Source organism: Candidatus Chryseobacterium colombiense, from assembly GCA_029203185.1.
GTDB lineage: Bacteria > Bacteroidota > Bacteroidia > Flavobacteriales > Weeksellaceae > Chryseobacterium > Chryseobacterium colombiense.
Window position 1 is genome coordinate 4,050,998 of sequence record CP119310.1, and the last position, 57,671, is coordinate 4,108,668.

Annotated in this window: 58 protein-coding genes and 4 tRNA genes (1 of these 62 cut by a window edge); 40 read left to right on the forward strand and 22 right to left on the reverse strand. The window is 34.5% G+C overall.

The genetic code is table 11. The features are described from left to right. Positions 1-889, reverse strand: partial view of a TolC family protein gene (locus P0Y62_18450; protein ID WEK69776.1) — the 5' portion only. 422 nt of this gene lie to the left of the window's left edge; the window shows 889 of its 1,311 coding nt (coding positions 1-889); its start codon is at positions 887-889; its stop codon lies off the left edge, out of view. Between the two features lie 228 nt (positions 890-1,117). On the opposite strand from P0Y62_18450, the gene P0Y62_18455 reads away from it, so the two are divergent. The 7 genes from P0Y62_18455 (at position 1,118) to P0Y62_18485 (ending at position 8,159) form a co-directional block, all read left to right on the forward strand. Further along, positions 1,118-2,815 (forward strand): DEAD/DEAH box helicase, encoded by a 1,698-nt coding sequence (locus P0Y62_18455; GenBank protein ID WEK69777.1) that lies wholly within the window; start codon positions 1,118-1,120, stop codon positions 2,813-2,815. A 149-nt stretch (positions 2,816-2,964) separates the two neighbouring features. Beyond that, on the forward strand, positions 2,965-3,603 hold the full coding sequence (locus P0Y62_18460) for a DUF47 family protein (protein WEK69778.1): 639 nt from the start codon (positions 2,965-2,967) through the stop codon (positions 3,601-3,603). 20 nt (positions 3,604-3,623) lie between these two features. Further along, positions 3,624-4,766 (forward strand): inorganic phosphate transporter, encoded by a 1,143-nt coding sequence (locus P0Y62_18465; GenBank protein WEK69779.1) that lies wholly within the window; start codon positions 3,624-3,626, stop codon positions 4,764-4,766. 102 nt (positions 4,767-4,868) lie between these two features. Beyond that, a complete protein-coding gene (locus P0Y62_18470; GenBank protein WEK69780.1) occupies positions 4,869-5,840 on the forward strand; it encodes a polyprenyl synthetase family protein in 972 nt (323 codons plus the stop codon). Between the two features lie 72 nt (positions 5,841-5,912). Continuing rightward, complete coding sequence (locus tag P0Y62_18475; protein WEK69781.1) at positions 5,913-6,872, forward strand: GSCFA domain-containing protein; 960 nt, start codon at positions 5,913-5,915, stop codon at positions 6,870-6,872. Beyond that, the gene (locus P0Y62_18480; GenBank protein ID WEK69782.1) at positions 6,865-7,392 is read left to right on the forward strand and encodes a DUF4269 domain-containing protein; all 528 of its coding nucleotides are present in this window, start codon (positions 6,865-6,867) and stop codon (positions 7,390-7,392) included. Before P0Y62_18475 ends, P0Y62_18480 begins: the two co-directional genes overlap by 8 nt. Positions 7,393-7,397: 5 nt before the next feature. Further along, positions 7,398-8,159: a TatD family hydrolase gene (locus tag P0Y62_18485; GenBank protein WEK69783.1), complete on the forward strand. Its 762-nt coding sequence runs from the start codon at positions 7,398-7,400 to the stop codon at positions 8,157-8,159. Between the two features lie 40 nt (positions 8,160-8,199). Here the strand turns inward: P0Y62_18485 and P0Y62_18490 are convergent, their stop codons facing one another. Together P0Y62_18490 and P0Y62_18495 are read right to left on the reverse strand one after the other, a co-directional pair. Then, positions 8,200-9,504, reverse strand: a complete 1,305-nt coding sequence (locus P0Y62_18490) for a DEAD/DEAH box helicase (GenBank protein ID WEK69784.1) — start codon at positions 9,502-9,504, stop codon at positions 8,200-8,202. 83 nt (positions 9,505-9,587) lie between these two features. Next, positions 9,588-10,076 (reverse strand): DUF6438 domain-containing protein, encoded by a 489-nt coding sequence (locus P0Y62_18495; GenBank protein ID WEK69785.1) that lies wholly within the window; start codon positions 10,074-10,076, stop codon positions 9,588-9,590. A gap of 187 nt (positions 10,077-10,263) precedes the next feature. On the opposite strand from P0Y62_18495, the gene P0Y62_18500 reads away from it, so the two are divergent. Together P0Y62_18500 and P0Y62_18505 are read left to right on the forward strand one after the other, a co-directional pair. Next, a complete protein-coding gene (locus P0Y62_18500; protein ID WEK69786.1) occupies positions 10,264-11,457 on the forward strand; it encodes a hypothetical protein in 1,194 nt (397 codons plus the stop codon). Positions 11,458-11,474: 17 nt separating this feature from the next. Further along, positions 11,475-13,214 (forward strand): T9SS type A sorting domain-containing protein, encoded by a 1,740-nt coding sequence (locus P0Y62_18505; GenBank protein WEK69787.1) that lies wholly within the window; start codon positions 11,475-11,477, stop codon positions 13,212-13,214. A gap of 78 nt (positions 13,215-13,292) precedes the next feature. On the opposite strand, the gene obgE is transcribed toward P0Y62_18505, so the two are convergent. The 3 genes from obgE to P0Y62_18520 all read right to left on the reverse strand — a co-directional run bounded on the left by obgE (position 13,293) and on the right by P0Y62_18520 (position 15,608). Next, positions 13,293-14,276 carry a GTPase ObgE gene (gene obgE, locus P0Y62_18510; protein WEK69788.1) on the reverse strand — a complete coding sequence of 328 codons (984 nt, stop codon included), beginning with the start codon at positions 14,274-14,276 and terminating at the stop codon, positions 13,293-13,295. 71 nt (positions 14,277-14,347) lie between these two features. Continuing rightward, positions 14,348-14,926, reverse strand: a complete 579-nt coding sequence (locus P0Y62_18515) for an adenylate kinase (GenBank protein WEK69789.1) — start codon at positions 14,924-14,926, stop codon at positions 14,348-14,350. A gap of 127 nt (positions 14,927-15,053) precedes the next feature. Next, positions 15,054-15,608, reverse strand: coding sequence for a phosphoribosyltransferase family protein (locus tag P0Y62_18520; protein ID WEK69790.1), 555 nt, complete (start codon positions 15,606-15,608; stop codon positions 15,054-15,056). 557 nt (positions 15,609-16,165) lie between these two features. On the opposite strand from P0Y62_18520, the gene P0Y62_18525 reads away from it, so the two are divergent. After that, on the forward strand, positions 16,166-17,755 hold the full coding sequence (locus tag P0Y62_18525; protein ID WEK69791.1) for an ABC-F family ATP-binding cassette domain-containing protein: 1,590 nt from the start codon (positions 16,166-16,168) through the stop codon (positions 17,753-17,755). Positions 17,756-17,893: 138 nt separating this feature from the next. On the opposite strand, the gene P0Y62_18530 is transcribed toward P0Y62_18525, so the two are convergent. The 4 genes from P0Y62_18530 to P0Y62_18545 form a co-directional block, all read right to left on the reverse strand. Continuing rightward, on the reverse strand, positions 17,894-18,448 hold the full coding sequence (locus tag P0Y62_18530; GenBank protein WEK69792.1) for an AAA family ATPase: 555 nt from the start codon (positions 18,446-18,448) through the stop codon (positions 17,894-17,896). A 26-nt stretch (positions 18,449-18,474) separates the two neighbouring features. After that, complete coding sequence (locus tag P0Y62_18535) at positions 18,475-19,401, reverse strand: alpha/beta fold hydrolase (GenBank protein WEK69793.1); 927 nt, start codon at positions 19,399-19,401, stop codon at positions 18,475-18,477. A 280-nt stretch (positions 19,402-19,681) separates the two neighbouring features. Further along, positions 19,682-20,302 carry a hypothetical protein gene (locus P0Y62_18540; GenBank protein WEK69794.1) on the reverse strand — a complete coding sequence of 207 codons (621 nt, stop codon included), beginning with the start codon at positions 20,300-20,302 and terminating at the stop codon, positions 19,682-19,684. 7 nt (positions 20,303-20,309) lie between these two features. Beyond that, positions 20,310-20,708 carry a hypothetical protein gene (locus P0Y62_18545; protein ID WEK69795.1) on the reverse strand — a complete coding sequence of 133 codons (399 nt, stop codon included), beginning with the start codon at positions 20,706-20,708 and terminating at the stop codon, positions 20,310-20,312. Positions 20,709-20,863: 155 nt separating this feature from the next. Between P0Y62_18545 and P0Y62_18550 the strand changes: the two genes are divergently transcribed. The 23 genes from P0Y62_18550 (at position 20,864) to P0Y62_18660 (ending at position 39,391) form a co-directional block, all read left to right on the forward strand. Further along, complete coding sequence (locus P0Y62_18550; GenBank protein WEK69796.1) at positions 20,864-22,150, forward strand: adenylosuccinate synthase; 1,287 nt, start codon at positions 20,864-20,866, stop codon at positions 22,148-22,150. A gap of 218 nt (positions 22,151-22,368) precedes the next feature. Then, positions 22,369-23,217 carry an energy transducer TonB gene (locus tag P0Y62_18555; protein WEK69797.1) on the forward strand — a complete coding sequence of 283 codons (849 nt, stop codon included), beginning with the start codon at positions 22,369-22,371 and terminating at the stop codon, positions 23,215-23,217. Between the two features lie 166 nt (positions 23,218-23,383). After that, positions 23,384-24,157 carry an AAA family ATPase gene (locus P0Y62_18560; protein WEK69798.1) on the forward strand — a complete coding sequence of 258 codons (774 nt, stop codon included), beginning with the start codon at positions 23,384-23,386 and terminating at the stop codon, positions 24,155-24,157. Between the two features lie 31 nt (positions 24,158-24,188). Then, on the forward strand, positions 24,189-25,079 hold the full coding sequence (locus P0Y62_18565) for a ParB/RepB/Spo0J family partition protein (protein WEK69799.1): 891 nt from the start codon (positions 24,189-24,191) through the stop codon (positions 25,077-25,079). After that, positions 25,080-25,727 carry a DUF5683 domain-containing protein gene (locus P0Y62_18570; protein WEK69800.1) on the forward strand — a complete coding sequence of 216 codons (648 nt, stop codon included), beginning with the start codon at positions 25,080-25,082 and terminating at the stop codon, positions 25,725-25,727. Positions 25,728-25,777: 50 nt separating this feature from the next. Next, positions 25,778-26,479 carry a 4-hydroxy-tetrahydrodipicolinate reductase gene (gene dapB / locus P0Y62_18575; GenBank protein ID WEK69801.1) on the forward strand — a complete coding sequence of 234 codons (702 nt, stop codon included), beginning with the start codon at positions 25,778-25,780 and terminating at the stop codon, positions 26,477-26,479. A gap of 112 nt (positions 26,480-26,591) precedes the next feature. After that, entirely contained in the window at positions 26,592-28,253 is a 1,662-nt protein-coding gene (gene lepB / locus P0Y62_18580) for a signal peptidase I (GenBank protein ID WEK69802.1), read from the forward strand. A 54-nt stretch (positions 28,254-28,307) separates the two neighbouring features. After that, complete coding sequence (locus tag P0Y62_18585; GenBank protein WEK69803.1) at positions 28,308-28,931, forward strand: WbqC family protein; 624 nt, start codon at positions 28,308-28,310, stop codon at positions 28,929-28,931. Positions 28,932-28,933: 2 nt separating this feature from the next. Continuing rightward, the gene (locus P0Y62_18590) at positions 28,934-30,613 is read left to right on the forward strand and encodes a S8 family serine peptidase (GenBank protein ID WEK69804.1); all 1,680 of its coding nucleotides are present in this window, start codon (positions 28,934-28,936) and stop codon (positions 30,611-30,613) included. A 123-nt stretch (positions 30,614-30,736) separates the two neighbouring features. Continuing rightward, complete coding sequence (locus P0Y62_18595; GenBank protein ID WEK69805.1) at positions 30,737-31,228, forward strand: hypothetical protein; 492 nt, start codon at positions 30,737-30,739, stop codon at positions 31,226-31,228. Between the two features lie 21 nt (positions 31,229-31,249). Continuing rightward, positions 31,250-31,939 carry an OmpA family protein gene (locus P0Y62_18600; protein WEK69806.1) on the forward strand — a complete coding sequence of 230 codons (690 nt, stop codon included), beginning with the start codon at positions 31,250-31,252 and terminating at the stop codon, positions 31,937-31,939. Positions 31,940-32,050: 111 nt separating this feature from the next. Continuing rightward, positions 32,051-32,938, forward strand: a complete 888-nt coding sequence (locus P0Y62_18605) for a decaprenyl-phosphate phosphoribosyltransferase (GenBank protein ID WEK69807.1) — start codon at positions 32,051-32,053, stop codon at positions 32,936-32,938. Then, on the forward strand, positions 32,935-34,260 hold the full coding sequence (locus P0Y62_18610) for an FAD-binding oxidoreductase (GenBank protein ID WEK69808.1): 1,326 nt from the start codon (positions 32,935-32,937) through the stop codon (positions 34,258-34,260). Before P0Y62_18605 ends, P0Y62_18610 begins: the two co-directional genes overlap by 4 nt. Further along, positions 34,257-34,982, forward strand: coding sequence for an SDR family NAD(P)-dependent oxidoreductase (locus P0Y62_18615; GenBank protein WEK69809.1), 726 nt, complete (start codon positions 34,257-34,259; stop codon positions 34,980-34,982). The genes P0Y62_18610 and P0Y62_18615 overlap by 4 nt, the downstream gene beginning before the upstream one ends. Before the next feature lie 6 nt (positions 34,983-34,988). Then, complete coding sequence (locus P0Y62_18620; GenBank protein ID WEK69810.1) at positions 34,989-35,576, forward strand: HAD family hydrolase; 588 nt, start codon at positions 34,989-34,991, stop codon at positions 35,574-35,576. A gap of 23 nt (positions 35,577-35,599) precedes the next feature. Next, positions 35,600-36,067, forward strand: coding sequence for a hypothetical protein (locus tag P0Y62_18625; protein ID WEK69811.1), 468 nt, complete (start codon positions 35,600-35,602; stop codon positions 36,065-36,067). Between the two features lie 2 nt (positions 36,068-36,069). Beyond that, entirely contained in the window at positions 36,070-37,245 is a 1,176-nt protein-coding gene (locus P0Y62_18630) for a cysteine desulfurase family protein (GenBank protein WEK69812.1), read from the forward strand. A gap of 82 nt (positions 37,246-37,327) precedes the next feature. Beyond that, positions 37,328-37,645: a thioredoxin gene (trxA, locus tag P0Y62_18635; GenBank protein ID WEK69813.1), complete on the forward strand. Its 318-nt coding sequence runs from the start codon at positions 37,328-37,330 to the stop codon at positions 37,643-37,645. Between the two features lie 126 nt (positions 37,646-37,771). Continuing rightward, positions 37,772-37,845 (forward strand) — tRNA-Asp (locus tag P0Y62_18640). 32 nt (positions 37,846-37,877) lie between these two features. Next, positions 37,878-37,951 (forward strand) — tRNA-Asp (locus tag P0Y62_18645). Positions 37,952-37,983: 32 nt separating this feature from the next. Then, a tRNA-Asp gene (locus tag P0Y62_18650) sits at positions 37,984-38,057 on the forward strand. 303 nt (positions 38,058-38,360) lie between these two features. After that, positions 38,361-39,116, forward strand: a complete 756-nt coding sequence (locus tag P0Y62_18655) for an SDR family oxidoreductase (GenBank protein ID WEK69814.1) — start codon at positions 38,361-38,363, stop codon at positions 39,114-39,116. A gap of 201 nt (positions 39,117-39,317) precedes the next feature. Then, positions 39,318-39,391: transfer RNA gene (locus P0Y62_18660), tRNA-Asp, on the forward strand. A 59-nt stretch (positions 39,392-39,450) separates the two neighbouring features. Here P0Y62_18660 and P0Y62_18665 read toward each other — a convergent pair. From P0Y62_18665 to P0Y62_18675, 3 genes are all read right to left on the reverse strand, one after another. Beyond that, the gene (locus P0Y62_18665) at positions 39,451-40,296 is read right to left on the reverse strand and encodes a universal stress protein (protein ID WEK69815.1); all 846 of its coding nucleotides are present in this window, start codon (positions 40,294-40,296) and stop codon (positions 39,451-39,453) included. Positions 40,297-40,326: 30 nt separating this feature from the next. Then, positions 40,327-40,782: a MarR family transcriptional regulator gene (locus P0Y62_18670; protein ID WEK69816.1), complete on the reverse strand. Its 456-nt coding sequence runs from the start codon at positions 40,780-40,782 to the stop codon at positions 40,327-40,329. 243 nt (positions 40,783-41,025) lie between these two features. Next, positions 41,026-41,724 (reverse strand): DUF1826 domain-containing protein, encoded by a 699-nt coding sequence (locus P0Y62_18675; GenBank protein WEK69817.1) that lies wholly within the window; start codon positions 41,722-41,724, stop codon positions 41,026-41,028. Positions 41,725-42,119: 395 nt separating this feature from the next. On the opposite strand from P0Y62_18675, the gene P0Y62_18680 reads away from it, so the two are divergent. After that, entirely contained in the window at positions 42,120-43,157 is a 1,038-nt protein-coding gene (locus tag P0Y62_18680; GenBank protein WEK69818.1) for a L,D-transpeptidase, read from the forward strand. Here P0Y62_18680 and P0Y62_18685 read toward each other — a convergent pair whose 3' ends face one another. From P0Y62_18685 to P0Y62_18695, 3 genes are all read right to left on the reverse strand, one after another. Further along, positions 43,158-43,682, reverse strand: coding sequence for a hypothetical protein (locus P0Y62_18685; protein WEK69819.1), 525 nt, complete (start codon positions 43,680-43,682; stop codon positions 43,158-43,160). 1 nt (position 43,683) lies between these two features. Next, positions 43,684-45,009, reverse strand: coding sequence for a PDZ domain-containing protein (locus tag P0Y62_18690; GenBank protein WEK69820.1), 1,326 nt, complete (start codon positions 45,007-45,009; stop codon positions 43,684-43,686). A 109-nt stretch (positions 45,010-45,118) separates the two neighbouring features. Further along, positions 45,119-45,757 (reverse strand): alpha/beta hydrolase-fold protein, encoded by a 639-nt coding sequence (locus P0Y62_18695; protein WEK69821.1) that lies wholly within the window; start codon positions 45,755-45,757, stop codon positions 45,119-45,121. A gap of 84 nt (positions 45,758-45,841) precedes the next feature. Between P0Y62_18695 and P0Y62_18700 the strand changes: the two genes are divergently transcribed. After that, entirely contained in the window at positions 45,842-46,432 is a 591-nt protein-coding gene (locus tag P0Y62_18700) for a hypothetical protein (GenBank protein ID WEK69822.1), read from the forward strand. A 47-nt stretch (positions 46,433-46,479) separates the two neighbouring features. On the opposite strand, the gene P0Y62_18705 is transcribed toward P0Y62_18700, so the two are convergent. Together P0Y62_18705 and P0Y62_18710 are read right to left on the reverse strand one after the other, a co-directional pair. After that, positions 46,480-47,118, reverse strand: a complete 639-nt coding sequence (locus P0Y62_18705) for a response regulator transcription factor (protein ID WEK69823.1) — start codon at positions 47,116-47,118, stop codon at positions 46,480-46,482. Next, a complete protein-coding gene (locus P0Y62_18710; GenBank protein WEK69824.1) occupies positions 47,108-49,102 on the reverse strand; it encodes a histidine kinase in 1,995 nt (664 codons plus the stop codon). Before P0Y62_18710 ends, P0Y62_18705 begins: the two co-directional genes overlap by 11 nt. A gap of 207 nt (positions 49,103-49,309) precedes the next feature. Here P0Y62_18710 and P0Y62_18715 point away from each other — a divergent pair, with 207 nt between their 5' ends. After that, complete coding sequence (locus tag P0Y62_18715) at positions 49,310-49,726, forward strand: hypothetical protein (protein ID WEK69825.1); 417 nt, start codon at positions 49,310-49,312, stop codon at positions 49,724-49,726. An 81-nt stretch (positions 49,727-49,807) separates the two neighbouring features. On the opposite strand, the gene tyrS is transcribed toward P0Y62_18715, so the two are convergent. Continuing rightward, a complete protein-coding gene (tyrS, locus tag P0Y62_18720; GenBank protein WEK69826.1) occupies positions 49,808-51,103 on the reverse strand; it encodes a tyrosine--tRNA ligase in 1,296 nt (431 codons plus the stop codon). A gap of 202 nt (positions 51,104-51,305) precedes the next feature. On the opposite strand from tyrS, the gene P0Y62_18725 reads away from it, so the two are divergent. After that, entirely contained in the window at positions 51,306-51,866 is a 561-nt protein-coding gene (locus P0Y62_18725) for a sigma-70 family RNA polymerase sigma factor (protein ID WEK69827.1), read from the forward strand. Here P0Y62_18725 and P0Y62_18730 read toward each other — a convergent pair whose 3' ends face one another. Next, on the reverse strand, positions 51,867-52,499 hold the full coding sequence (locus P0Y62_18730) for a hypothetical protein (protein WEK69828.1): 633 nt from the start codon (positions 52,497-52,499) through the stop codon (positions 51,867-51,869). A gap of 107 nt (positions 52,500-52,606) precedes the next feature. On the opposite strand from P0Y62_18730, the gene lipA reads away from it, so the two are divergent. After that, positions 52,607-53,473: a lipoyl synthase gene (gene lipA / locus P0Y62_18735; protein ID WEK69829.1), complete on the forward strand. Its 867-nt coding sequence runs from the start codon at positions 52,607-52,609 to the stop codon at positions 53,471-53,473. Between the two features lie 147 nt (positions 53,474-53,620). Here the strand turns inward: lipA and P0Y62_18740 are convergent, their stop codons facing one another. Next, positions 53,621-54,481 (reverse strand): AraC family transcriptional regulator, encoded by an 861-nt coding sequence (locus tag P0Y62_18740; GenBank protein ID WEK69830.1) that lies wholly within the window; start codon positions 54,479-54,481, stop codon positions 53,621-53,623. Between the two features lie 176 nt (positions 54,482-54,657). Here P0Y62_18740 and P0Y62_18745 point away from each other — a divergent pair, with 176 nt between their 5' ends. Further along, positions 54,658-55,857 (forward strand): MFS transporter, encoded by a 1,200-nt coding sequence (locus tag P0Y62_18745; GenBank protein WEK69831.1) that lies wholly within the window; start codon positions 54,658-54,660, stop codon positions 55,855-55,857. 40 nt (positions 55,858-55,897) lie between these two features. Here P0Y62_18745 and P0Y62_18750 read toward each other — a convergent pair whose 3' ends face one another. Then, positions 55,898-56,278: an STAS/SEC14 domain-containing protein gene (locus tag P0Y62_18750; protein ID WEK69832.1), complete on the reverse strand. Its 381-nt coding sequence runs from the start codon at positions 56,276-56,278 to the stop codon at positions 55,898-55,900. Positions 56,279-56,395: 117 nt separating this feature from the next. Between P0Y62_18750 and P0Y62_18755 the strand changes: the two genes are divergently transcribed. Continuing rightward, complete coding sequence (locus tag P0Y62_18755; GenBank protein WEK69833.1) at positions 56,396-57,601, forward strand: FAD-binding oxidoreductase; 1,206 nt, start codon at positions 56,396-56,398, stop codon at positions 57,599-57,601. The last annotated feature ends 70 nt before the right edge of the window (positions 57,602-57,671 follow it).

Genomic DNA, 57,671 nt, shown 5'->3' on the forward strand with positions numbered 1-57,671 from the left:
AATTTCCGTTGTTGTAGTTATAGTTGGTTGAAATATTTCCGGTTAAATTTAAAGTAGGCAATATAGAAGCCTGAGTCATTTTTAAATTCGTATTGGAATTTTCAATATTCAATTCTCCGTATTTAACTTCCGGACGTTGGTTTTGAGCTAAATTCTGAACTTCTGATAGAGATTTTAGATTTTCATCCACTGCTATATTTTCGGGCTTTACAATTTGAAAATCATAATTGGAGGGAAGCTGTAAAATTTGTTTAAGATTTACAATGTTTGTTCTTAAGTTGTTTTGGGCGGCAATCAGATTATATTCATCCTGTGCAACCTGTGCCTGTATCTGCAGATAATTCAATTTTGAAATATTTCCGGCTTTATAAAACTGGTCTCCCTGCTTCAGCTGGGTTTGTGTCGTTTTTAAAATTTCTTCAAGAGCAATAATATTTTCTTCTGTCATTAAAATATTGAGATAAGCCTGAGTGATGCTGAGTGTAATATTATTCTGCGCTTCCAGAACTGACAGATCGGCCATCTGAACCAGCAGGTTTTTTGAAGATTCATTATTTCTAATGTAGCCTGCGTGGTATAAAGTCATGGAAGAATTGGCGCCGATGCTTTGAGATTGTGCACTGTTTATATGAAGTCCGTCGTTTCCGTTCAATGCAAACAGGCCTTGAGAAACTGTTCCGCTTAAGTTGGGGTATTTTGCTTCTTTTGCCTGAAGAAGATCCTGTTCTGCTGAGTTTTTTGACAGTCTTAAGGAATTAATGGAAATGTTATTCTCTTTTGCGTATTCAATGCAGTTTTCCAGTGTCCAGCTAGAAGGATAATTTTTAGTTTGTGCGAATATTTCGAGCGTTTTGATAAGAAGGATCAAAAAGAAAAATTTGCATTTCATAGCTTATTTTTTTGAAAATTCATAAATAACACAGAAAAACTAATTCGAATTTAATAAAAAAAAATAATGCTTGATAGTTTTTTAACACAAGACCTGTTTTTTTATGGTAAATTTTTTAAAAATTAAGAAAATGTTAAAGGATTCTGAATTAAAGTTTAAATATTTAAAACTTTGTTCAAAAACAAATCAAATATTTATTGTATCTTTGCAGAAATTTTATAATATTTAATGAATTTATTTACGGAAACCAATTTAAGTCCTGATATTCTTAAGGCAATTGGCGAACTGGGTTACGAAAGCCCGACAGAAATCCAAAAACAGACTATCCCTTTTATTCTTTCAGATATTCGCGATTTGATCGCACTTGCGCAGACAGGGACAGGCAAAACAGCAGCGTTTTCGCTTCCGATTTTGGATATGATTGACGATACGAGTCGCAAAATCCAACTATTGGTGCTTTGTCCGACACGAGAATTATGTCTTCAGATTACAAAAGACATAAAAAACTATTCCAAATACATGAAAGACATCAAAACTACAGCAGTTTATGGTGGAAGTAGTATTATGGAACAAATGAGATCTTTGAAGGATAAACCACAAATTATTGTAGGAACTCCGGGAAGAGTGATCGACTTGATTAACAGAAAAGCATTAGATTTTTCTGCAATTCATTGGCTGGTTTTAGACGAAGCTGATGAAATGCTTTCAATGGGTTTCAAAGACGAATTGGAAACTATTTTAAGCGAAACTCCTGAAACAAAACAAACTTTCTTATTCTCGGCAACGATGAGTAAAGAGGTGGAGAGAATTTCTAAAAATTATTTGACAAAACCTCACAGAATTTCTGTTGGTTCGATTAACGAAGTTAAAAAGAACATTAAACACGAATACTATGTGGCAGGATACCGTCAGAAAAAAGAAGCATTGAAAAGATTGATTGATTCTAACCCGAATCAGTATTCAATTATTTTCTGCAGAACGAGAATGGAAACTCAGGAAGTTGCTGATTTCCTGATGCAGAATGGATATGCAGCAGATGCTCTTCATGGTGACCTTTCCCAGGCGCAGAGAGATACGGTAATGAAGAAGTTCAGATTGAAGAACATTGATATTTTAGTAGCAACAGACGTTGCGGCAAGAGGATTGGATGTGAATTCACTGACGCACGTTATTCATTATTCTTTACCTGATGATCCGGAAGTGTTCGTTCACAGAAGTGGTAGAACAGGTAGAGCAGGAAAAGACGGTATTTCAATTTCTCTGATTAAGCCTGAAGAAAGCAGAAAGCTAAAACAGATAAAATCAGTTACCAAAATTGATATTAATGAGGCTAAAATCCCTACAGGAGAAGAAGTGATCAAAGCTCAGGTAGGTGGTGTTTTTGAAAGCCTTTTTGAAGTACACGAAGATTTCTTTGAATTTGATGATGCTTTAATCCCTGATTTATCAGCGTTTACAAAAGAAGAGTTGGTTCACAAATTACTTCAGTTCCAGTTGAAAGATATTGCTCTTTACTATAAAGACAGACATGATCTTATGGAGCAGAGACTAAACAGCAGAGATGATGACGGAGGATCACGAAGAGACAGAAGAGATCGTGACAGAGACAGAGGAAGAGATCGTGAGAGAGGTGAGAGAAACGACAGAGATCGTGGAGCAAAACCAAGAAGAAGAAACGAAAATATGGTGAGATTCTTCTTTAATCTGGGTAAAAAAGACCAGCTTAAAAAATTAGATGTTCTGGATATTATCAATAAGGCAACATCTAATGGGAAAAGTAAGAAAAGAGCGGAAATTGGTGATATTGAAATTTTAGAAAAATTCTCTTTCTTCGAGGTTGAAAAAACATTCAAAGACAATGTTCTGAGTAATATTGGTTCTATGAAGTTCAAAGGAAAAGAAATGAGAGCTGAAGTGGCAAACTAAACGCTTTTAAGATAATGAAAACCGGCTGTAGGCCGGTTTTTTTATTTAATAATTATATGTTAACCCAATGTTAACAAAACTTAACGTTGTACTCTTTCAGGTAAGGTGGTTTTTTAAGAAATTTGCACACGAATTATAAAAACTTAAAAATGGGAATTGGTAATATTTTCCACGCTTTTCAACCAAAAGATAAAATCTTCTTTGTGCTTTTCGAAAAAGTAACAGAAAACCTTGTAGCAATGTCTGAGGAATTCAACCACGGAATCAAAGACTTCGATCTTAACGACGATTCTATGTTGAAAAAGATGAGCGATTATGAACACAAAAATGATGAGCTTACTCACGAAATCTTCGTAGAACTAGGGAAAAATTTCATTACTCCATTCGACAGAGAAGATATTCACACTTTAGCAACGGGATTAGACGATATCGCAGATTATATCTACGCTTCTACAAAATATATCTTCTTGTACAAATCGCCGGAAATGAAGGCGTATTCAGACTTCTCTTTATTGATTCACAAAGCATGTCTTGAAATTCAGAATGCGATGAAAAACCTTAAGGGTTTCAAAAATATGGAGCAGGTAAAAGAAGCTTGTATCAAAGTAAACTCTATTGAAAACATTGCAGACGATTTGTTATCAAATTCTATGGTAGAATTGTTCGAAACAAACGATGCCATCAATATTATCAAAGTTTCATCTGTACTTAATTATCTTGAAGTAGTAACTGACAAAGCAGAAGATGTTGCCAACACAATTGAGAACATCATGATTAAATACGCTTAATTAATAATTATAATTAAACAATGGAATTTCCGATTTTACTTATAGTTATTATTGCTCTGGCTTTAATATTTGATTACATCAACGGTTTTCATGATGCAGCCAATTCAATTGCGACTATTGTTTCTACAAAAGTTTTAACTCCTTTCCAGGCTGTACTTTGGGCAGCACTTTGGAACTTTGCGGCTTTCTTTATTGCTGCTTATATCATTGGAGAATTTAAAATTGGTAATACAATTGCCAAAACGGTTAACGAAAATTTTATCACCCTTGAAGTTATCTTTTCAGGTCTTGTTGCGGCAATTGCCTGGAATCTTTTAACATGGTGGTTTGGTATTCCTTCATCATCTTCACATACCTTAATCGGTGGTTTTCTTGGGGCTGCTTTAATGCATGCTTTCATGATGGATTATCACTCTGTTACTGCGGCACAGCCGGATTTAGGATTCTGGGGAACGATTAAAGAAGCCTTTAATCAGGTGACTCATCAAAGTGTAGTTAAATTTGATAAGGTAATTCCTATTTTCCTGTTCATTTTCATGGCTCCGATTATAGGAATGGTGATTTCAATTATCATCACTTTAATTATCGTTCACCTTTACAAAAGATCAAATCCTCATAAAGCGGATAAATCTTTCAAAAGATTACAGTTGGGTTCTTCAGCTTTATTCAGCTTAGGACACGGTTTGAATGACGCTCAGAAAGTAATGGGTATTATTGGTGCAGCAGTGATTTATTATCATGTTAATATGCTTCATGATACAGAATACCTAAATGTAGCTTCGGCTGATCGTTTTGATTATTTTGCACAGCATTACATATGGGTACCTTTAGTATCATTCTTAGCTATTGGTTTAGGAACAATGAGCGGAGGCTGGAAAATTATCAAAACTATGGGAACGAAGATTACGAAAGTAACTTCACTAGAAGGAGTGAGTGCTGAAACTGCAGGTGCAATTACCTTGTTCATTACAGACCATTTCGGTATTCCTGTTTCTACAACCCATACCATTACAGGTTCTATCATCGGGGTTGGATTAACGAAAAGAATTTCTGCTGTAAGATGGGGAATTACGGTAAGTCTTCTTTGGGCTTGGGTTTTAACCATTCCAATTTCGGCAATTGTAGCAGGAATTACTTATCTGGTGGTGACATTTTTATCTTAAAATCAAAAATTTAAAATATAATTAAACTTTGCTCATCCGGGCAAAGTTTTTTGTTTTATAAAGCCTTAGAAAATCGTATTTTTGCTCAAATTATTAGAATTTATGGAATTTTTAGACAGATACCAACAGATTGTTGCTGATGCTATTCAAAAGTATACTTTCAAAGATAAGCCTGCAGAATTATATGACCCGATGAATTACATCATTTCACATGGTGGAAAACGTCTTCGTCCGATTATGGTTTTAATGGCGTGCGATTTATTTGGAGGTGATTTGAAAGAAGCAATAAAACCTGCTTTGGCTATTGAGTTTTTCCATAATTTTACACTGATCCATGATGATATTATGGATGAAGCTCCTTTGAGAAGAAATAAACCTACAATTCATACGTTACACGGGATCAATACAGGTATTCTTTCAGGAGACGGACTGATGCTGAAAGCCTATAAGTTCTTCGAAGATCTTGAACCTGAAATTTTCAAAGCATGTCTCAGAATTTTCACTCATACTGGTTTGCTTTTATGCGAAGGTCAGCAATATGACATCAATTTTGAAACCCAGGAAAATGTAACTTTTGATGACTATATCAGAATGATTACTTATAAAACTGGAGTGTTGAGTGCTTCTTCATTTGAAATCGGAGCGTTGATTGCAAAAGCTAATTTTAAAGATGCTAAAGCGATTTTCAACTTCGGAAAGCATATCGGGATTGCCTTCCAGATTATGGATGATTATTTGGATGTTTTTGGAGATCAGGCACAATTCGGTAAAAAGCATGCAGGAGATATCTATGAAAATAAAAAGACCGTTCTTTATTTGATGGCGAGAGAGCACGCAACAGAAGAAGAGAGAAAAGAACTGGATTACTGGTACTCTAAAAAGACAGATAATGTTGATAAAGTATATGGAGTGGAGAAGATTTTCAGAAGAACAAAAGTAGATGAAAAAGCACTTCGCCTGATCGAAAAACATAACGAAATCGGACAGAGCTATCTTCAGAAGATCAATATTCCGGAAGAAAAGAAAAAACCGTTTGCAGAATTGGCGAATTACTTATTAAGAAGAGAAAGCTAAATCAGGTAATAGATTTTAGGTTGGAGGTAGCATTTTCCTACAACCTAAAATTTGCGACCTGCCATCTATACAATGAAATTCAGGACAGAAGTTGACATTAAAGAATCAGAGAAGAAGATTGAAGTTGAAGATAAAATATTTTCAATAGGTTCTTGTTTTGCTTCCGAAATGTCAGATTTGTTTCAGCAAGGTCAGTTGCAGACGGTCAACAATCCTTTTGGAACTATTTTTAATCCCTTTTCAATCCATAACGCCATTAAAAGGCTACATGATGCAGGATTTTATGAAGAAGAGGAATTAATAACCTTTAATGACGAATTTATTTCTCTGGATCATCATACAAGCTTCGATACAAGATATATTCATCAGACGCTGGATAAAATCAATAGTAAAATTGAAGATGGAAATTCTTTTCTTCAGAATTCCAACTGGATTATTATCACGTACGGAACTTCGTTTATTTATGAATTTATTCCGAAGCAAAAACTGGTAGCTAATTGCCATAAAATTCCGCAAAAATTCTTTGAAAAAAGGCTGCTTACTCATCAGGAACTCACAGATTCTATCTACAATACGATCTTAGATTTGAAAGATATCTGTAAAGAGGATGTTCAGATTTTATTTACGGTTTCACCCGTTCGTCATACAAAAGACGGAATGATTGAAAATCAATTAAGTAAATCAAAACTAATTACAGCGATTCATGAAGTTATTCCACAGTTTGAAAACTGTCATTATCTTCCTGTTTATGAAATTTTGATGGATGATCTCAGGGATTACCGTTTTTATAAAGAAGATATGATCCATCCTAACAGTCAGGCGGTTAATTATATTTTTGAGAAATTTGGAGGGGCTTATTTTTCTGAAATGACAAAAGATTTTATTAAAGAGAATTTTAAAATTAATAAAGCTTTAGAGCACAGAACAGATGATGAAAAAGATCCTAAATATATTGAGTTTAAGGAAAAACTGAATCAAAGAATTGAAGTTCAGAGACAAAAAGTAAAACATTCAATCTTCTCCAATGATTGATTTCACTACCATTGATTATTTAAAAGAAGGAAACGAGAGACAAAAAAAAGCTTACGAAGTTCTTTTAAAGTATAAAATATTCGAAAAGTTAAGTAATTATTCACCGCTTTTAGCCGGAACTGTTCCTATTGGAATTGATATTGAGGGAAGTGATCTGGATATTATTTGTGAGGTTGATCCTAGATTTGAGGAAGATTTTTTGGACATTATAATGTTTAGTAAGCTTATTCCCGGAGGGGGCGACGTTAAAGTAGAATATCCAATTTTAAACGGTGAAAAATGTATCACCCTAAATTTTATATTGGAAGATTTTCCCATCGAAATTTTCGGACAAAATAAGCCATCAATTGACCAAAACGCTTATCGTCACATGATTACTGAACACAAAATATTACAGGAAAAAGGCAAAGATTTTAAACAAAAAATAATAGAATTAAAGAAAAAAGGAATTAAAACAGAACCAGCTTTCGGAATGTTGTTGGGTTTGGAAAATCCTTATGAAGATCTATTAAAATATTAGAGACAATGATTGATACACATACCCATTTATACGCAGAAGAATTTGATGAAGACAGAAAAGAGACTATTCAAAGAGCCATAGACAAAGGAATTACAGAATTTTATCTTCCTGCGATTGATTCAGAATCTCATGAAAAAATGTTGCAATTGGAAGCTGAATATCCAAGCCATATTTTTTCAATGATGGGATTACATCCTTGTTATGTAAAACCGGAATCTTGGGAAAAAGAACTGGAAATCGTAAAAAACTACCTGGACCAGAGGGGTTTTCCTGCTATCGGAGAGATCGGAATCGATTTATATTGGGACAAAACAACTTTGGATATTCAGGTAAAAGCATTTGAACAGCAAATTGATTGGGCAATTGAAATGGATCTGCCGATCGTGATTCACACCAGAGAAAGTTTTGAGGAAACCTTTGAAGTGCTGGAAAAAAAGAAACGCCCGAAACTGAGGGGGATTTTCCATTGCTTTTCAGGTAATCTGGAACAGGCAAAGCATGCCATTGATCTAAACTTTATTTTAGGAATTGGTGGAGTAGTAACATTTAAAAATGGTAAAATCGATCAATTTTTACATGAGATTCCATTAGATAAAATCGTTCTGGAAACAGATTCTCCTTATTTAGCGCCGGTTCCGCACCGGGGAAAAAGAAATGAAAGTTCGTACCTTGATCTTGTAGCTGGAAAATTGGTTGACATTTATGGTGTGGATTTTTCTGAGATTGACATGATTACGACGGAAAATGCAAAGAAAATGTTCATTTAATTTTATAAATATAAACGCCTTCCAATTTGGAAGGCATTTTTTATTTCTTTCTTGTAAAATTCTTATTCTTAGGCTTCTTAAATCCTACTGAAGCAGTAGGGGAAGTTGGTTTCTTGTTGTTTTTATTCGGTCTAGAGGAATTATTCGATGTTTGTGGTCTTCCACTTCCTGCGGTAGCAGGTTTGTTATTAGAATCTCTCTTCTGGGCAACCAGACTGTCTGTATGGAACGGATGATCTTTTACAATCGGGATTTTCATTCCGATCAATTTTTCAGTGTTTTTCAGATTTAATAAGTCCAGACCGTCTACAAAAGAAATTGATGTTCCTTCTGCACCTGCTCTTCCCGTTCTTCCGATTCTATGAACATAGGTTTCAGAAACATCTGAAAGCTCGAAATTCACGACATATTTCAATTCATCAATATCAATTCCTCTCGCCGCAATATCGGTGGCCACCAATACTCTTGTCTTTCCTGATTTGAAATTGTTTAAAGCATTCTGACGGGCATTTTGGGATTTATTTCCGTGAATGGCTTCTGTCGTAATATTATCTTTCTGAAGCTTTCTCGCAATTTTATCGGCTCCGTGTTTAGTTCTGGCAAATACCAGTACCGAATCTGAAATATCGTTCTTTAAAATATGCGTTAAAAGATTCAGCTTATCTTCTTTTTCAACAAAATATACCGATTGTTTGATGGTTTCTGCAGTGGAAGAAACCGGAGTTACTTCTACTTTTACGGGATTGTTCAGAATGGAATCAGCCAGCTTCTGAATTTCAGCCGGCATGGTTGCAGAGAAAAATAAGGTCTGTCTTTTTGGAGGAAGAAGTTTAATGATTCTCTTTACATCATGTACAAATCCCATATCCAGCATCCTGTCTGCTTCATCCAATACAAAAATTTCAAGGTTCTTTAAACTGATGATTCCCTGAGCAATAAAATCCAACAATCTTCCCGGAGTAGCTACTAGAATATCGACACCTTTTTTCAAAGCTGCCTCCTGATTACCCTGTTTTACACCTCCAAAAATAACCAAATGTGTAAGAGGAAGGTATTTTCCGTAAGCTTTAATATTCTCTTCAATCTGTATTGCTAATTCACGGGTCGGAGTTAAGATTAAAGCTTTAATATTTTTGTTAGACGTTTTATTTTTTGAAAGATTCTGAAGAATCGGAATAGCAAATGCTGCTGTTTTTCCTGTTCCTGTTTGTGCACACCCCAAAAAATCGCTCCCTTTTAAAATTTCCGGAATCGATCTTTCCTGAATGGGAGTGGGGTTGGTATATCCTTGTTCCTGAATTGCTTTTGCAATAGGATCTATTAAGTTTAAGTCTGTAAAATTCAAATGAATTGTTTTTAATTAAATAAAAATTCCTTCATTTGAAGGAATTATGTTTTGCAAAGGTAGTTTAAATATTTTTAAGATAATTACTTCACTTTTGTCCATTGTTGATTATTTCTCAGGTCCTCAAAAAACTTATATACTTCAACAAGCTTGTCGGTTCCTTTTTTTCCATAATCCTCTACTGTTTTTGTAGTGTTATCCGGGAAACTAATTCTTAGATATGATGTTGCCATATCAGTAACATTTCTATTTCCATATTTGTCATTTAGGTTTTTTACCTCTAAGTTGTTAAGTAAATCTATAAGTTTATTATAGTCTTCCTGTTTTATAGTGGTTTTAAACGTTCCTTCTCTTGGTTTTGAAAATTCAGCTTTTGAAAATTCTTTAGAAAAATTAAAATGCTCAGCTTCCAAAACAGCTGTCCTGTCCGGATTAATAGTTATTTTAAAAATAGGGCAAGATCCAAAGCAAGCACCTGCTTCATATTCGATAGATGAATACTTTGCACTGTTTTTTTGAGTAGAGCATGAGAACAAAAGCACTACAGTCAGTAAACTGAATAAATATTTCATAGTTTTTTAATTTAACGGAGGTCTGTCAAGAATTGTTCCAAAATATTTTTAAGATAGAATTTATGAGTAGTAGTGAATAATGTCCCGGGCTTATGAATATTGAAAAAATGTAATAAATAGAAAAAATTGCATAACAATATATTATTTGAGGGTAATTATATTCGTAGGGAAAAATAAATTTCTAATCATGAAAAAAATAATCATTTTACTTGCTGCTGTAACTGGATTTACAGCGAATGCTCAATGGAGCCTTACTGGAAATGCAGGAACTACTCCAGGAACCAACTTTTTAGGAACTACGGATAATCAACCATTGGTTTTTAAAATAAACAATGACGAAAAAATGAAGCTATCACCAAATGGGAGACTAGTTTTTTTTAATGCTAATTCACAAACATGGGCTTACAACCTTTATATCGGAGGGGGAAACGAAGTTCCTTCCAATAATCCGGGAGGAGTGAATTATGCTAATGTAGCAGTAGGATTAGGATCTATGAGCTCAAATACAACTGGATATGCAAATACCGCTCTTGGATATAACACTCTCACAAACAGTACTACAGGGACTTTAAATACCGCTCTTGGAATTAACTCAATGCAATTTGCAGTTACAGCAAATAACAATGTTGCCGTAGGGGGAAATAGCTTAGGAGGGATAGTAAGTGGTGAATTTAATACGGCTATCGGTTATCAGGCTCTTAGAGCTTGGGGAAGTGTGTCTTCGGTTCCTCTGATAGGAAATACGGCACTTGGAACAGCGGCTTTATTAAGGCTTACAAATGGAAATAATAATACAGTTTTAGGGTATAATGGATTTTTAAATACCTTAACAGCAAATAATAATATTTCAGTCGGCTATAATAATGCTCCCAATGCTAATAATGCCAGTGGAAACATTTACATTGGTAATAATATTCTACCTTATGCTTCCCAGCCAACAAATGAGCTAAATATAGGAAATTGGATTGTAGGAAATAACGGGACAATAGGAATAGGAGAGTTTACCAATCAATTGCCAGCCGATGGATATGCTGCCGATGGAGGAAAGTATAAACTTTTTGTAAAAGACGGTATCAAGACCGAAAAAGTGAAAGTAGATATTGCAGCAAACAACGGATGGGCAGATTATGTATTTGAAAAAGACTACAAACTTATGTCGTTAAATAATGTAGAGAAATTTATCAATGAAAATGGTCATCTCCCGGAAGTTCCTACTACAGAAGAAGCTATTAAAAACGGTATTGAGCTTAAAGAAATGAATATTCTCCTTTTAAAAAAGGTAGAAGAATTGACATTGCATTTAATACAGCAGAACAAAGAATTATCTGTACAAAAAGAAGAAATAGAGATATTGAAAAAACAAATGAATTTGTCTAAATAATCTTAAAAGAAAAAATTATGAAGACAAAGAACATCTTTTTTATTTTTCTTTTGATTTTTGCAGCAGATTGGGTTTTTGCACAAGGAGAAAATAATAATTGGTATTTCGGAAACAAAGCGGCTATTAATTTCCAGAATCCAACCCCCATAGGAATTACTACAAGTGATATGGATGCCTTAGAAGCATGTGGCTCTGTAAGTGATAATAATGGGAATTTACTGTTTTACATGAACGGAGAAAGGATTTGGAATAGGCAAAATCAAGTAATGCCAAACGGAGTGTTAATCCCTCCTTACCAAAATGATACAGCAGAACAGCTTGCAATAGTGAAAAATCCAGCAAACAGTAAGCAATATTATGTTTTTACAACAGGAGAAAACTCTAGTGCCAACCCTAATTTTAGAATTAATTATTCTATCGTTGATATGACCTTAGGAGCAAATGGATCAACAGGATCTCCGTTGGGAGATGTAGTCTTGGCTACTAAAAATACCCCCGTGCTTGATAATTTGGGAAATATTTTTATGTCCGAGGCGGTAACTGTTGTTCCCAATGTAACAGATAATTCTTTTTGGGTTCTAATTCCTAATGGAAATAGCCTTTACAGTTATAGATTAAGTAGTACCGGCTTTAATAACGGAAATCCTGTTATTAGTAATCTTAATTTTCCAATTAATTTAGGTAATCGCAGATTTTATGGAATTAAAGCCTCTCCTAAATTAATTGGTGGTAATTTTTCTCATTATATTTGTGTTTCCTATTGGCACAATTCTGACAATCCATCAGCTCCTGATTCAACTTTTTTTAATCAGGTATATTCATTTGATGCAGCTACAGGACAAATTACTAGTAATTATTCCTTACAGATCAGCGGATTAAGAGGATATGTTCCTGAATTTAACAAAAATGCAACAGCACTATTTCTGGGATATAAACATATATATGCTGTGGATCTGTTTAATTCTACTTCTTCAGGAGTGATTTCAATGCAATTATATAACGACCCTTCTACCAGTGGTTTTTACGGTATGGGAATTCAAAGAAATAAATATGGAGATGTATACATAAGTAAACCAAATAGCCCATATTTAGGTAAGGTTGTAAATCCGGATAATTATGGGGCAGGAATGAGTGTGAATTTAACAGCAGTAGGCTTGGTAAGTGGAGGCACAAAGTATGGCCTTCCGCAACCTTTAGCCATATTGGAACAGGATCCATATTATCCATGCATGAACAATCTTACATTAGATGTTGAAGAACCACATATTGTTTTTACTTATAATGTAAGTAATGATATTGTAACAAAAGATAATTATATGATTCCTAGTGATTATAATATCACGATGGTTGCCGGAAATTCTATTACACTTCTTCCAGATACAAATATTATGGCTAATAGTTATCTTGCAAAGATTGCACCTTGTGATCCTCGTAATACCAAGATAGGGAACTCTACAAAAAGCAGCAGAGATAGCAACCAAAAAGGAATGATCTTAGAGCTTGATCAGGAAGAAAGAAATCAAAGGGCTAAGATGAAAAATATTGAAATATTTCCAAACCCGGTTTCAGATCTAATTACAATTAAAACAGATCAGAAAGTTGAAAATGTAAGTGTTTATGATATTTCAGGAAAAAATAGCAATGTCACAATTCTTCGTGACAATAAAGTAGATGTAAGAAATCTTCCAGCAGGATCTTATATTATGACTATTGAAACAAAAGAAGGAAAAACAACTAAGAAATTTATTAAAAAATAAATTTCAATTTTAAATTTTAGGTAAAAAAGGAGAAACACTACTGTTTCTCCTTTTGAATTTTATTTAAGTTTCGAATTTCTATCCATGCAATTGTTTCCAGATCGCATCTTTTAATTCTACAAGACCTTCACCTGTAACTCCCGAGAAAAACAAGGGTTGTTTGTTTTCAGGGAATTCGGCAGCGATTTCTTTTTTCAGCTCATCATCTAAAAGATCGGACTTTGAAATAGAAATGATGAAATCTTTGTCCAATAATTCAGGATTGTATTCCTTTAATTCGTTTTCCAAAATCTTAAACTCCTGGAAGTGATCTTCAGAATCGGCCGGAATTAAAAATAATAGAATTGAATTTCTTTCGATATGTCTTAAAAATCGGTGTCCTAAACCTTTACCTTCGGCAGCGCCTTCAATAATCCCTGGAATATCAGCCATTACAAAAGATTTATAATTTCTGTAATCTACAATTCCTAAATTGGGAGTTAAGGTTGTGAAAGCATAATCCGCAATTTTCGGTTTTGCTGCAGAAACAGCCGATAAAAGCGTGGACTTACCCGCATTCGGGAATCCGACAAGACCTACATCCGCCAAAATTTTAAGCTCAAAAACTACGTAGCCTTCCTGTCCGTCCATTCCAGGCTGCGCAAATCTTGGAGTCTGATTGGTAGAAGATTTGAAATGCTCGTTTCCTTTTCCGCCCATTCCTCCTTCCATCAGGATAATTTCCTGACCGTCTTCCATGATCTCGCCGATGATCTCGCCATCTTCATTTTTAGCAATAGTCCCGATCGGAACTTCAATATAAACATCAGCTCCGTATGCTCCGGTCAACTGGTTTTTACCTCCGTTTTCACCACGTTCCGCTTTTACGTGACGGGTATAACGAAGGGGAAGTAAAGTCCATTCATTAGCATTTCCTTTCATGATAACGTGACCTCCGCGACCTCCGTCTCCACCATCGGGACCACCTTTAGGAATATACTTTTCACGGCGAAGATGGGCAGAACCTGCACCTCCATGACCGCTTTTACAATGAATCTTTACGTAATCTACAAAATTTGACATATTCTTTTGTTGTCAGTTAATGGTTGTCAGTTGATTGCTGAATACGATCAACCATCAACTATCAACTGTTTTTATTTTACTTTTTCTACTTCAGCAAAAAGTTTTTCAGAGATTTCGTTGATGTCTCCGACACCGTTGATCTCTACATACTTACCTTGTTGCTTGTACAATTCGGCTACTTCTGCTGTTTTTGCGTAGTATTCTTTTATTCTGTTTTCAATGATCTCAACATTGCTGTCGTCAGATCTTCCGCTGATTTCACCTCTTTTTAAAAGTCTTTCAACCAAAATTGAATCTTCCACTACCAAAGAAAGACAAATGTCGATCTCATCATTCAGTTCCTCTTTTACGATCTTTTCCAAAGCTTGTGTCTGAACGGCAGTTCTAGGATATCCATCGAAAATAAATCCTGCAGTATCCGTTGGTTTTCTGATCTCATCAATCAGCATATCTGTTGTTACCTGATCCGGAACCAATTCACCTTTATCGATATAAGACTTTGCCAGTTTCCCAAGTTCTGTGTCATTTTTCATATTGAATCTGAAAAGATCACCTGTTGAGATTTGCTTCAAGTTGAATTTCTCGATTAAGTTTTGTGCTTGAGTTCCTTTTCCACTTCCTGGAGGGCCGAACAGAACAATGTTTATCATAATTTTGATTATGCTTCTGGCAATTGGCAAAGGCTTCTTGCTTTTAGCTTTGTTTAGTTAATATTTTACTTTTTATTTCGATTTAATATTTAAAGCTAAAAGCCAGTAGCTAATAGCTATCGGCAATCTAATGATTGATTTGTCCGTCTTCTAATTGGTAGAGGTTAGGTAAATTTCTTCCCAACTCATCGTAATCCAATCCGTACCCTAAAACAAATTTATTGGGGATTTCTTTTCCGATATAGTCCAGTTTGAAATCTTTCTTATAAACCTCAGGTTTCAAAAGGAATGAAGCCAGTTTTACAGACTTCGGACGCTGGGTTTCCTTAAAATATTTAAAAAGACTTTCAACCGTATTTCCTGTGTCCACAATATCTTCCACAAGGATGATATGACGGTCTTTTACGTCTTTCGTTAGTTCCATTTTCTGGTAAACGATTCCTGTAGACTCAGTTCCTACATAAGAACTCATCTGGATAAAAGCAATCTCACATTCTCCCGGATAATGTTTCAAAAGATCTGAGAAAAACATAATGACTCCGTTCAAAACTCCAATAAAAACAGGAACTTCATCCTTATAATCTTCATAAATTTTTAAAGCCGTAGCTTTTACAATCTCCTGAATCTCGGCATCCTTCAAATAAGGAACAAAAGTTTTGTCGTGAACTTTAATACTTTCCATAAAAATTTTTAGTAGACTGCAAAGTTAAGGATTTTTGATGAAAGTTTTTTGAGGAGTATATCAGATTAATAAAACAATTGATAGAGAATGGTTTATTGAAATAAAAGAGATGCTTCGACTTCGCTCAGCATGACAATTTCTAATACTAATCAGTTTTTAATAAAAAATACATTTTTGCGGTGTCATGTTGAGCTTGTCGAAGCATCTTTAAATCAAAAAAATTGTTTAAAAATTCCCCTCCTTTGGAGGGGTGGCAAAAATTAAAATTTTTGACGGGGTGGTTCATAAATAATTATTTACAAATTTAAACTCGATGCTTATCCTACAACAAAGAATACTAGAATATAGTTCAAAAAACTCAAATGTATAATTTTAAGAAAAGAGATTCTTCCTTCGTCAGAATGAGAATACTGATAATTTTAGAATACTTAAAAATTCTTATCTTTGCAGCTCACAAAACCCAAATTATCAGGATGTAGGATATAATTTCTTTAAGATTTTTTAGACAATAACGAACGAGGTTATTGCAGTTTTAACTTTAATTACAGAAAGAAATTATGTTTTTTTTACACAATATATCCTATGGGTTTCCTGCGGGAGATCTTCTTTTTAATGCTGTCAACTTAACGATACCTTCACATTCAAAATCGGCTCTGGTCGGAAGCAATGGTGTGGGAAAATCTACCTTGCTGAAAATCATGGCGGATGAAATTGAGCCTTTGGAAGGCAATGTCAATAGTCAGGGGGATTTATTTTATGTTCCGCAGATGTTTGGAAATTTTAATGATTTGACGGTTGCAGAATGCTTGAAAATCGATAGAAAGCTCGATGCTCTCCAAAAAATTACGAGTGGGGAAGTGGATGAGATTTATTTTGAAACGTTGAATGACGATTGGGATATTGAAGAACGGTGTCAGAATGCTTTGCGATACTGGAAACTGGAGAATTTAGACTTGAATCAAAAATTGGAAAGACTGAGTGGCGGGCAAAAAACAAAAGTTTTTCTGGCGGGAATTCAAATCAATCATCCTGAAATCATTTTACTGGATGAACCAACAAATCATCTCGATCTGGAAGGACGGAATCTTCTGTATGATTTTATTGAAAAAACAAATTCAACCGTTGTGATGGTCAGTCACGATCGTACATTGCTGAATTTAGTAGAGACAATTTTCGAATTAAGTAACCAGGGAATTTTAATGTATGGCGGAAATTATGATTTTTATGCCGAACAAAAAGAAATTGAAAATGAAGCGTTACAAAACGATATTCACTCTAAAGAACGCGCACTGAAAAAAGCAAAAGAAAAAGAACGCGAAACGTTGGAACGGAAACAAAAACTTGATGCACGCGGAAAAGGAAAGCAGGAAAAATCGGGTGTAGCGAGAATAATGATGAATACATTAAGAAACAATGCTGAGAAAAATTCTTCAAAATTAAAATCTGTTCATGCCGATAAAATTAATGATATTTCCGGTGATTTGCGGAATCTGCGTTCATCGGTGAGAAATGCGGATCAGATGAAAGTGAATTTTAATGATTCGAATCTGCATTCAGGTAAAATTTTGATTTCTGCCGAGGAAATTAACTTTAGATATGACGAAGAAAATCTCTGGAAAGAAAATCTTAATCTTGAAATCCGGAGTGGTGACAGAATTTCTATTAAAGGTTCGAACGGTTCGGGAAAAACGACTTTGATTAAACTATTGTTGGGAGATTTGCAGCCTTCCGTCGGATCGATTTCTATATCGGATTTTCAGACGATTTATATTGATCAGGAATATTCTTTAATTGATAAAGAAGCAACAGTCTATGATTTTGCTCAACAGTTCAACGATAATGCATTGCCAGAATCTGAAGTGAAAACCTTATTGTCAAGATTTTTATTCGGGAAAGAAACCTGGGATAAAAAATGCGATGTTCTGAGTGGCGGAGAAAGGCTTCGACTTCTTCTGTGCGGACTTTCCATCAGCAATAAGGCTCCTGATATGATTATTCTTGATGAACCAACGAATAATTTAGACCTTCAAAATGTTGAAATTCTGACGAATTCTATTAAAGATTATCATGGAACTTTGGTGGTGATTTCTCATGATGAAGTGTTTTTAGAAGAGATTGGAGTAGATCGGGAATTGATGTTAAACTAAATAAAATTAGAATCCATCATCTTTAATCAAAATTTATAGAATAGAAGAGGTTATCTTAAAAATGTCATTCTGACAAAGGAAGAATCTTTCCAATCAGAATAATATTTTTGAGTCAGCCTCTTTTTTATCATTACTCTTCTAATGGTTATTTCTTTGCTTTCTTATCGTATCCAGAACTAGCTGTATTTTTTCCTGGAGCTCATAATCGCCTGAAATTTCAATGAGCGGGATATTTATTTCAGACAGCCATTCGAGATGGGCTTTTAAAGTTCTGTTGGCAATGCCGGTATTATGATCATAATCGTTCGCCCAATCCATAAATTCCTGATGTTTTTGAGCTCTTTCCGGATTGTTGATAATTTCATTGCCATACCTTTCATATTCTCTTTTTTTCAGCCTTTCCATTCGTATTTCAGGAGGGAGATAAAGAAATACAACCAGATCAAATGGGGGAAATCCATTTTTACCCCAATGAATTATAGAACCTCCGAAAATCCAGTTTTCGGTAGTATGCAGTTTGTCTGCAACAGTAGTGTTTCTTATTTCAGGATTTTGCTTTTCTGTAAAGGGAGTGGGTGTTTTAAGCCAGAAAAAATCATCACTGTCAAAATATTCAATACTAAGTTCCTGAGATAATGCTTTTCCTAAAGTAGTTACGCCTGACCCGGAAGCTCCGAAAATATGTATTCTCATGATCTTGAAATGTATACAATAGACTTTTACTGTATTAAAATCCAGCGGTAAATTCCATTCAGGACCTCTTCTCTTATTTCCTCATTTAAAATCTCATGGCGCATTTCCGGATAAAGCTTTACCTCTACATTCTGAAAACCATCATTCTTTAAATTGCTAACGGTATACATTACTCCTTTGCCAAAATCACCAATCGGATCATTTTTCCCACTTACGAATAAAAAAGGAAATGATTTGGAAATGGAAGAAGCCCAGTTTCTTGCTGTCGCTTTTTTATAAATGGTAAATAAAGTATAAAATGCATTATACGTAAAAGGAATTCCGCAAAGCTCATCCTGCTCAAAAGCTTTTCTGTTTTCCGGATTTACACTTAGCCAGCTGGTGTCGCTAAAATCTTTATCCTTTTTAAAATTTTTGTTATTCACACTTGTAAAAACAGAATTCAAAAAAGTACGATGACGAGGTACAATAGCATTGGCTAATGATAAATAACCTCTTAATACATTGATCCCCGATAAAGGTCCTCCGGTTCCTGTAATAATAGCTCCTGAAAATTTATCACTTGCATTTTGAAGAAGACAGCGTGTGATAAAGGATCCCATGGAATGTCCTAAGATAAAATGAGGAACATCCGGAAACTGATCTGCAAGATAATCTGCCATCATTTCTGCATCAGCAACAAGCCTTTCATCAGGTTTTTCAAGCTGAAAGAAGCCAATATCTTTTTTCTCCTTTACCGATTTTCCATGTCCTAAGTGGTCATACGTCAATACAGCAATCCCATGAGCTGAAAAATATTCTGCAATCTCTGTATATCTTCCGCTGTGTTCCTGCATGCCATGGACGATGAGCAGGGTAGCTTTGGTTGTTTCAGGAGAAAATAGGTTGTAAAAAAGCTGTGACTCATTGTTTGTTTTTGATGATAAGTACGCTATGATTTGGGATGCTGACATAAGAACTTATTTAGATGCTTATCAAAGATAGGGAATAATAAAGCACCCGATATGATTATTCTCGATGAACCAACGAATAATGTAGATCTTCAAAATGTGAAAGTTCTAAAATTCTATTAAAGATTATCATGGAACTTTGGTGGTGATTTCACATGATGGAGGTGTTTTTGGAGGAGATTGGGGTGAGGAGTGAGGTTTTGTTGAAATAAGGAAAATAAAAATATCCATACTGTTTGTCATTCCGCAGGAATCTAAGTTGAAGGTTTCTACGGAATAATATTTATTTAGCTTCTGATAATGTCCAATCCAGATACATATCTTTATTGATAATATCGACAAGAAGATCTTCTAAATTCTCGCAAAAATGTCTTTTTAATATTAATGGAGATTTTATTAGAGTTTCTTTTAATTCTTTTTCAGTGTAGTAATAAGCGTTTGGATTATCACTATCATATTGATTAGCTTTCCAGATTTTGTGTTTTAGTAAAACATTGACTAAGTTTTCAATAATTACGTCTTCCAATCCAGCTGCCTCATCTTCCACTTTATTAATTATTAAATTATATTTTCCGTCCCAGACATCATAATCTTTATAATATACTCTTATTAATCTTTCCTTATTCAATTGATTAAGTATATGAATAAGACCAGATTTTTCTCCTGTTGCGCTTCCGTAAGAAATTATTTTTTTACTTCTTTTTAAAATGAATAAAGGACCTTGTCCGACAAATTGGTGTTCAAATTTTAATGTTTCAAAAAACTTTTTAGATTGATAATGGAAGCAAAATGTGTCATCAGTTTCATGTATATCATCTTCGAATATTTGAACAATATCTCCATATTCATTTAAAAGATATTCTCTGGCTATTTTTAGATATTCATCTTTAATGTTTTCTTGCATTTTTGTTTTAAGTGCTTTTAATGGTTATTAACCAAAACTGTTTTTTTAAAGCATATTTTTCTAATATACCTAGGTTGGAAATTGTCCAGCCAAAATCATTTTGTTGTTTATCTGAAAATATAAGCTTATAAGTTTTATTTTTTTTTAAAAAATCTTTTCCATAAGTTTCGGGACATGTAATAATAATCGGAATTTGATTATTTGTGTAGTTCTTAAAATTGGTGTCAATAATTTCAAATTCTATTATAATTCCAAAAGCAATGTAGCCACAACCTGGAGGTAAGGATACATTGTTTATAATTTTTCCGGTCATCTCATATTCATTTCCTTGTATTTTCTTGTTCTGTGCAAAAGCTAATGAATTTATTATGGTGAATAAGAAAACTAATTTATTTACTATTTTCATATTATTTAAAATAATAATTAAAAGTAAAAGAAAATATTGTAATTATTCAAATTCAACCACATGATTTCCACCCACCAAAAAATAAAATCCACCACAAATTTGCGCACCCAATTTTTTAAAAGTAATTTTGCATGAATCTAAAATAAAAGTAAAATATGTCAACTTACGTAGTTGTAGGTCTTCAATATGGAGATGAAGGTAAAGGAAAAATCACGGATGTTTTATCGGCAAAATCAGATTACGTTGTACGTTTCCAAGGAGGAGACAACGCGGGTCACACGGTTTATGTAGGTGAAGAGAAATTCGTTTTGCACCTTCTTCCATCGGGAGTTCTTCAGTGCAAAGGGAAGTGTATCATTGCGAACGGAGTAGTGGTAAATCCTAAATCTTTCATTAAGGAGGTGAATCAGATCGAAAGCAAAGGCTTGAAAACTGACCACATTTTCATCAGCAGAAGAGCGCATGTCATCATGCCTTACCACATTCTTTTGGATACTTACCGTGAAGAAGAGCACGGAGGAACGCAGATCGGAACGACGAAAAAAGGGATCGGACCTTGCTATGAAGACAAAATTGCAAGAGTAGGGATCAGAATGATCGACCTTCTGAATCCTGAAATTTTAAGAGACAAAATCGAGAAAAACTTAAAAATTAAGAATTCTCTTTTTGAAAAATATTACGGAAAACCGACATTAGACGTTGAGGAAATTTACAACGAATATTTAGAAATAGGAAAACAGCTTCAGGACAGAATCGTAGATACAGAACTGGAATTAAACGAGGCGATCAGAGATGGTAAAAATGTTTTATTCGAAGGAGCGCAGGCTTTGATGCTTGATATCGACTTCGGAACCTATCCATACGTAACTTCATCTTCTCCATCAACTGGTGGGGTTTGTACAGGAGCAGGTGTTCCGCCAACTTCCCTTCAAAACTTAATCGGTGTTGCAAAAGCATACTGTACAAGAGTTGGAAACGGACCTTTCCCATCAGAATTAGACAACGAATTAGGAGAAAGCATCAGACAAATTGGAGGAGAATTCGGAGCGACTACGGGTAGACCAAGAAGAACAGGTTGGTTAGATCTTGTTTCTTTGAAGCATGCTTGTATGATCAATGGGATCAATAATCTTGTTATTACAAAATTAGACGTTCTTACAGGAATTGAAAACCTGAAAGTGGTTACTCATTACAAAACTGAAGACGGAAAAATCATCGATTATTTCACTTCTTCAACAGAAAAATTATACAACTACGAACCAATCTACCAAGATCTACCGGGTTGGAAAGAAGACATAACAAAAGCAAGAAGCTATGACGAACTTCCTGATACAGCTCAGAAATATATCGAGTTTATCGAGAAATATTTAGGAATCAATGTGTACTTAGTATCTGTTGGTCCTGAAAGAAGCCAGAACATCATCAGAAAAGAATTATTCTAAAATAATTTCAGATATTTTAAAATCCCGCTTAAAGCGGGATTTTTTTGTTTTTATATTTATCTGTGGCATAGTTAAATTTTAAATATTGTATTGTTTATTTTGTTTTTGTGATATTTTGATAAATTTTTGGCAAATATTTTGATAGATGTTTTGTGTTAAATTATCAGTGGTTGAAAAACTGATAATTTTATTTTTTTTAACAGTTTAAATTTTTAGTGATGAAACACCTACACCAAAATCAAGAATTTCGTTTTAATGAAGTTTTATTTGAGCACCGTAATAAGGAGTACGGCGCCTATGTTTTAAGAAATGAATCAGACAGAACATTAACAAAAGCACTTTTTGTAGGTGTGAGTTTATTGGCTGCAGTTTCTATTACGCCATTTGTGATTAATGCTTTTAATACTGAAAGTTCAGTACATACTCCTATAGATGGCCCACCTGTAGTTATTAAATTGGATAGAGTTGATCGGCCAGATACACCGCCGGTGAAAATTGAGCCTGTAAAACCAACCACTCCTCCTAATGTAAAAACTTACGATTCAAGAGTTGTTGAACCTAAGAGGGATGCAGTTGAAGTTGAGAAAAAGAAAATACCGGATGATGCAGTGGCAGGATTGACCACTAATTTAAAAGCGGATCCTGCTCCAACAAATACATATGTTCCTCCAACGACTATCCCTACTAGTGGTACTGGTCCTGTAGCTCCATATGTAAAACCGGAGGCTCCTAAAGTTGATAAAAGTAAAATTGAAACAGAGCTAAGTGCAGAAGCGAATTTTAGTGGAGGAATAGAAGCTTTCAGAAATAAAGTAATGAATAATTTCGACGGATCGGGATTTGAATCCGGTGACGTTATGAGAACTACAATTACTTTTATTGTAGAAATTGATGGAACCATTTCAGGAATTAAGGCGAATGGTACGAATGCCGATTTTAATAATGAAGCCATTAGAACCATAAAAGCTATTTCAGCAAAAGGAAAATGGACACCCGGAAAAAATAAACAGGGAGAATCTGTAAGAAGTGCTTTCAAATTTCCGATATCCATGAAGTTTGATAATTAATCAACTGAAAATAAATCATAACACTTATCCACAAAGAATTTTTTTTGTGGATAATTTTTTTTTTATTGCTAAAAAGCTTATTAACAATATTTTAACTCTATTTTTGATTTTGTGACTCGCCCAGAGCAAAGAAAAAAGTGTATTTTTGAATCTTAAAGTTCTAAGAATGGCAAAAATCATAGGTATCGCTAATCAAAAAGGAGGTGTTGGAAAGACTACAACCGCAGTGAATTTAGCAGCAGCATTAGGGGTATTGGAAAAGAAAATATTAATCATTGATGCTGATCCTCAGGCAAATGCTACCTCAGGTTTAGGGGTTGATGATGTTCAGTATTCTACTTACAATTTATTGGAGCATAGTGTGGATACAAGAAGTTGTATCAAGCAGACAGCAACTCCGAATCTGGATATTGTGCCCTCTCATATTGACCTGGTAGCGGCTGAAATTGAGTTGGTAGACAAAGACAACCGTGAATATATGCTGAAAAAAGCATTAGAAAGCGTGAGAAATGACTACGATTATATCATTATCGATTGCGCTCCGAGTTTAGGTCTTATCACCGTGAATGCACTTACAGCAGCAGATTCTGTAATTATCCCGATTCAGTGTGAATATTTTGCATTAGAAGGATTAGGTAAATTATTGAATACCATTAAAAATGTTCAGAAAATCCATAATAAAGATTTAGATATCGAAGGGCTTCTTTTGACAATGTACGACAGCAGATTGAGACTGTCCAACCAGGTGGTGGAAGAAGTAAATTCCCACTTCCCTGAAATGGTATTTGAGACCATCATTAGCCGAAATGTAAGATTGAGCGAAGCTCCGAGTTTTGGAGAGAGTATTTTGAACTATGATGCTGAAAGTAAAGGAGCTGTTCAGTACATCCAGCTTGCAGAAGAGGTTTTGCTGAAGAACGAAAAATTAGTAAAGAATTAAAAGCAAATAGCCAAAAAAGCTAAAAGCAAATATGAAGGATAAAAAAAGAGCGATGGGACGCGGTTTAGGTGCTATTCTTAGTGCTGAATCCAAAGCGACAATTAATTCTGCTACCGATGTAGGAGCAGATAAATTTGTAGGGAATATTGTAGAAGTATCCCTGGAAGATATTTATCCGAACCCGACCCAGCCAAGAACTTATTTTGATGAAAAAGCCTTAAATGAACTTGCTCAGTCTATTAAGAACTTAGGCGTTATTCAGCCTGTTACTTTAAGAAAAGACGGAGAAAGATTCGAAATTATATCCGGGGAAAGACGTTTCAGAGCAAGTAAAATTGCCGGTCTTACCAGTATTCCTGCCTATATTCGTCTGGTAAATGATCAGGAGCTTCTGGAAATGGCTCTTGTAGAGAATATCCAGAGAGAAGATCTGGATGCCATCGAAATTGCACTTACTTATCACAGACTTTTAGAAGAAATTGGTTTAACACAGGAAAACCTTAGCCAGAGAGTAGGAAAGGACAGAAGTACCATTACCAACTCTATACGACTTTTAAGATTAAGTCCGGATATCCAGAACGCGATCAGAAGCGGAGAGATTTCAGCAGGACACGGTAGAGCAATCATCAGCTTAGAAAGTGAAGAACATCAGCAGATTTTATTTGATTTAATTATTAAAGAACAGTTGAATGTTCGTCAGGCAGAGCAGGCTGCAACGGCATTGAAAAATCCAAAATCACCAGCTGCCAAAAGAGCAAAAACAGAGCTTTCCAATAATTACAAGAGGGTTCAGAAAACAATATCTGATATATTAGATGTAAAAGTGGAGATCAAAACCTCCGGAAATGGTAAAAAAGGTAAAATTGTTCTTGATTTCAAAAATGAAGATGAGCTTGAATATATTTTATCCCATATAAAATAAATGAAGAAAATATTTTTCACATTTTTTCTGTGTCTGTTCGCAATAGCTTATTCACAAGTAATCCCTAATGATACCATTAAGGTAGACTCTGCTGTGAGTAAGGAAAAGCCAGTGGCACAGCCTAAAAAACTTCTTAAATCGGAATCGAAGATTGTAGAAGATTTAGAAAATGCAAACGGACCTACCAGAAAAACAATGAAGCTGAATCCTACCAGAGCAGGTTTGTATTCTGCGGTATTACCCGGATTAGGCCAGTTTTATAATAAAAAATACTGGAAGATTCCTATCGTATGGGGCGCTGTAGGAACCGGAGTGGGGATCGCAATCTGGAATGACAATCAGTATAAAAAATACCGTGGATATTATCTGGATAAATTGAATGGGAGGCCCAATGATTTTTTAAAAGACAAACCTTTCTTGGATAAAATTGCCTTGGGAAATGCACAGGACAGGGCAAAAAGGCAAAGAGATTACGCTATCGCCATTTCAGGATTGATTTATATTCTGAATATTGTAGATGCAGTCGTAGACTCTCATCTTTATGAAAGCCGTCACGATCCTGATCTTTCTTTTGTACCTACCGTCATTCAGGATCAATATGGAATTACCCCTCCTAAAACGGGGCTGAGTTTAAGTTATAGATTTTAATACATTATACGTGATTTTCCAATTCGGTATAATTAAAACAATAAAAGCATATGAGAATAGCATTAGTTGGATATGGTAAAATGGGTAAGATTATCGATGAAATCGCTCAGAAAAGAGGTCATGAAGTTGTCGCCCGCCTAAAAGAAACTCCAACTGCTGAAAATCTTAACCATCCGGATGTTGTTATTGAATTTTCACTTCCTGAAGTGGCATTTGAAAATGTAAAAGCATGTCTTGAAAATAACGTTCCGGTCATCTGCGGTACAACAGGATGGCTGGAGAAAAAATCTGAAATCGAGAAAATTGCTGTTGAAAACAATACGGCTTTTTTATACGGATCCAATTTTAGTTTAGGAGTAAATTTATTTTTTGCTTTGAATGAGAAATTGGCAGATCTGATGAAAAATGTAGATGAATACTCATGTCAACTGGAAGAAATTCACCACATTCATAAAAAAGATGCACCAAGCGGAACGGCGATTTCAATTGCAGAAGGTATTTTCAAGCACAACAAAAAGTTTGATGCCTGGAAATTGGATGAGACAAAAGATAATCAGTTAGGTATTTTTGCAATTCGCGAAGATGAGGTTCCCGGAACTCACAGTGTTTTTTACAGAAGCGAAGTAGATGAAATCGAGATCAAGCATACTGCTTTCAATAGAAACGGTTTTGCACTGGGAGCTGTAGTGGCTGCAGAATGGATTAAAGATAAAAAAGGAAATTTTGAAATGAAAGACGTTTTAGGTCTTTAGTTTTGTAACAAAATCCTTACATTGTAAACTAATTAGTAGTAAATGATTGATGGATAAAATAACCATTGCTCGTTACAGATTACTTAAATTATAGATTAGGCAAAAGAATTTTATGAATTACTTTTTAACGTACACAGTCTATGTTCTCATCTTATCTGTATTGATGGGAATTTCCACATGGAAGCTGTTTAAGAAAATGGGATATAGCCCTTTATTTGCTTTCATTCCGTTTTATAATTATTTCATCATTTTAAAAGAAACCAAACATCCTAAATGGTGGGCCGTTTTATCCTACTTACCCATTGTAGGGCCTATTATGATGTCTGTTTTCCATATTTATTTAATGAAGAAATTTGGAAAAACACTTTTCCAGCATCAGCTTCTTACAGTGATTCTTCCATTCATTTACATGGCAAGTGTTAACTATTCTAAAGACGCAGAAGTAGAAGATGAAAGTGCAAACGATCTATTCTTAACGGACGAAGAGAAAAATACAAAGAAAAAAGATACTTTTGTAGGATCTATTACTTTTGCGGTAGTTTTCGCTACGATTATCCACGTTTTTGTTACCCAGCCATTTGGAATTCCTACAGGATCTATGGAAAGAACACTTTTAGTAGGTGACTTCCTTTTCGTAAACAAATGGAGCTATGGATACAGACTTCCGATGCGTCCGGTTGCGATTCCTTTCTTACAGGGAACAATTATGGACACGGGAGAAAAAGGAAATCCTAAAGATGATCCAAAATCTTATGTGGATGCAGTAAAACTTCCTTATGAAAGAATTTTCCAATTCAATAAGCCTCAGAGAAATGATGTGGTAGTATTCAACTATCCTCAGGATTCTGTACACACAGCAATCGATAGAAAAGACCCTTATGTAAAAAGATGTGTGGCTGTTGCTGGAGATACTTTTGAAATGAGAGCAGGAAGACTTTTTGTAAACGGAAAGCCTGAAACGGTTTTAGGAGATCAGGAAGTTCAACATGCTTATACCGTAAACGCAGGATCTCAATTAGATATTCCTTCTTTATATAATACATACGGATTTTTGCCGGTAAGAGAAATACAGACTGAAAAAGGATTTATATATGCGTTTCAGGGATTGACAGATAAAACTGCTGCAGAAATAAAAACATTACCTAATGTGGTAAGTATGGAGGAAAGTATTTTCCCTAAAGATTCTGCTACGGTTTCCTATAAATTAAATGCAGATAAATCTGCTTATACTAAGAGCATTGATACGACACAATCTATTTTCCCAATTAATAAACCTTGGAATCAGGATTGGTACGGTCCTTTAAAAATTCCTAAGAAGGGAGATGTAGTGGCAATTAATAAAGAAACACTTCCAACATACAGATGGATTATTTCTGAATATGAACACAATAGTTTAGTGGAAAGAGATAATCAGATTTTCATCAATGGTCAGCCTGCAACTTCATATACCATCAAACAAGATTATTATATGATGATCGGGGACAACAGAGATGCTTCATTAGATGCCAGATTCTTTGGTTTCGTTCCGGAAGAAAATATTGTAGGAAAACCAATGTTTACATGGATGAGTGTTCAGGGTGTCTTTTCTGATGCAAGCTCAACGTATCAGGCTCCTAAAAAAATCCGTTGGGACAGAATGTTTAAGGCAACCAATACAGGAGAAGCGAATAAAACTTCATATTGGTGGATAGCCGCAATGATTCTTATTCTGTTCTTCGGTTGGGAATACTTTGTAAAACTATTCAGAAAGGATAAAAAAGAAGAAAATTTATAACGAAATAAAATAGAAAAAAATGAAGTATTTGAAAAAATACTTCATTTTTGCATTATGAATATGACGAATGTATTATTACCGGTATTTTATTTACCACCTATTTCATGGTTTTCAGTGTTATTAAATCCTGAAAATGAAATCGTATTTGAACAGTTTGAGAATTTCCCGAAACAGACCTATAGAAACAGAGCCAATATTTTCGGGGCAAACGGAAAATTATCTTTAATTATCCCGATCAATCATAACGGAAAAAGAGAACTGAAAGATATTGAAATCTCTTACAGGGAAGATTGGAGAGGCCTTCATTGGAAATCTATTAAAACAGCTTATCAGAGTTCCCCTTATTTCGAATTTTATGAAGATAAGCTAAAGAAAATATTTGACCTGAAGGAAAAAAATCTTTTAGATTTCAATTTAAAGGCTTTGGAAATTTTACAGAATATTCTAAAAACAGAAAAGGCATATTCTTTGAATACAGAGTATATCAAAAATCCTGAAGAGATTAATTTAAGAGAAAAATTTTCAGCGAAACAGCCTTCAGAATTTGAAATGGATGAATATTATCAGACATTTTCAGATAAACTGGGGTTTATACAGGATTTGTCAATTTTAGACCTTATTTGTAACAAAGGGCCTGAATCTTTGACTTATATAAGAAATATTAAACAATCATACTAAAAATGAAAAAGATATTATTAGCTGCTGTTTTTTTAACAGGTTTTAGCTTTACTTACGCTCAGGAAGCTAAAGGTAAGAATGTAGACCCAAAAGAAGATAAAGATTTAATGACTTGGTATCATAAAGATTTTTCTTCTGCCAAAGTATATGGTGTAAATACGGAGAATGCTTACAAATATTTGGAATCTAAAGGATTGAAGCCTAAAACGGTTGTAGTAGGAGTTCTAGACAGTGGAGTACAGGTAGATCATCCTGGTTTGGTAAAAAATATATGGTCTAATCCGAATGAAATTCCTAATAATGGAAAAGATGATGACGGAAACGGCTATATTGATGATGTTCATGGATGGAACTTTATCGGAGGAAAAAACGGCGATATCGACGTCGACAATATGGAGGTGACAAGAGTGGTAGCAAAATATAAACCTATCTTCGAGGGTGATGATTCTGCAAAGAACAAAGCAAATCAAGCTAAAATGCCTGAAGATTTTGCAATGTATATGAAGGCTAAAGACCTTTTCTCTAAAAAAAGTCTTGAAGCGAAACAAGGCTTTCAGACTTACACAATGATTAACGAAGCCATTCCTTCAATGGTAAAATTGTTAGGCGGGAAAAATGTTACTCCTGAAAATGTTGCAGCTATTAAAACAACGGATCAGAAAGAAGCTATGATTCTTCAGGTATTGAAGCAGGTAGCTGCAAGTCCTGAATTCCAAGGAAAAACTCCGGCTGAGTTCGAAAAAATAATGAAAGACCAGATGAAAGAAGCTCTGGATTATTTTGGACCTCAGGCAAAACAATACGACTTATCTTATGATCCTAGAAAAGAAATCGTAGGAGATAATTACGATGATTATTCTGAAAGAAATTACGGGAACAATCATTATGAAGGTCCTGATGCAATGCACGGTACTCACGTAGCGGGTATCATTGCAGGTCTTCCACAAGGAAAAGAAATTCAGTATGGAGTAGCTTCTAAAGTGGCAAAAATCATGTCCGTAAGAACAGTTCCAAACGGAGACGAAAGAGATAAAGACGTAGCCAACGCAATCAGATATGCGGTAGATAACGGAGCTAAAGTTTTAAATATGAGCTTTGGAAAACCGGTTTCTCCAGGTAAAACTGTAGTTTGGGATGCCTTTAAATATGCTGAGGATAAGGGAGTTCTTTTAGTAAAAGCTGCAGGTAACGAAAATGAAGACGTTGCTGAACATTTAGCATATCCTACCAATTTTAAAAATGTTACAGACGAAAAACCATTTGTAAACAATGTAATTGTAGTAGGAGCAAGTACCAATAAGAATGATGCTTTGAGAGCGGGTTTCTCTAACTACAACAAAAAAATGGTAAACGTTTTTGCTCCAGGTGATGAGATCTATTCTACAGTGCCTCATAATGAGTATAAATACCTTCAGGGAACTTCAATGGCTTCTCCTGTGGTAGCGGGTGCAGCAGCGGTTTTATTAGCGTATATGCCAAGTCTTACTCCGGCTCAGATTATTGAGTCTTTAGTTAAATCAAGTAATCCTAATACAACAGACGGGTTTGCAGACTTTTCTCAGGCAGGAGGGGTAATTGATGTGAAAAAAGCAGCTGAATATGCTTATACACATTTTTATAACGGTAAATCTGGTGAAGTGAAAAAAGCTACGAAATCTGTAAAAAAGACTGTTAAAAAATAATTAATCTTCGCTTTTTTATTAGCAATAGATATGAAGTCCGAAATTTTCGGACTTTTTTATTTTTATTTATTATTTTGGCACGGTTTTTTGTAACTTTATTATAACAAAATAATAAACAACAAAATGAAAAAGTTACTACTTGCAGGGATGTTGGGAACATCACTTTTTGCAGTGTCTTGTTCCTCAGTTAACAACGCTAAAACATCACAAAATCAAAGATCAGAGTTTCTTAAAATGAAAGGAGACTGGCAAATCGTAAGCATTGATTATGATAAAAAGTTCAAGATTAAACCTTTTGATGAAGGGGCAGACGCACAATGTTTTGTAGGAAGCCATTGGAGATTAATTCCGAACAATTGGTCAGGAGCCTATACTTTAAACGGCGGTGGATCTTGCCCGGCCATTACACAGCCTATCAAAATTGATGTGAAAAACGGCAATACTTTTGAGTTTAAGAAAATAGCTGACGGAACAAAAGCAAAGCAAAATACAGCAGGATATACTTTAACATTGATTAATCAGGCTACAGATCAATTCTCACTAGAACAAAACATTCCTTTTGACGGAGAAAACGTAAGAGTTGTTTACAATTTCCAGAGAACAGGAATGAAATAGTTTAACTTAAATATTAAAAAAATGAAATTTACAAAAACATATATCGGAGCTCTTTTTTTATCATCAGCTCTATTGCTTACAAGCTGTGAGGCTGTACAGAATTCTAATCATCAGCAAAGAGGTACCGCAGTAGGTGCTGCATCCGGAGCAATTATCGGTGGTATTTTAGGAAACAATGTAGGAAAAGGTAAAAATGCTGCATTAGGAGCTGTTTTAGGAGGAGTTATTGGTGGGGTTACTGGTAACGTAATCGGTAGTAAAATGGATAAACAGGCCAGAGAAATTAAAGAAACTTTACCTGGAGCACAGGTAGAAAGAGTGGGAGATGGTATTAAGGTTACTATGAATGAAAGTATCGTTAACTTTGCTTTTGACTCATCCAACCTTACATCTGTTGCACAAGCTAACTTGGATAAATTGGCTCAGGTATTGACTAATAACCCCGATACTAATATCAATATCTACGGACATACAGACAGCGTAGGTAAAGATGCTTACAACATGTCGCTTTCTCAAAGAAGAGCTGACGCTGTAAAAGCTTATTTAGTAGGAAAAGGAATTGCTTCAAACAGGATGTTTACAAAAGGTGAAGGTAAGACTATGCCTGTAGCATCAAACGATACCGAAGAGGGTAGAGCTAAAAACCGTAGAGTAGAATTTGCAATTACTGCAAATGAGAAAATGATTAACGAAGCTCAGCAAGGGCAGTAGTTGAAAAATTAAAACATAAATGTTGTAACAAAGAAACCGCTTCTGCGGTTTTTTTGTATTTTTATACCAATCAATTCTAAAATTTTTATTTTTGTAACTGAAACAGCATAAATGAAGAAATATTTAAAGCTACTTAGAGTAGAGCAGTGGGTGAAAAACCTGTTTGTATTTGTTCCCCTTTTTTTTTCAGGTAATATCCAGAATATGGATTTACTTACTAAAAGTATTTTCGCATTTATCATTTTTTCCTTGGCGGCCAGTACAGTGTATATCTTAAATGATTATAACGATATTGAGGCCGATAAAAAACATCCGGAAAAAAGAAGACGTCCTTTAGCAAGTGGCGCAATCTCTAAGGCAAAGGCGCTGGGAATTCTGGCGGGATTATTTATTACAGATGTTTTGCTTGTATTTGTTGCACAGATTTATTTTAATCAGGTATTATGGAAGTTTGCATTGATCATTCTGGCTTATCTTGGGATGAACCTGGCCTATACTTTTAAACTGAAACATGTTCCTATTGTAGATATCTGTATTATTGCTATTGGTTTTGTATTAAGAGTTTTGGCAGGAGGTTATATTACAGAAATAGAGATCTCTCAATGGGCGATTTTACTGACTTTTGTTCTGGCCTTAGTATTGGCAATCGGAAAAAGAAGAGGTGAACTTATCAATGCTCAGGTTTCCGGAAAAACGAGAAGAGCTTTAGATGGGTATAACGTGCAGTTTGCAGATGTTGCGTTATCAATTTCTATTGCTTTAGCTATTGTCTGTTATCTTATGTTTACCTTATCTCCTGAGATTCAGATGAAGTTGCATTCAGGTGTGTTTTATACTGTTATATTTGTGGTATTTGCCTTTTTAAGGTATTTACAGCAGACTTTAGTATACAACAGAACAGAATCGCCTACAAAAATTATTTATAGAGACAGATATATACAGGTAACTTTAATATTATGGGTTGCTGCATTTTTAATTTTAATTTACTTTAAAAAATGAAGCCGAATTTCGTACAAAAGGTTACAAACTGGGGGAATTTTCCCGTAGTGAAAAAAGAAATGAAATCTGATGATAGCTTTAAGAAAATCAAGGATTTTGTACTTACTCATAATGAAGTTATAGCAAGAGGAAACGGAAGATGTTATGGAGATGCTTCGTTGGGTGAAAATATTTTTTCAACAAAAAAATTAAATAAGTTCATCAGTTTTGACCGCTTGAATGGAATTATTGAATGCGAAGCGGGGGTTTTACTTTCAGAAGTATTAGAAATCTCTGTTCCGCAAGGATATTTTTTATATGTAACTCCAGGAACCAAGTTTGTTTCGGTCGGAGGAGCAATTGCTTCCGATGTTCACGGAAAGAATCATCATGCAGAAGGCTGCTTTTCAGAATATGTCATAGATTTTAAATTAATGATAGAAAATGGTGAAATCATTAATTGCTCCAGAGAGGAAAATATCGAAAGATTTTGGGCGACAATAGGAGGAATGGGACTTACCGGAATTATTCTTTCCGCTAAATTTAAACTTAAAAATATAGAATCTGCCTACATCCGTCAGGAAAGCATTAAAGCGGAAAACCTTGATGAGATCTTTACATTATTTGAAGAAAGTGAAAGCTGGACTTACAATGTAGCCTGGATTGATTGTTTACAGACAGGAAAGAATATCGGAAAAAGTATTTTAATGAGAGGGGAACATGCTTTTCCGCATGAACTTCCGCAAAACTTCAAAGAAAAACCTTTACGATTAAAGAAAAAATTTGAACCTTCTGTTCCTTTTTATTTTCCAGGGTTTGTTTTAAATAAGTTTACGGTTAAGATTTTTAACCTGTTATACTTCAAAAAACAATCTAAAAAAGAAGTAAAGAATATTATTGACTACGAAACCTTCTTTTATCCTTTAGATGTGGTGAGAGACTGGAATAAAATCTACGGTAAATCAGGATTTATCCAATATCAGATGGTTATTCCTAAGGAAAAAGGAAAAGAAGGAATGAAAAAAATTCTTGAAACGATTGCTAGAAGCGGGAATGGTTCGTTTCTGGCAGTTTTAAAGCTTTTTGGAAAAAATAATCCGGAAGCTTATAACTCTTTTCCGATGGAAGGCTATACTTTGGCACTGGATTTCAGAGTAAATTCAAAGCTTAAAGCCTTGGTTGGACAGCTTGACAACATTGTTCAGGAATTTGGAGGGAGAATTTATCTTACGAAAGACAGTATGAGCAAATCGTCTCTTACCAACTATCTTAAAAATATTCAGAATTCAAAATTTGTGTCTTTGCAGCATAAGAGAATCATAAATAATAATCAAGGCTCATGATCGTTTTAGGAAGTACGTCTGAAGTTGCACAGGCATTTGTAGAAAAAGCATTGCAGGAAGGTGAAAGGTTTGAGAAAGTTTATCTTTTTACCTCCAATAAAGAGACAACGGAGAGATTTGCCAGACACATTGATGTAAAGTTTCTGCAGCAGTCTGAAGTAATCGAATTGGATCTTACGAAAGAAATAGATTATAATATATTTGAAAATATCAATTCAACGTTATTATTTTGTGCGATAGGATATTTGGGCGAAGGAACAGAAGAGGGATTATATGACAATAAAAATACACAGAAGATCATAGAAATCAACTATTCAAAATTAATTCCTTTGATCAATTATTTTGCTCACAAATTTGAAAACAGAAGATCCGGAACAATTATAGGGCTTTCTTCTGTAGCAGGAGATCGGGGAAGACAGAGTAATTTTATCTATGGAAGCGCGAAAGCAGCTTTTACGGCTTATCTAAGTGGGCTTAGAAATTATCTTTTTGACAAAAAAGTGCATGTCATTACGATAAAACCAGGTTTTATGGCCACTAAAATGACAGAAGGATTACCTTTGAATCCGAAACTGACGGCCAGTCCGAGACAAGCTGCCGATTGTATTTATAAAGCATTTAAAAAACAAAAAAATGTTGCATACGTTTTGCCGGTTTGGGGCGTTATTATGATGATCATCAGGAATATTCCTGAATTTATATTTAAAAAATTAAAGCTATAATTGCATATGAAAAAATTGTATTGTTTTGATTTTGACGGAACACTTACCTATAAAGATACTATGTTTATGTATCTGAAGTTTTACAATCCTGCCAAATACCACATACAGTTTTTAAGACATGTGCCGCTTTTTATTCTGTTAAAGCTGAAATTGGCTCAAACCGAAAAGGTAAAGAAAAGCTTCATAGGATCAATTTTAAAAGGACAATCACAGGAAAAAATCGAAAAAAAATCCAAACAATTTTTTGAACGTCATTACCCTAAAATTGTCAGAGAAAATGCTTTGGATTTTATTAATAATATCGATAGGAATAATACACAAAGTTTATTGGTTACTGCTTCACTGGATATTTGGACAAAACCTTTTGCAGATGCATTCCAAATGCAGCTGATTTCTACCCGTGCAGAGTTTAAAAACGGTATTTTTACGGGAAATTTTATTGGTAAAAATTGCAACGGAAAAGAAAAGCTGGAAAGAATAAAAGAAGAAATAGACCATAAAAAATACGATAAAATAATAGCTTTTGGAGACACCTCCGGCGACAAGCCGATGCTAAAATGGGCGAATGAAGGACATTACCAATTTTTTCACTAATTTTGACACGTAAAAGTGTAACAATGAAAAAGCTGCTTATCCTATGTTGGGCTACCTTGATTGGCTGTACAAGTACACCATCTCAAAAGACTTCAGACATGCAGACACAACCGACAATTTTAGCTTCCGAGTCACAAGGTGGTAGCGGAAAAGTAGAATTTAGCATTATTAAAAATGAACAGGAATTTCAGAAAGCTCTGAAAGGAAATTCTGTTGTTGTAATAAGTGATGGCAGCGAATCTGGGGGGCAGACTCCGAAATTCCCGAAAGATAAAAAAGTAGTCCTTTATAATCTGGGAACGTTCAGATCTGGAGATCACAGAATTACTGAAATCAAGAAGATCTCAGTAAAGGAAAATGTTTTACATATAGAAGTACCTTATGTAGAACATGGAGGAATGGAAATACAGGTAATCTCTAATCCTTATGTGATTTTTACAGTTCCTTCCAACTATCAATTTAATGCTATAGAAATAAAATCTTCAAAATAAAAATGAACAAAATATATCTTGATAACGCTGCAACTACACCTCTTTCTGAAGAAGTGATCGATGCTATGGTAGCTACCATGAAAATGAATTTTGGAAACCCTTCCTCTACGCACAGTTTTGGGCAGGAAGCTAAAATTCTTATCGAAAATGTGAGAAGACAGGTTGCGGATTATCTTCATGTGACTCCTGCTGAGATTATTTTTACGTCTTGCGGAACTGAGTCTAACAACATGATTATCAAATCAAGTGTTGAACATCTTGGTGTAGAAAGAATCATCAGCTCCCCTTTAGAGCACAAATGTGTTTCTGAAAGTGTTTTAGATATGAAAAGCAGAAAGGGAGTTGAGGTAAACTACATTCGTCCGAATGAAAAAGGAGATATTGATCTTAATAAACTTGAAGAACTTTTAAAAGCATCAGACAAGAAAACATTGGTTACTTTAATGCATGCTAATAATGAGATCGGAAATTTGATGGATATTAAAAAAGTAGCAGAATTGTGTAAAGCTCACCATGCTCTTTTCCATTCAGATACGGTACAGACAATGGCTCATATGCATTTGGATTTCTCTGATATCCAGGTTGATTTTGCCTCTTGTAGCGCTCACAAATTCCATGGTCCGAAAGGAGTTGGTTTTGCTTTTATCAGAAAATCAAGCGGTTTAAAAGGAATCATTACAGGGGGGCCTCAGGAAAGAAGCTTAAGAGCCGGAACTGAAAATGTAGCCGGAATTGTAGGTTTAGGAAAAGCTTTGGAGCTTTCCTTGCAGAATATGGAAGCTTATACCAATCATATGCAGGATGTAAAAAGCTATGCGATAGAAAGACTTACAGAAGAAATTCCAGGGATTAAATTCAACGGAAGAAGTGCAGAGAAGGAAAACAGTCTTTACACCGTTTTAAGCGCTTTATTACCTTATAAAAACCCATTAATCGGTCTTCAGCTGGATATGAAAGGAATTGCTATTTCTCAAGGAAGTGCATGTTCTTCAGGAGCTTCAAAACCTTCAATGGTAATGATGATGGTTCTTTGTGAAGATGAAATGGATCATTGTACGCCTTTGCGTATCTCTTTTAGCCATTTAACAACTAAAGAAGATATTGATGCTTTGGCAACAGCTCTGAAAGAAATTTCGAAAGATTTCGTTATAGAAAATACAAATGTTGAGCATAGATAGGTCTATTGCTCAAAAAGCGTAATTTTGAATATCCAATTGAAAGGAAAAAGAAAAAATATTAATTAAAATAAAAGAAACAAAAATGGCTTTAGAAATTACAGATAGCTCATTTCAGGAAACGGTTTTAAAATCAGATAAGCCGGTATTAGTAGACTTTTGGGCTGTATGGTGTGGACCATGCAGAACTTTAGGACCAATCATCGAGGAAGTAGCAACTGACTTTGATGGAAAAGCAATCGTAGGAAAAGTAGACGTAGACAACAACCAGGAAATTTCTATGCAATATGGAATCAGAAATATCCCTACTGTTTTAATTTTCAAAAACGGTGAAGTGGTAGATAAATTGGTTGGTGTAGCTCCAAAAGAGGTAATCGCTGAAAAATTAAGTGCACACTTATAAAAAAATAAGTTTGATAATGAATGCCTTCCATTTTTGGAAGGCTTTTTTTTGAAAATAATTTGCTGGTAAGGAAAAAAGTTGTAGTTTTGCAATCACAAAAAAGAAACGAAGTTCTTTAGGAAAAATGATCCGGTAGTTCAGCTGGTTAGAATGCCGCCCTGTCACGGCGGAGGTCGCGGGTTCGAGTCCCGTCCGGATCGCAGAAGTTTTCTCAATTTCTTTAAAAAAAATTGATCCGGTAGTTCAGCTGGTTAGAATGCCGCCCTGTCACGGCGGAGGTCGCGGGTTCGAGTCCCGTCCGGATCGCAGAAGTTTTCTCAATTTCTTTAAAAAAAATTGATCCGGTAGTTCAGCTGGTTAGAATGCCGCCCTGTCACGGCGGAGGTCGCGGGTTCGAGTCCCGTCCGGATCGCAAAAAGCAGTAAAATTTATTTTACTGCTTTTTTTATGGTTAAAATTTTGATCTTAATATTAAGATGATACCGAATAACTAGATTTTTTAAGAGAATAATCCTTTAATTACCGATAATATTCCTTTTTGTTACAATCTTAAATTTTATGTAATGTATAGATTGCATTTGTTTGAATCACAGTCTATTTGTTTTTATTTTCAATATAATAAATTCCGAAATTCTTCTAACCTGGCAGAAATTTATAATCGTTAGACATTTGCAAATTTTCATATTTGTAATGATTAACCAATAAAATAAATATTATGTCTAAACACGATGTGAAAGGAAAAGTTGTTTTAATTGCCGGAGGTGGTAAAAACTTGGGAGGACTTTTAAGCAAAGATTTTGCTGCTAAAGGTGCAAAGCTGGCCATTCATTATAACAGCGAAAGTTCAAGAGAAGAAAGTGAAAAAACCTTGGCAGAAGTTCAAGCTTTAGGAGCTGAAGCTTTTTTGTTTCAGGGAGATCTTACAAAGGTTGAAAATATCACTAAATTTTTCGATGAGGCAAAAACCAAATTCGGAGGAATCGATATTGCAATCAATACTGTAGGTATGGTACTTAAAAAGCCCTTTACAGAAACTACAGAAAAGGAATATGATACGATGTCGGATATCAACTCTAAAGTAGCCTATTTCTTTTTACAGGAAGCGGGAAAAAAAGTAAACGATAGTGGAAGGATTTGTACGATTGTAACCTCACTTCTTGCGGCTTATACGGGATTGTATTCTACATACGCAGGGATGAAGGCTCCGGTAGAACATTTTACACGGGCTGCTTCCAAAGAATTTGGTGCAAAAGGAATTTCTGTTACAGCAGTGGCTCCTGGACCAATGGATACTCCGTTTTTCTATGGTCAGGAAGCTGAGGATGCAGTTGCTTATCATAAGTCTGCATCAGCATTAGGAGGTCTTACGGATATTAAAGATATTGCTCCTTTGGTAGAGTTTTTGGTAACTGATGGATGGTGGATTACCGGGCAGACTATTTTTGCAAACGGAGGTTATACTACCAGATAATATGCATTGATACAAACGTTTTATTTGATTGAGAATTGATTTTTCAATTCTCAATTTTTATTCGTTTTAAAATAATGGATTTGAGAATCTGTAATTTATGTTTATTATGCATGAAATCGGAGGTTAAAGTTTGTTAATAATGAAAAAAGCTATATATTTGCAACCACAATAACGGAAGTGAATCCTTTCAGAGTTGTAAAAGATCCGGTAGTTCAGCTGGTTAGAATGCCGCCCTGTCACGGCGGAGGTCGCGGGTTCGAGTCCCGTCCGGATCGCACAAAATTAAAAGCTACAAACATTGTTTGTAGCTTTTTTGCTTTTTATATAAAATAGGTTATTTCAAAATCAAAACTGGTTGACTTGCGTTTTGGTAAATTCCTTCAGAAATACTTCTGTTAGCTAAATAATAAAGGAAACTGTGCTTACCTGGCAATGCAATAACGAGGTCGGTTTTATTTAATGATGCAAAGGATAAAATGCCGTTGATAATATTTTCGTCAAAAGAGTAGTGGATACTGTTCGGAATATCATTTAAATTTTCATGGATATATTTTTCAAGCTCTTCTTTTCTGGAGTTTGTTACAGAGCTATTTTTTTTATTGATATTTAAAAGAGATAAATGAATGTCTTTTTGATGAATAATCGATTTGTAATGGAACAATCTGTCTAATTTTGTAATGCTTTCAACATCGCAAGGAATTAATATATTCTTGATTGGGGTATATGTATAGCTGTTCGGAACAATTAAGGTTTTTATAGGGCTGGTTCTTGCTATGTCTATTATATTTTGCGAAATGAAACTTTCGGTTACAGATGCTTTGTCATCACTGCCTAAAATAATTAGTTCAACGTTTTCCTGATTTTTTATAATATCATTAATACTTCTTATTAATGACATATCGGTAGTTGCTTTCGAAACCTTTATTTCAGGTGATTTTTCAAGAATAATTTGGCTAAGTTTTTCTAATAATTCTTCTGTGTCTTTCAGTATAATATTGATGCTTTCTTCATTGACGAAAGAATGTCCTTCCGCGATGTGCAGGTATTCGAATACAGATTCATTATTGGTCTTTAAAAGGATGATATGATCATATCCGTATTGCTTTGCCCAGTCTGCAGAAATTTTCACTGCGTTTTCGGTGGTTGATGTTGTGTCAACAGGTACAAGTATTGTTCTCATTTCGTAAAGATTTTAGCCTTTAAGAGCCTTTTATTTGTTAAGATTGGTCGTCATTTGTTTAATGAGGAGCAGAGCATTGGTGAGATCTTCTTTGTGAATATCTCCTGCGGCTTTTTCATACAGTTCAAGAGCCCATGGATATAATTCTTCCATAAGTTTTTTTCCACTTTCTGTAAGAAAGATCTGTTTATTTCTTCGGTCATTTTTATTTTCCATTCGCTCTACAAATCCTCTTTTTGTAAGATTATTAACCAGATAGGTTATGCTTGATTTATCCTTGCTTATTTGGTTGCTTATTTCTTGTTGGTTTATTCCGTTATTTCTCCAGAGAATTCCAAGAATTTCAATAAGTTCAAAAGAAAGAGACGGATCATATTCATTGATTCTCATCTGAATTTTCTGTCTCAATGTACTTTTCATCTCACTCATTGCTAACCCAAGTTCCAATGCTAATTGAGAAATGTTTTGATTTTGCGAGGGAATCATTTTAATTATTAATTTTTAAATCACTCATTCATACAAATATACCTAAAATTAGTTTAAATTAAAACTAATTTATAGTTGAAAATTCCTGTTATTTAAAAAGAAAATTCAGATAAATTTTTTTGTGACGGAAAAGAATTGGAGAAATGAGAGAATCTAAAAAAGATAGATTGAGACCGATCGAAAGACAAGTGAAACGAAGATGATTGTTTACTTTATAGTAAATGAATGTTAAGAAACCGGGTATCAGCAAATTAAAAGCAGGCGATATTCTCCATCGTTTTCTACAGGTGCACGATGAATACACGGTAAAACCTTTTGTTCAGGATGATCTACAGCTAATCTCCAAAGATGGCCTGTTCCTAAATTTATAGGTTGAGCATTCGGTTTAGGTTCATAATGAAGATCAAAAAAGTATTCCTTTAAAAAGTCTTCAAATTCTTCTTCCGGACCATCATGCAGCTCTTTAAGCTTTTTTCTGATTTCTGGAATCAGTATTTTCTGAGTTGCCTGATCATTAGGTAAAATATCACTGGAAGTACCATGATATGTACACAAAAAAGTATCTGTTCCCACAGGAGAGCGATCAACATGGTAAGAATAAACATCTGTTGAAATGAAGCTGAATTCCACATCCCGTTCATAATTTTTAAGTAAATTAAGGGTAGGAGATGCTCCAAAATCAGTTAATAATTGTAGGTCATTCAAAATAATTTTTCTTGCATTATGTCCGTTTTCTGAAAGCTGCAGCTTTAAAAGATTTTCAGTGGAAACTTCAGTAATATTGCCTTTTAATTGAAGTTTAGAGGTGATTTCTTTAAAATCTCCCACTAAATTCCTTTCCCAGCAAATAGCATTCACGGTTCCTTCAAAATTGGTATTTACAAGATCAGAAAATGAAGAAACTACTCCAATTTGATCTTTGCCAGAAAATGTATTGATCATATATTAAAAAATGTACTTATGTAATTTTATGCAAAAATAGTGAACAAAGACAAGTCTTATCTGGATTTTATTAATACAATCAAATAATTGTTTTGACTTTATTCTTATCTGATGTAATGTATTTGACTATCAATGAAATGTAAAATACCTGCATGAATTATTATTTTATATTAAATGAATCAAAGCGTACAATTGATAAGGAAAAAATATTTTAAATTGATGAATTCTGAGTAAATATTTCGTATTTTTAACAGATAAGTGAACAATATTCAAATAGCAATATTTGATATTATGAGAAAGACTTCTTTAAATATTTTTGAGTTGAATAGTCTGTTTATTAGGTTTTAGGTCTGATATTTGTAGTGGACAGATCAACTAAATGGCGAATTTTATTTATGAGAAAAAACACAACATTGAAAAGATCATTTTTATACACTATTGTATTGACGTTGCTTTTGGTTTCATGTAAAAAAGAAATTGAAAAAGTAAACGATACTATTCAGGGGACCGCCGATTCTATCGTCGAGACTTCGGCTGCAGAAGAAGATTCTGTAAAGAAAGAACCCGTTGTTCAAAAAGAATCTTTGCCGCCCGCAATGCAGGAGGATGGTTTTTATAATGCTTTTATTTTCCCAAAAGATAAAAAACTGAAAGATTCTTTATTTTCTGTTTTTAATAAAAAGTATACAGAAAAAGAACGCTATGCCATCTTTGCACTGAACAGACTAGACGCAAAAAATAAATGGAATGCAGATACTTTGGTTGTTCCTGCTAAAATAGATACGACTTTAATGGAATACGCACCGTTTCCTATGCAGTTGGATGTATTGAGTCCTGTAAAGAAATTTGTAGTGTTTTCTTATCCTATTCAGGCGTATGGAGTGTATTCTAACGGAAGCCTGGTAAAATGGGGACCAACAAGTATGGGGAAAAAAGCAGCACAAACGAAGAGAGGACTTACGTTTGCCAACTGGAAAAAGAAACTGGCAATTTCCACCGTCAGCAGTGAATGGAAATTACCTTATAATTTTAATATATTCAATCTGGATGGGATTGGATGGCATCAGTATGATCTTCCTGGTTATCCGGCGTCTCACTCCTGTTTAAGATTATTAATGAAAGATGCGCAATGGCTGTATTCCTATGCGGATACATGGGTTTTAAATCCGGGAGGTGCTACAACCAAAGCTAAAGGTACAGCAGTGTTGGTTTACGGGGATTACAAATGGGGAGGAAGAAAACCATGGAGAAAGCTACTGGATGATCCTAATGCCAATAATATTTCTGTAGAGGAAATGACAAAAATGATTGAACCGAATATTGAGAAAATAGTAAAAGAACAGGATAACCGACAAGTTGTGGTGGACTCTATCAAAACAGCAAAAGCTGTTGTTGAGCAAATGCCTGAAAACCCTAAAACACAATCTCCTTAATTATTCTTTTCTTTCAAATTGTAAGGTAGACTCTTCAGCAAATCTTCTTAATTTCTGCATTTCTTCTTTACCTTTATGCTGACCAAATCTGGCGGCAGCATAGGTGAGTCCAATGCAAAACAACATTAGGAAAGAAGCATTGAGTGCCCACGGAAATTCGTGGCTGTGGATTTGATTTTCTACATAATGCATAGTGAAAAAAGTCATCCAGAGAATAGAAAAAGAAAAATATAAAAACATAAAGAAAGTCCAAACCGCAGAACTAGGTCCGAAAATACCTCGTATTGCGGTTTTTTCATCTTCTATTTCTACCCTTAAAGATAATCTTGGCTTCCAGTAATTATCGTATTTAGTTATCGCATAAATTGTAGCAACTTCATGATTGATGTTTCCGGAAAATTCATCTTTGTGTTCGGAGAGATATTGTTTCAGGCTCTTAGCATATTCTTCCTTACTGAGATGCGTAAACATTTTGAATCTGGGTCTGGTTCTTATTTTGTCTAAAGTAGTTTCTTCTGTATTCATATTATTCTTGATAGGGGATTGGGTCTTCTAGGTCAAAACTTAAGGTCATTTCCTTATTATTTCTTTCAATCTGCATATTGATGGTTTTTCCTTCTTCAGATTTCATCATTTCCATGATTTTCTCCATCGTCATATCTATTGTTTTTTTTCCGTTTATGCTGATCAGTCTGTCGTCTTTTTTCAATCCGGCTTTGTAAGCAGGAGAATCTTTTCGGACACCGGCAATGGCGAAAATAGGTTTTAAAACAAAATTATATTGCAAGCTGTTGTTGATGACTTCAATTCCTCCGGTGGGTGTATCTCTGTTTTTTGTGGGTAGACTTACAATATCTTTAGACCATTCCATGCCATCTTGCCGGAAATCAAGACCGCTCATGTTGAAATGAAACGGGTCATTGAAATTTCTGTTTTTTCTCAGATAAAGTTTCTGATTGGCATAATCGAAAACTACGGTAAAACGTCTCAGAATATCACCTCCAACAGAGCCTTTTCTGTCTTCAACCATATTCACATGCTGAATAGAATATTCATCAGGCATAGCTGTAAGTGGTTTTTCAAACTTAAAATTCCCTAAATAAAAATTATGAATTCTGCTTCTTTTTCCATAAATGTCACCATTAAATCCTCTTCCCAAAAAATCATCAATATTGGGTCTGTTATAAACAAAATTCTTGATGAGGGTAGGAAAGAGCCAGATGGCATCACTGTTTCCAAGATCTATTAATAATTTAGAATCTTTCTTTTCGTTCGTCATTTCTACACCTGCGACAATGTAAGGTTTGTTTTTTTCAACAGTAATATCTAGGACATCAAATTTTCTTATCTTTTTTTTAAAGAGCCTTTCATCATTGTATATGGTAATTTTCTTCGATAAATAGTCAATTACTATTGGATGATTTTTAAAAAAGTGATAACCGATAATTCCGTTAACGGGAATTCCGATATGAGATGAAATATTAAAATCCTGATCTGTTATTATATACAGTGTTGAACTGTAGTTTACGTAATCTTTTCCTATTCTGGCAATGTTGTTATCTGAACGAAAACCGTCAATACTCGCACTACCTCCCAAACCTGAAAGTCTTATTTTTTCAAGATTGGCAAGCTTTAATTCTTTATTTTCAAGACTGAAAATAGAGGTTTCCGCAATTCCGGTATCCAGGAGAAAGGTTAAATCGGCCCCGTTTACATTGACCGGAATAAAAATCAGATTATTGATTAACTTAAACGGAATCACCGTTTTTTGAGTATTCTGTATTTCAAATGAATTCTGAGCATTCATCAAAATGCTGAACAAAATCATCACTATAGAATACCAGTATTTCATATAATGAATTTAGTGAATTTATCCTTATCATAAATAAAAAACATTCCCAAATGTGAGAATGCTTGCTAATTGTTTATTTATGGTGAAATATTTTTGAGATTTTCTTAATTTACTTTGAAAAGAAATCCATGAGATCCATATAATTTTTCTGATTAACGCCATGTCCACTCATGTATTCCCTGAACGTAAAGTAACAGCTTAAATCATAAAGAAGATCTGCAGCCTTTCTTCCCCATTCCAGAGGAATTACAGCATCATCTGTTCCGTGTGAAATAAAGAAACGCAATTTTTCCAGCTTCTTTTTATCTTTTACAATATTGGTTAATAGCTTATCTTCAGGATAGCTGCTTAAACAAGCTATATAATTGAATAAATCCGGATATCTTAAAGCTAAAGAATAGCATAAAATCCCTCCCTGGCTGAAACCGCAAAGATGAGCTTTAGCATCAACAATGCCATAAAGGTTGATAATTTTTAGAATGTTTTCTAAAACGGTTTGTAAAGATTCTTCAGCCTGAGCAACATCTATAAAATTTTCAGCATTATTAAAATCTATATCAAACCAGGAAAAGCCTTCAAACTGAGTATTTCTGGGAGCTCTGAAACTTACAATGATCCAGTCTTTGGGAAGGGTTTCTCTGAAGCTGAAAAGATCTTGTTCATTGCTTCCGTATCCATGCAGCATAAAAAGTATTGGGGTACTGGAAGTTATATTTTCGGGTTCTCTTACGATGTAATCTAAATTCATAAAAGCAAAGATAAATAATTAATCAAATGGATTTTGATTGGAAATTATGATTGTACAGATAATTAATTTCTTAAAGATTTAATCATGTCTCACAAAGCTAAGTTAACTCGATATACAGGTTTTACTGATTTGATATTTTTTGCAAATCTTTGTTGGAAAATTTTCATAAAAGTTATTTTTATATTGATAAAAAGCCTATATTTGAAACATAAAAATTTATTTGGAGAAATGAAGCAATTTTACAAATCAAAAAATTTACTTAAACTTTCTTTTTTATTTGCTGTATTATTTTCAGTAACTGTAGTGGTTAATTCTTGTAAAAAAGACGACGATGATGGATACGTAGATCATGTTGTTCAATTTGAAACAAAAATAACACCTGGTGGAACAACTCCACCAACCGCTCCTATTCATATTTTTAAAACAATTGTTACTCAGGTAGGAACCAATCAACAAACTCTTTATGATACTGAAGGGTTAACTTGGTCAAGTGGAGAATTTTTTGTGAATTCTAGTCAATCACAATTAAATTTTGCAGCGAATGCAAATCTTCCAAATCCTGACTCTAAGCTAACTGTTACCATCTGGATTGATGGCGAAGTTGCTGAAACAGCTACCGTAACAGGAAACGGAGTGAAAAGTGCTGCTGTAGCGCATAGCTTCTTAGAATTATAAAATTATTTTTTATTATATCTGAAAGAACCACCTGAAAAGGTGGTTCTTTATTTATCAATCATATTGTGCTGAATGGCCAAGCTTATGAGTTCCGTAGAATTTTTTGCCTGAAATTTCTGTAATAGGTTTTTTCTGTGCGTATCTACCGTTAAAGGACTTAGAAATAATTCGTCTGCAATCAAAGCACTGGTTTTTCCTTCAGCAACCAATTTTAAAATTTCTTTTTCCCTTTTTGTCAGTCTCGGTGTTGCCATTACTGCATGTGAAAGCTTGCTTATAATGTGTTTTGTCTCATTACAGAAAACAATATTTCCGGAAAGAGCCCCTTTCAGGCACTCTATAAGCTCATTTATAGAAGTGTTTTTTAGTAAATATCCGCTTGCTCCGTTTTGGATACATTGCATGATAATGCTTCGTTCAGACCGGTTGCTGAACATGATGACGGATATATTGGGAACTGTTTTTTTTATTTCGTTACAGAGTTCAATGCCACTGCAGTCTGGCAAAGTAATATCCAGAAGAATAATATCTACGGGATTGGTTTTTATAAAATTGATGATCTCCGAACCGGTTGTAAAGCTTTGTGAAACATGAAAATAGGATTGATTACCAAGCATCATTTTCAGTCCCTCGATCACAATAGGATGATCATCTACAATAACGATATTTATTTTTTCAGTCTGCATGCGTATTAAGTTCAATGTTGATAGTTGTTCCTTCGTGATCGGAACTGATTTCCATTTTTCCTTTCAGGTAATCAACTCTATTTTTTAAATTTCGGAGTCCGAGACTTTTTGTTTTCTCTTCGCTGTTTTTTGCAAACCCTTTTCCGTTGTCTTCAATCGTAATGAAGAAATGGTCTTCAGACTGCGAGCATTGAAGTAAAATATTATTGGCTCCTGAATGTTTTACCGCGTTAGCTAGGAGTTCCTGTACAATTCTGTAAATATTAAGCTGGATATTAAGCGGCAGTTTTTTTTCAATATTGATCGGTTGAAAATCAATATCAAGATCTTTTCTGATATAAAACTCACAAAGGTCATTTAAGGCCGTTTCCAGACCGAAATTTAGCAGGGATTCAGGCATCAGGTTTCTGGCAACATGACGAAGTTCTGCCACAGAATTGTCCAACTGAGAGAGTATTCTGTAAAACTCTTTATCTTTTTCAGGACTCAGATGATGGGAAGACCAAGTTGAAAAATTAATTTTTACTCCGGCAAGCATTCCACCCAACCCATCGTGAAGATCTCTGGCAATACGCTCCCTTTCCCTCTCTTCTCCTTCAAGAATGGCTTTTGTAAGAGTTAATTCTTCTTTTTGCTTTATATCAGTGATTTTTTGCTGGAGATTGATCTCTTTCTGCTCAGATATTTTTCTGTTTTTTCTATAAATGATAAAGAAGAAAATAAAAAAGATAATTAACAATAACAATGCAAGACTAAGTCCCATCAAATAAGAGTTTTTCTTACTTACCTCCAGTTCTCTTTGTTTTTTTTCGGCATTCAGATTGGCTATTTTTTTCTCTTTTTCTGCGGTATTAAACTTAGCTTCAATTTTATTGATTTCTAATTTTACACTTTCCGTATTCAGACTGTCATTAAGTTTAGAATACTTCTGTTCCCACAACAACGCTTCCTTAGAATTTCCCATCTCTTCATTAAGTGCGGAAAGCTGTTTATAGATCGCTTTTCTATTATTAAGGTCTGAAGCTAAAGATTGTTCAGCAAGAATATCTTCAAGAGTTTTCTTAGCCTCATCATACCTTTTCAATTTTTTTAAAATATCATATTTATTAAAATAAAACATTTGAGCCAATAAGTTCTGACCGAATTTCATAGAATAAAAAATACCTTTCTGAATAACGGGCAGTGCCTCTTCATTTCTTTGTTTTGTAATCAGGAAAAGGGTTTTTCCGTAATAATAAAAAGCATTGGCTGAAGATTCAGGATAGGGTTGTATCATTTTTTCGGCCTTATCAAGACAGTTTTTGGCTTCATCTCCTTTGGCCTGATAACAGAAATTACTGGCAGAATTGAGATACGTATAAAATAGCTCAGAAGAATTAGGATATACTTTTTCTAATATGCTTAAGGCTTTTTTGTTGTAGTTTCCTGCTTTTTCGAACTCTGCATTATAAGTAAGAATAATGGCGAGCTGTGTATATAAAAAACCTAAGCTTTTGCTATTTTCATACCTTTCAACCAAAGGAATACTTTTTTCAAGGATTATTTTTAGTAAAAACGGGTATCCTTCCTTATTTTTTTGCGTCACTCCATAGCTGTACCATGCAAGAGCCTGTAAAAAAGCTGATTCTTCAGTTTTAAATTTTGATAATTCTTTAATCGAACGCTGATAAGAAGCTGCTGCTTTTTCTTTATCATGATCCAGATTATACTGACCTTCAAAATAAAAATATTTGGCGATAAGATAAGGATTGTTTTGAGTCAGTTTCTTTCCTTGTTCAAGATATTTCTTGCTGAGAGAAGCGTCTGTATTCCTGTAATAATTTGATAAAAGAAAAGAAGATTCGGCAACAGACTGCGGATTCGCTTTTGTAGTGACTACATGTTTTAAACTGTCTAAATAAGGCTTTTCATTAAGTGGAATGATCTGCTGGGCCTGTAACGTAAAAGATATTAATATACTTAATAAAATAAGTAGTCTGTTCATGAGTTGCTGATTCGGTTGTTGAGAACGTTGATTTTATAAAACGCCCAATTTAACTAAAAAAAACAGCATAAAAAATACCAGGATTTAGGTATAAAAAAATACTGGTTTTTTAGGATTGATACGTTAAACATCTACTGATAGCTTTGCAGATACCAAATCACTAATCATAGAATATTTATCAAGTAGCAAAATTTAACAAAAAAACTTATGAAAAAAATGAAAATCGTTCATGTCTTAAAAGGAACTTTTATGGTCGTAATGACAACCCTGTTTATTGGACTGGTTGCATCATGTAAAAATGATGATGACGACAATATTCCGGGGTCAGGAAAATCGCATAAAGTTGTCTTTAAGGCAATTGCTTCTTCAGGAAGTGACATTAATGTAGCAGTGTATGGAATTGATGGGAATACGACCTCAGCAAGCAGCCTTAGCGGAACAACCTGGTCAAGTCCGGAGGTGACGGCTGAAGCAGGAGCGTATAGTGCGAATGTTGCGGTAAGTGCTACCGGAGCTAATGGATCCTCTACCTTAAAAGTTCAGATCTGGGTAGACGGAGAACTGAAAAAAGAAGGGACTTCTAGTGGTCAGGTTCTGTCGGCATCTGCAGGATATGCTTTCTAAATATAAAAAAACAAAATTTTATGATGAAAAAAGCGGCGAGATTTATCTCGCCGCTTTTTATTTATATATTATTTGAAAATATTAAATCACTTTTACAATGAAGTAACTTTTCTTTCCTTTTTGTAAAAGAAGAAATTTACCGTCAATTAAATCACTTTCATTGGCTGTATATACTTCATTTACCTTTTGTTTATTTACAGAAATTGAGTTTCCTTTCAACTCTCTCGTTGCTTCACTTTTAGACTTTAAGAAGCCAGATTTTTCAGAAAGAAGATCTACGATATTTACACCTAAAACGTCATCTTTTGCCACTTCTTTTTGAGGAACCCCATCAAAAACTTCAAGGAAAATTTCTTCATCAAGACTTACCAGATCTTCTGCAGTTGAGCGCCCGAAAAGAATTTCAGAAGCTTTCAACGACTTTTCATATTCTTCTTTTCCATGAACCCATACTGTTACTTCTTCCGCCAGTTTTTTCTGAAGTTTTCTTTCATGTGGAGCAGCTTTGTGCTCTTCAATTAAAGCTTCAATCTCTTCTTTTCCTAAGAAAGTATAAAATTTGATAAATCTTTCTGCATCAGCATCCGTTGCGTTTAACCAAAACTGGTAGAATTTATATGGCGAAGTTTTCTTTTTATCTAACCAATAGTTTTCTCCGCTTTCAGATTTTCCGAATTTTGAACCATCTGCTTTCGTAATCAAAGGAACAGTTAATGCAAAAGCTTCTCCCTGAGCTTTTCTACGGATCAATTCGGTACCGGTTGTGATGTTTCCCCATTGATCGGAACCTCCCATCTGAAGCTTTACATTATTATTTTGGTATAGATGTAAAAAGTCATATCCCTGAATCAATTGATAAGTAAATTCCGTAAAACTCATTCCTTCCGCTCCGGATTCTCCTGAAAATCTTTTTTTCACAGAATCTTTCGCCATCATATAATTTACGGTAATATTTTTTCCCACATTTTTTGCAAAATCAAGGAAGGAAATATTTTTCATCCAGTCATAATTGTTAACCAATTCTGCTTTGTTAGGCTCATTTCCGGAGAAATCTAAAAATCTTGAAAGCTGATTTTTCAGACAATCCACATAGTGAAGAAGAGTGGCTTCATCCAAAAGATTTCTTTCTGCAGATTTTCCTGAAGGATCACCGATCATCCCTGTTGCACCTCCAACTAAAGCAATAGGCTTGTGACCGTGCTGTTGAAAGTGGGCTAGAATTTTTATCTGAATAAGACTTCCGATATGCAAAGAATCAGCTGTTGGATCAAACCCAATATACGCAGTAGTTACCTCTTTATTCAGTTGCTCATCGGTTCCGGGCATCATATCGGCAAAAAGACCACGCCATTTTAGTTCTTCTATAAAGGAATTCATTGATTTTTTTCTTTAAAATTTTACAGTGCAAAGATAATAAATTCAGGGGAATAAGGCCAAGAAGGAGGAGAACAAAGGATGATGTTTAAAAACGGATTGTTTTCAAGATCATAAAATTACGGTCTTATGGTTTCCATATTGTAGTCTTTTTTACGATTTATCTTATTGTCATTTTGTTTAAAATCCATTATATTTGTTAATAATGAACGACGAACAATTATTCCTGCTTATAGGGAAAGCAAAGGAAAAAGATCAAAAAGCTCAGACCAAGCTCATCAACATCTTTTGGGTTGATGTTTTTTCTTTTGTGATGAAAAAAGTAAGGGATGAAAACGATGCAGATGAAATCACGGTGAATGTCTTTTCAAAAGTGCTGTCGAAACTGGAAATGTACGATCCTCATTTTCAGTTTAAAACCTGGATTTTAACCATTGCTCAAAATACCATTATCGATTTTTGGAGAAAGAAAACCAGAGACAATCAGGATCCTACGGAGAATTTGGATGAAGTAAAAAATCAGTATGCAAAATCTCCCGAAGAACTCATGATCTCTGATGAAGAACAAAAGAAAATCATTAAAGCGATCGAATCTTTAGATGCCAATTATCAGGATATTATCCGATTGAGATTCTTTGAAGAAAAGAGCATTAAAGAAATTGCTGAAGAACTGGGAATTTCTGTTGCCAATACTAAAGTACGTGTGATGCGGGCAAAAAAGGTCTTAGCCGAATTGCTGAAAAATAACGAATTCGAGGATAATTAATTATAAATAAACCTTTTCCTTGGTTTTAGGAAGCATGATTTCTATTCTTTCCTTTTCATTTCTGTTCTGAAGATTTAATTTGATTCCTTTTTTAATAAAAGTTTCCTTTTTAGAGCTTCCATATTCTTTGGTGTTTTCCACTTCTTTATCAAAATTAATTTGCCCTGTTGAAAGATTAAAATCAACGTCAGTCCAGTATTCTTCAGGTTTTCCGCTGCTTGATGAATGACCTATCAGCTCAAAACGTCCGTTCTGAAATCTGTATTTATCTGTATATCCCCATTTCCAGCTGCTTCCGCCGGCTTGGGTGATTTCTAATATTCCTTTTTTAATTTCCGAACTTTGATAAGGATCGCCCATCATTCCGCCTTCGCCACTTTTAAGGATGGCATTTCTTGATTTTTCTAAAACGGTCCATTTTCCATTTACTTTTTTCAGAATCTGAATTTCACGGATGGTTCCAAAATCAGTACTGTCTTTGGTATTGTAAATAATAACCTTTTCAGGAATTTTGTCACCGTCCAGATCTCCATCAACTGTTTCTATAACTGTTGAACCTTTGGGCTGAAATTCTTGTTGGGCAAAACAAAATGTACCGAAAAGCAGGGATAGGATGCAGAATGTCGTCTTCATAAAATATTTTGAGTTTTAAAATTACAAAATTATCTGTTTCATCAATGTCTGTCTTTGATTGTTTCGATAAAAAAATCACTAACTTTGAACCTCAATTTGAGAAATAAATGGAAAATTTAGTTCAAGATACTACCGTTCAAAAACCAAAATGGATTCGTGTAAAACTTCCTACCGGAAAAAATTACCGGGAACTGAGAACCTTGGTTGATAAATATAAATTAAATACAATTTGCCAGAGTGGAAGCTGCCCGAATATGGGTGAATGTTGGGGAGAAGGAACAGCTACTTTCATGATTCTTGGAAATATCTGTACAAGAAGCTGTGGGTTTTGTGGGGTAAAAACCGGAAAACCAATGGATGTAAATTGGGATGAGCCTGAAAAAGTAGCGCGTTCTATCAAATTAATGAAGATCAAGCACGCTGTTTTAACTTCAGTTGACCGTGATGATCTGAAAGATATGGGTTCTATTCTTTGGGGTGAAACTGTAAATGCCGTAAGAAGAATTTCTCCAGGAACCACAATGGAAACGCTTATTCCGGATTTTCAGGGGATTACAAAACATCTTGACCGATTGGTAGAAGTCGCTCCTGAAGTGATTTCTCACAATATGGAAACGGTAAAACGTCTGACAAGAGAAGTGAGAATTCAGGCAAAATATGAAAGAAGTCTTGAAGTTCTTAGATATTTGAAAGAAGCGGGACAAAGAAGAACAAAAACCGGTGTAATGCTAGGTTTGGGGGAAACTAAAGATGAGGTTTTCCAGACCATTGAAGACATTAGAAATGCCAATGTGGATGTTATTACTTTAGGACAATACTTGCAGCCGACAAAAAAACATCTTCCTGTAAAAAAATTCATTACTCCTGAAGAATTTGATGAGTTTGGAGATTTTGCAAGAAGCTTAGGTTTCAGACATGTTGAAAGTTCGCCTTTAGTGAGAAGTTCTTACCACGCAGAAAAACATATTCATTAAAATAGAATCGCTTCAGGAATGAAGCGATTTTTTATTGATAAGAAGTCAGCAAAGAAAGTTGTGAAAGTTTCTTGTCATTCTGAATGAAGCAAAGCGTAATGAAGAATCTGTAAAATATTTTAGATTCCTCCTTTGTCGGAATGACAGTTATATGGATTCAACAATATTGCTCAGATGTTTTTTCTTAAATTCTGAAGGCGTTTTTCCTGTATGATGCTTAAATAATTTATTGAAATAAGAGAGACTTTCAAATCCCACATGAAAACAAACTTCTGTCACAGACTCATCTTTTAACAAGAATATTTGTGCCTGATTGATTCTGTAGTTATTTACAAAATCAGTAAAAGTCATATTAGTCTGCTTTTTAAAATAACGGCAAAAAGCCGGAGTGCTTAAACTTACAGTTTGTGCAATCTCATTTACGTTTGGCTTTTTATCATAATTCTCATGAATATAGCTGTAAATGGTTCCCATTCTGATTTTGTCATTTAAAAACCATTTTATCCGGGTGTCTTCGCTATTGAGTTCTTTTACTTCGGTAGAATGGGCAAGAATCTGCAAGATTTCCATCAAACCCATTAAAGATTCAAAAGCATTCTTATCCTTAATATTGTGAAGCTTCTCAACAACGGCTTGTTTGGTTTTTCCTGAAAAAGAAAGTCCAAGATAGGATCTTTCCAATAATTTTTTGATCGTTTCAAATTCAGGAATGCTCAGGATGAGATCATGAAGAAAGTTTTCTCTCATCTGTAAAACCAGCTGCTTACATTCGGTCTGAATTCCATAATCAAAATTAAGGTGGGGAACATTGGAGCCAATTAAAAGTAAATCACTGTCTACAAAGCTGGAAATATCTTTTCCCACATGACGGATTCCCTTTGATGCTTCTACGTAAACAAGCTCAATTTCAGGATGGTAATGCCAGAAAAAGCAATTTTTGAGAGAAGGCGAAAAAAGCTTGAAAGACTTATCTTTTTCAAACTCTATAATTTCTTTCTGAATTTTCATTTTGTCCTGATTTGATTATTTACGAGTGTAAAATTAAATAAAAAGGTTAATATAGAGCAAATTAATATCATCAGAGTGGAAGTTAAAACCATATTTTCTTTCGATTTTTGCATTTTCAAATTAGAATCGGTTATTGTCACCGGTTCTTTCTAAAAATTCAAAAAGGTATAAGAGATATGGGACTGGATAAAAGAATTTTGCCGCTTGCAATAGGAGGTTTGGGAATTGGAACGACTGAATTTACGGTGATGGGACTCCTTCCTGATATTGCGAAATCGCTTCAGATCTCGATTCCTGAGGCAGGACATTTAATTTCTGCTTATGCAATGGGGGTTGTAATCGGAGCACCTATTTTAATTGGATATTCTGTGAAATTTCCTCCTAAAAAAGTGTTGATCACCTTAATGGTCATTTTCACCTTATTCAATGCTTTATCGGCAATTGCACCCGATTATACAACCATGTTAATTATCAGATTCCTGTCCGGATTGCCACATGGTGCATTTTTCGGTGTGGGAACGGTAGTTGCGGCTAGAATGGCAGGAAAAGGAAAAGAAGCATTCTATATTTCTTTAATGTTTACAGGACTTACGGTGGCCAACCTTGCCATGGTTCCGTTGGTTACTTACATCGGTCATACTTTCCATTGGAGATGGTATTTTGCGATTGTAGCTGTAATTGGGCTATTAACTTTAATTTCATTAAAACTATGGCTGCCTGTCTTGGAAAGGAAAGAAGACAGTCACTTTTTGGAAGAACTTAAATTTCTTAAGACCAGACAGTCTTGGCTGGTTCTGTTGATCACAGCAATAGGTTTTGGAGGGTTATTTACATGGTTCAGCTATATTACGCCTTTAATGACGATTGTAGCGGGAATCAAAGAAAGTCAGATGGCTTATGTAATGGTACTTGCAGGAGGCGGAATGGTGGTTGGAAATCTTGTTGGAGGATATATTTCCGATAGAATGAGTCCTGAAAAGACCTGTATATTATTAATATTTTTAATGATGTCTGCATTAGCGGGAGTATTTTTTCTTTCAGACAATCAAACGGCAGCATTAATATTGACTTTTGTATGTGGAGCGTTATCGATGTCGGTTTCTGCACCAATCAATATCATGATGATGAAGGCCGCGCCTAAAAGTGAAATGATGGCGGCAGCTTTTATGCAGGCAGCTTTTAATATAGCGAATGCGATGGGAGCGTTCCTGGGAGGTATTCCTTTGGAACACGGATTGTCATTTAATTATCCATCATTGGTGGGAGTGGGAATGACGTTCATTGGATTGGTAATTGCTTTAAGATATAAATACCTATATGGTTCACAACAGCGGGACGAAGATGATCTTGCAATGGAATGTGTACCTGATAAATAACAAAAAGAGAAGCAAATTTGCTTCTCTTTTTTTATACTTATTATACTTCTACTTCATTGCCATTTTTGCACCAGTATAAAGCATTATAAAGATTTCCTTTTGGAAAAGACTTGAATTCGCCCGGCATCAGAACACTGAAAATCTCCGTAAAATTTTGGATTCCTTTTTTGTCTGTTACAATAGCGGCCCTGTTCCAGTTAACTAAATTTTTTAGTCCTAAAAGCGCATCCTCAAACCAGGCTCCTATAGTAAAATTATCTATATCTGTATCCAGATAAAGCAGATAATTGAGTTCATGAAAACGATCTACTTTTTGTTTTACTAAAGGAAATACAAGGTTTTCAAAATCTTCTTTCGTCACTTCTCCGGTTGCATTGAAAGCAGCAACATTCTCAGGAGCTTCTGGAATAATTGTTATCATATTTTTATTTTTTGGTGTTTGTTGTGAGATTTCCAGAACAAAAATTAAACCAATATTTAATTTCAGTAAAAAAATAAAAGAGGCTTGATTGTTGATAAGTTAAGAAAAAATAATCTTGTGGACCTTAAATCAAACGAACCATTCTGGCTTTTAAAAAACGGACTTGTACAATCATATCCTTCATTGAAATCGAATGAAGAATGCGAAATTTTAATTATCGGAGGAGGAATTACCGGAAGTTTAATTGCCCATCAAATGATAAAAGATGGTCACAAAACTATCCTTATCGATAAACGTGAATTATGCAACGGAAGTACTTCTGCAACCACCTCAATGCTGCAATATGAAATTGATATTCCTCTTTATGAACTGATTGAACAAATAGGAGAGAAGGGTGCTATAGGAAGCTATAAAGCCTGCTCTGATGCTATTGACAGGATTGAAAAGTTATCTAAAGAAATTAAATCTGAGGCTGGATTTAAAAGAAAGGAATCGCTGTATTTTGCTTCAAAAAAGAAAGATGTAGATTGGTTAAAAAAAGAATTTGAAGCCAGAAAAAATGCGGGTTTCAAAGTTAAATGGCTAGAACCTGAAGAGATTGTAAAAAGATTTGGTTTCGAAAATACCTATGGCGGAATTTTATCCAATCAGGGCGCAAGTATTGATGCCTTTAAATTTGCCCACGAATTATTTGAACTCAATACACGAAAAGGACTGAAGATTTTTGATAAAACAGAAATGGTGAAGGTGGAATATCATAAAGGTTTCAATATTGTCACTGTAGATTCAGGTTTTACAATTAAAGCAAAGAAAATAATCTATTGTATTGGCTATGAAAGCAAAGATTTGATCAAAGAAAATTTTGTGGATCTGAAAAGTACTTATGCTATTGTTTCGGAAATTACTCAGGAAAAATATAAAAATATCGACAATATGCTGGTTTGGAATACCGATGAACCTTATATGTATATGCGAACAACGGATGATGGCAGATTGCTGATCGGTGGAGGTGATGAGGATTTTTATGATGCCAAAAAAAGGGATGCCCTTTTAAACAAAAAAGAAAAAGAAATTCTTAAAACCTTAAAGAAAATAAAACCTGATTATAAGTTTTATACCGATTTTGTTTGGGCAGGGACTTTCGGAGAAACAAAAGACGGACTTCCGTATATCGGAACGCATGAAAAGTTTAAAAATTCCTACTTCGTTCTTGGTTTTGGGGGTAACGGAATTACTTTTTCTGTAATAGGAATGGAGATGACTTCGTTATTTCTGAAAGGTAAAAAGCATCAGCTTTCAAAATATTTTCAATTTAAAAGATAGACTTCGGCGGCAAAGCCGCCGCCGAAGCTTCAAAACTTACAGATTCATTAAACCTGTAACAAGACTCTAA

What these genes read in the sequence shown, in the direction of transcription:
- obgE (WEK69788.1), bottom strand. Translation starts at nt 14,276, where the DNA reads ATGTCAAATTTTGTAGATTACGTAAAGATTCATTGTAAAAGCGGTCAT.
- P0Y62_18540 (WEK69794.1), bottom strand. Translation starts at nt 20,302, where the DNA reads ATGCAAGAAAACATTAAAGATGAATATCTAAAAATAGCCAGAGAATAT.
- P0Y62_18585 (WEK69803.1), top strand. Translation starts at nt 28,308, where the DNA reads ATGAATATGACGAATGTATTATTACCGGTATTTTATTTACCACCTATT.
- lipA (WEK69829.1), top strand. Translation starts at nt 52,607, where the DNA reads ATGGAAAATTTAGTTCAAGATACTACCGTTCAAAAACCAAAATGGATT.
- P0Y62_18625 (WEK69811.1), top strand. Translation starts at nt 35,600, where the DNA reads ATGAAAAAGCTGCTTATCCTATGTTGGGCTACCTTGATTGGCTGTACA.
- P0Y62_18500 (WEK69786.1), top strand. Translation starts at nt 10,264, where the DNA reads ATGAAAAAAATAATCATTTTACTTGCTGCTGTAACTGGATTTACAGCG.
- P0Y62_18705 (WEK69823.1), bottom strand. Translation starts at nt 47,118, where the DNA reads ATGCAGACTGAAAAAATAAATATCGTTATTGTAGATGATCATCCTATT.
- P0Y62_18595 (WEK69805.1), top strand. Translation starts at nt 30,737, where the DNA reads ATGAAAAAGTTACTACTTGCAGGGATGTTGGGAACATCACTTTTTGCA.
- P0Y62_18560 (WEK69798.1), top strand. Translation starts at nt 23,384, where the DNA reads ATGGCAAAAATCATAGGTATCGCTAATCAAAAAGGAGGTGTTGGAAAG.
- P0Y62_18455 (WEK69777.1), top strand. Translation starts at nt 1,118, where the DNA reads ATGAATTTATTTACGGAAACCAATTTAAGTCCTGATATTCTTAAGGCA.
- P0Y62_18615 (WEK69809.1), top strand. Translation starts at nt 34,257, where the DNA reads ATGATCGTTTTAGGAAGTACGTCTGAAGTTGCACAGGCATTTGTAGAA.
- P0Y62_18475 (WEK69781.1), top strand. Translation starts at nt 5,913, where the DNA reads ATGAAATTCAGGACAGAAGTTGACATTAAAGAATCAGAGAAGAAGATT.
- P0Y62_18685 (WEK69819.1), bottom strand. Translation starts at nt 43,682, where the DNA reads ATGAATACAGAAGAAACTACTTTAGACAAAATAAGAACCAGACCCAGA.
- P0Y62_18465 (WEK69779.1), top strand. Translation starts at nt 3,624, where the DNA reads ATGGAATTTCCGATTTTACTTATAGTTATTATTGCTCTGGCTTTAATA.
- P0Y62_18620 (WEK69810.1), top strand. Translation starts at nt 34,989, where the DNA reads ATGAAAAAATTGTATTGTTTTGATTTTGACGGAACACTTACCTATAAA.
- P0Y62_18630 (WEK69812.1), top strand. Translation starts at nt 36,070, where the DNA reads ATGAACAAAATATATCTTGATAACGCTGCAACTACACCTCTTTCTGAA.
- P0Y62_18750 (WEK69832.1), bottom strand. Translation starts at nt 56,278, where the DNA reads ATGATAACAATTATTCCAGAAGCTCCTGAGAATGTTGCTGCTTTCAAT.
- P0Y62_18605 (WEK69807.1), top strand. Translation starts at nt 32,051, where the DNA reads ATGAAGAAATATTTAAAGCTACTTAGAGTAGAGCAGTGGGTGAAAAAC.
- P0Y62_18730 (WEK69828.1), bottom strand. Translation starts at nt 52,499, where the DNA reads ATGAAGACGACATTCTGCATCCTATCCCTGCTTTTCGGTACATTTTGT.
- P0Y62_18495 (WEK69785.1), bottom strand. Translation starts at nt 10,076, where the DNA reads ATGAAATATTTATTCAGTTTACTGACTGTAGTGCTTTTGTTCTCATGC.
- P0Y62_18680 (WEK69818.1), top strand. Translation starts at nt 42,120, where the DNA reads ATGAGAAAAAACACAACATTGAAAAGATCATTTTTATACACTATTGTA.
- P0Y62_18745 (WEK69831.1), top strand. Translation starts at nt 54,658, where the DNA reads ATGGGACTGGATAAAAGAATTTTGCCGCTTGCAATAGGAGGTTTGGGA.
- P0Y62_18545 (WEK69795.1), bottom strand. Translation starts at nt 20,708, where the DNA reads ATGAAAATAGTAAATAAATTAGTTTTCTTATTCACCATAATAAATTCA.
- P0Y62_18530 (WEK69792.1), bottom strand. Translation starts at nt 18,448, where the DNA reads ATGAGAATACATATTTTCGGAGCTTCCGGGTCAGGCGTAACTACTTTA.
- P0Y62_18610 (WEK69808.1), top strand. Translation starts at nt 32,935, where the DNA reads ATGAAGCCGAATTTCGTACAAAAGGTTACAAACTGGGGGAATTTTCCC.
- P0Y62_18525 (WEK69791.1), top strand. Translation starts at nt 16,166, where the DNA reads ATGTTTTTTTTACACAATATATCCTATGGGTTTCCTGCGGGAGATCTT.
- P0Y62_18740 (WEK69830.1), bottom strand. Translation starts at nt 54,481, where the DNA reads ATGAAAATTCAGAAAGAAATTATAGAGTTTGAAAAAGATAAGTCTTTC.
- P0Y62_18590 (WEK69804.1), top strand. Translation starts at nt 28,934, where the DNA reads ATGAAAAAGATATTATTAGCTGCTGTTTTTTTAACAGGTTTTAGCTTT.
- P0Y62_18520 (WEK69790.1), bottom strand. Translation starts at nt 15,608, where the DNA reads ATGGAAAGTATTAAAGTTCACGACAAAACTTTTGTTCCTTATTTGAAG.
- P0Y62_18550 (WEK69796.1), top strand. Translation starts at nt 20,864, where the DNA reads ATGTCAACTTACGTAGTTGTAGGTCTTCAATATGGAGATGAAGGTAAA.
- P0Y62_18515 (WEK69789.1), bottom strand. Translation starts at nt 14,926, where the DNA reads ATGATAAACATTGTTCTGTTCGGCCCTCCAGGAAGTGGAAAAGGAACT.
- P0Y62_18480 (WEK69782.1), top strand. Translation starts at nt 6,865, where the DNA reads ATGATTGATTTCACTACCATTGATTATTTAAAAGAAGGAAACGAGAGA.
- P0Y62_18670 (WEK69816.1), bottom strand. Translation starts at nt 40,782, where the DNA reads ATGATTCCCTCGCAAAATCAAAACATTTCTCAATTAGCATTGGAACTT.
- P0Y62_18565 (WEK69799.1), top strand. Translation starts at nt 24,189, where the DNA reads ATGAAGGATAAAAAAAGAGCGATGGGACGCGGTTTAGGTGCTATTCTT.
- P0Y62_18600 (WEK69806.1), top strand. Translation starts at nt 31,250, where the DNA reads ATGAAATTTACAAAAACATATATCGGAGCTCTTTTTTTATCATCAGCT.
- P0Y62_18505 (WEK69787.1), top strand. Translation starts at nt 11,475, where the DNA reads ATGAAGACAAAGAACATCTTTTTTATTTTTCTTTTGATTTTTGCAGCA.
- lepB (WEK69802.1), top strand. Translation starts at nt 26,592, where the DNA reads ATGAATTACTTTTTAACGTACACAGTCTATGTTCTCATCTTATCTGTA.
- dapB (WEK69801.1), top strand. Translation starts at nt 25,778, where the DNA reads ATGAGAATAGCATTAGTTGGATATGGTAAAATGGGTAAGATTATCGAT.
- P0Y62_18715 (WEK69825.1), top strand. Translation starts at nt 49,310, where the DNA reads ATGAAAAAAATGAAAATCGTTCATGTCTTAAAAGGAACTTTTATGGTC.
- P0Y62_18690 (WEK69820.1), bottom strand. Translation starts at nt 45,009, where the DNA reads ATGAAATACTGGTATTCTATAGTGATGATTTTGTTCAGCATTTTGATG.
- P0Y62_18675 (WEK69817.1), bottom strand. Translation starts at nt 41,724, where the DNA reads ATGATCAATACATTTTCTGGCAAAGATCAAATTGGAGTAGTTTCTTCA.
- tyrS (WEK69826.1), bottom strand. Translation starts at nt 51,103, where the DNA reads ATGAATTCCTTTATAGAAGAACTAAAATGGCGTGGTCTTTTTGCCGAT.
- P0Y62_18555 (WEK69797.1), top strand. Translation starts at nt 22,369, where the DNA reads ATGAAACACCTACACCAAAATCAAGAATTTCGTTTTAATGAAGTTTTA.
- P0Y62_18460 (WEK69778.1), top strand. Translation starts at nt 2,965, where the DNA reads ATGGGAATTGGTAATATTTTCCACGCTTTTCAACCAAAAGATAAAATC.
- P0Y62_18725 (WEK69827.1), top strand. Translation starts at nt 51,306, where the DNA reads ATGAACGACGAACAATTATTCCTGCTTATAGGGAAAGCAAAGGAAAAA.
- P0Y62_18485 (WEK69783.1), top strand. Translation starts at nt 7,398, where the DNA reads ATGATTGATACACATACCCATTTATACGCAGAAGAATTTGATGAAGAC.
- trxA (WEK69813.1), top strand. Translation starts at nt 37,328, where the DNA reads ATGGCTTTAGAAATTACAGATAGCTCATTTCAGGAAACGGTTTTAAAA.
- P0Y62_18470 (WEK69780.1), top strand. Translation starts at nt 4,869, where the DNA reads ATGGAATTTTTAGACAGATACCAACAGATTGTTGCTGATGCTATTCAA.
- P0Y62_18655 (WEK69814.1), top strand. Translation starts at nt 38,361, where the DNA reads ATGTCTAAACACGATGTGAAAGGAAAAGTTGTTTTAATTGCCGGAGGT.
- P0Y62_18695 (WEK69821.1), bottom strand. Translation starts at nt 45,757, where the DNA reads ATGAATTTAGATTACATCGTAAGAGAACCCGAAAATATAACTTCCAGT.
- P0Y62_18710 (WEK69824.1), bottom strand. Translation starts at nt 49,102, where the DNA reads ATGAACAGACTACTTATTTTATTAAGTATATTAATATCTTTTACGTTA.
- P0Y62_18700 (WEK69822.1), top strand. Translation starts at nt 45,842, where the DNA reads ATGTCTCACAAAGCTAAGTTAACTCGATATACAGGTTTTACTGATTTG.
- P0Y62_18535 (WEK69793.1), bottom strand. Translation starts at nt 19,401, where the DNA reads ATGTCAGCATCCCAAATCATAGCGTACTTATCATCAAAAACAAACAAT.
- P0Y62_18665 (WEK69815.1), bottom strand. Translation starts at nt 40,296, where the DNA reads ATGAGAACAATACTTGTACCTGTTGACACAACATCAACCACCGAAAAC.
- P0Y62_18570 (WEK69800.1), top strand. Translation starts at nt 25,080, where the DNA reads ATGAAGAAAATATTTTTCACATTTTTTCTGTGTCTGTTCGCAATAGCT.